Annotated in this window: 57 protein-coding genes and 1 pseudogene (2 of these 58 cut by a window edge); 19 read left to right on the top strand and 39 right to left on the bottom strand. The window is 66.9% G+C overall.

The window, feature by feature from the left end:
* The 3 genes from CXR42_RS01890 to rarD form a co-directional block, all read left to right on the top strand.
* On the top strand, positions 1-129 hold the final stretch of the coding sequence (locus tag CXR42_RS01890) for a cupin domain-containing protein (protein WP_103255817.1). 303 nt of this gene lie to the left of the window's left edge; 129 of the gene's 432 nt are visible here — the last part of the coding sequence; its start codon lies off the left edge, out of view; it ends in the stop codon at positions 127-129.
* A gap of 199 nt (positions 130-328) precedes the next feature.
* Positions 329-622, top strand: a complete 294-nt coding sequence (locus CXR42_RS01885; RefSeq protein WP_146037978.1) for a hypothetical protein — start codon at positions 329-331, stop codon at positions 620-622.
* 788 nt (positions 623-1410) lie between these two features.
* On the top strand, positions 1411-2337 hold the full coding sequence (gene rarD, locus CXR42_RS01880; RefSeq protein WP_103255815.1) for an EamA family transporter RarD: 927 nt from the start codon (positions 1411-1413) through the stop codon (positions 2335-2337).
* Here the strand turns inward: rarD and CXR42_RS01875 are convergent.
* Positions 2306-3418 (bottom strand): anhydro-N-acetylmuramic acid kinase, encoded by a 1113-nt coding sequence (locus CXR42_RS01875; RefSeq protein ID WP_103255814.1) that lies wholly within the window; start codon positions 3416-3418, stop codon positions 2306-2308. The genes rarD and CXR42_RS01875 overlap by 32 nt on opposite strands.
* Positions 3419-3473: 55 nt before the next feature.
* On the opposite strand from CXR42_RS01875, the gene tyrS reads away from it, so the two are divergent.
* Both tyrS and CXR42_RS01865 read left to right on the top strand, forming a co-directional pair.
* Positions 3474-4724 carry a tyrosine--tRNA ligase gene (gene tyrS / locus CXR42_RS01870; protein ID WP_103255813.1) on the top strand — a complete coding sequence of 417 codons (1251 nt, stop codon included), beginning with the start codon at positions 3474-3476 and terminating at the stop codon, positions 4722-4724.
* Positions 4721-5209, top strand: a complete 489-nt coding sequence (locus CXR42_RS01865) for a hypothetical protein (RefSeq protein WP_103255812.1) — start codon at positions 4721-4723, stop codon at positions 5207-5209. The genes tyrS and CXR42_RS01865 overlap by 4 nt, the downstream gene beginning before the upstream one ends.
* Before the next feature lie 164 nt (positions 5210-5373).
* Here the strand turns inward: CXR42_RS01865 and CXR42_RS01860 are convergent, their stop codons facing one another.
* The 3 genes from CXR42_RS01860 to CXR42_RS01850 all read right to left on the bottom strand — a co-directional run bounded on the left by CXR42_RS01860 (position 5374) and on the right by CXR42_RS01850 (position 7009).
* A complete protein-coding gene (locus CXR42_RS01860; protein ID WP_103255811.1) occupies positions 5374-5949 on the bottom strand; it encodes a peptidylprolyl isomerase in 576 nt (191 codons plus the stop codon).
* 85 nt (positions 5950-6034) lie between these two features.
* On the bottom strand, positions 6035-6424 hold the full coding sequence (locus tag CXR42_RS01855; protein WP_103255810.1) for a hypothetical protein: 390 nt from the start codon (positions 6422-6424) through the stop codon (positions 6035-6037).
* Positions 6425-6496: 72 nt separating this feature from the next.
* Complete coding sequence (locus CXR42_RS01850) at positions 6497-7009, bottom strand: peptidylprolyl isomerase (protein ID WP_103255809.1); 513 nt, start codon at positions 7007-7009, stop codon at positions 6497-6499.
* A 137-nt stretch (positions 7010-7146) separates the two neighbouring features.
* Here CXR42_RS01850 and CXR42_RS01845 point away from each other — a divergent pair, with 137 nt between their 5' ends.
* The 6 genes from CXR42_RS01845 to CXR42_RS01820 all read left to right on the top strand — a co-directional run bounded on the left by CXR42_RS01845 (position 7147) and on the right by CXR42_RS01820 (position 13704).
* The gene (locus CXR42_RS01845; protein ID WP_103256973.1) at positions 7147-8337 is read left to right on the top strand and encodes a phosphoglycerate kinase; all 1191 of its coding nucleotides are present in this window, start codon (positions 7147-7149) and stop codon (positions 8335-8337) included.
* A gap of 49 nt (positions 8338-8386) precedes the next feature.
* Positions 8387-9271 carry a fructose bisphosphate aldolase gene (locus CXR42_RS01840; RefSeq protein ID WP_103255808.1) on the top strand — a complete coding sequence of 295 codons (885 nt, stop codon included), beginning with the start codon at positions 8387-8389 and terminating at the stop codon, positions 9269-9271.
* 146 nt (positions 9272-9417) lie between these two features.
* The gene (locus CXR42_RS01835; protein WP_103255807.1) at positions 9418-9720 is read left to right on the top strand and encodes an FtsB family cell division protein; all 303 of its coding nucleotides are present in this window, start codon (positions 9418-9420) and stop codon (positions 9718-9720) included.
* Positions 9721-9990: 270 nt separating this feature from the next.
* Positions 9991-10977, top strand: a complete 987-nt coding sequence (gene pdhA / locus CXR42_RS01830) for a pyruvate dehydrogenase (acetyl-transferring) E1 component subunit alpha (RefSeq protein WP_103255806.1) — start codon at positions 9991-9993, stop codon at positions 10975-10977.
* A gap of 12 nt (positions 10978-10989) precedes the next feature.
* Positions 10990-12366 (top strand): pyruvate dehydrogenase complex E1 component subunit beta, encoded by a 1377-nt coding sequence (locus CXR42_RS01825; protein WP_103255805.1) that lies wholly within the window; start codon positions 10990-10992, stop codon positions 12364-12366.
* A 9-nt stretch (positions 12367-12375) separates the two neighbouring features.
* A complete protein-coding gene (locus CXR42_RS01820; protein ID WP_103255804.1) occupies positions 12376-13704 on the top strand; it encodes a pyruvate dehydrogenase complex dihydrolipoamide acetyltransferase in 1329 nt (442 codons plus the stop codon).
* A gap of 83 nt (positions 13705-13787) precedes the next feature.
* Here the strand turns inward: CXR42_RS01820 and CXR42_RS01815 are convergent, their stop codons facing one another.
* The 27 genes and pseudogenes from CXR42_RS01815 to CXR42_RS01685 all read right to left on the bottom strand — a co-directional run bounded on the left by CXR42_RS01815 (position 13788) and on the right by CXR42_RS01685 (position 37394).
* Entirely contained in the window at positions 13788-14411 is a 624-nt protein-coding gene (locus tag CXR42_RS01815) for a CDP-alcohol phosphatidyltransferase family protein (RefSeq protein ID WP_180995947.1), read from the bottom strand.
* Positions 14408-15352 (bottom strand): phosphatidate cytidylyltransferase, encoded by a 945-nt coding sequence (locus tag CXR42_RS01810; RefSeq protein WP_103255802.1) that lies wholly within the window; start codon positions 15350-15352, stop codon positions 14408-14410. Before CXR42_RS01810 ends, CXR42_RS01815 begins: the two co-directional genes overlap by 4 nt.
* Complete coding sequence (locus tag CXR42_RS01805; protein WP_103255801.1) at positions 15349-15960, bottom strand: lysophospholipid acyltransferase family protein; 612 nt, start codon at positions 15958-15960, stop codon at positions 15349-15351. Before CXR42_RS01805 ends, CXR42_RS01810 begins: the two co-directional genes overlap by 4 nt.
* A 42-nt stretch (positions 15961-16002) precedes the next feature.
* Positions 16003-16809, bottom strand: coding sequence for a serine O-acetyltransferase (cysE, locus tag CXR42_RS01800; protein WP_103255800.1), 807 nt, complete (start codon positions 16807-16809; stop codon positions 16003-16005).
* Positions 16810-16884: 75 nt separating this feature from the next.
* On the bottom strand, positions 16885-17166 hold the full coding sequence (locus CXR42_RS19980) for a DUF7742 family protein (RefSeq protein ID WP_103255799.1): 282 nt from the start codon (positions 17164-17166) through the stop codon (positions 16885-16887).
* A pseudogene (locus CXR42_RS01790) lies at positions 17167-21063 on the bottom strand (baseplate multidomain protein megatron).
* On the bottom strand, positions 21064-21507 hold the full coding sequence (locus CXR42_RS01785; RefSeq protein WP_103255798.1) for a C40 family peptidase: 444 nt from the start codon (positions 21505-21507) through the stop codon (positions 21064-21066).
* Entirely contained in the window at positions 21504-22400 is an 897-nt protein-coding gene (locus tag CXR42_RS01780) for a DUF2163 domain-containing protein (protein ID WP_103255797.1), read from the bottom strand. Before CXR42_RS01780 ends, CXR42_RS01785 begins: the two co-directional genes overlap by 4 nt.
* Positions 22397-23029 (bottom strand): DUF2460 domain-containing protein, encoded by a 633-nt coding sequence (locus tag CXR42_RS01775; RefSeq protein ID WP_103255796.1) that lies wholly within the window; start codon positions 23027-23029, stop codon positions 22397-22399. The genes CXR42_RS01780 and CXR42_RS01775 overlap by 4 nt, the downstream gene beginning before the upstream one ends.
* A gap of 9 nt (positions 23030-23038) precedes the next feature.
* Positions 23039-23689: a phage tail tape measure protein gene (locus CXR42_RS01770; RefSeq protein WP_103255795.1), complete on the bottom strand. Its 651-nt coding sequence runs from the start codon at positions 23687-23689 to the stop codon at positions 23039-23041.
* Entirely contained in the window at positions 23646-23894 is a 249-nt protein-coding gene (locus CXR42_RS01765; protein WP_103255794.1) for a rcc01693 family protein, read from the bottom strand. The genes CXR42_RS01770 and CXR42_RS01765 overlap by 44 nt, the downstream gene beginning before the upstream one ends.
* Positions 23891-24211 carry a gene transfer agent family protein gene (locus CXR42_RS01760; RefSeq protein ID WP_103255793.1) on the bottom strand — a complete coding sequence of 107 codons (321 nt, stop codon included), beginning with the start codon at positions 24209-24211 and terminating at the stop codon, positions 23891-23893. Before CXR42_RS01760 ends, CXR42_RS01765 begins: the two co-directional genes overlap by 4 nt.
* Position 24212: 1 nt before the next feature.
* Positions 24213-24626 carry a phage major tail protein, TP901-1 family gene (locus CXR42_RS01755; RefSeq protein WP_103255792.1) on the bottom strand — a complete coding sequence of 138 codons (414 nt, stop codon included), beginning with the start codon at positions 24624-24626 and terminating at the stop codon, positions 24213-24215.
* A gap of 86 nt (positions 24627-24712) precedes the next feature.
* Positions 24713-25108: a DUF3168 domain-containing protein gene (locus tag CXR42_RS01750; protein WP_103255791.1), complete on the bottom strand. Its 396-nt coding sequence runs from the start codon at positions 25106-25108 to the stop codon at positions 24713-24715.
* A complete protein-coding gene (locus CXR42_RS01745) occupies positions 25105-25443 on the bottom strand; it encodes a head-tail adaptor protein (protein WP_103255790.1) in 339 nt (112 codons plus the stop codon). Before CXR42_RS01745 ends, CXR42_RS01750 begins: the two co-directional genes overlap by 4 nt.
* Complete coding sequence (locus CXR42_RS01740) at positions 25440-26036, bottom strand: head-tail connector protein (RefSeq protein ID WP_103255789.1); 597 nt, start codon at positions 26034-26036, stop codon at positions 25440-25442. Before CXR42_RS01740 ends, CXR42_RS01745 begins: the two co-directional genes overlap by 4 nt.
* Before the next feature lie 82 nt (positions 26037-26118).
* Entirely contained in the window at positions 26119-27315 is a 1197-nt protein-coding gene (locus CXR42_RS01735) for a phage major capsid protein (protein ID WP_103255788.1), read from the bottom strand.
* A 30-nt stretch (positions 27316-27345) separates the two neighbouring features.
* Positions 27346-27897 carry an HK97 family phage prohead protease gene (locus tag CXR42_RS01730; RefSeq protein WP_103255787.1) on the bottom strand — a complete coding sequence of 184 codons (552 nt, stop codon included), beginning with the start codon at positions 27895-27897 and terminating at the stop codon, positions 27346-27348.
* 4 nt (positions 27898-27901) lie between these two features.
* On the bottom strand, positions 27902-28147 hold the full coding sequence (locus CXR42_RS01725) for a GTA head formation protein, RCAP_rcc01685 family (protein WP_103255786.1): 246 nt from the start codon (positions 28145-28147) through the stop codon (positions 27902-27904).
* Positions 28144-29328, bottom strand: coding sequence for a phage portal protein (locus CXR42_RS01720; protein WP_103256972.1), 1185 nt, complete (start codon positions 29326-29328; stop codon positions 28144-28146). Before CXR42_RS01720 ends, CXR42_RS01725 begins: the two co-directional genes overlap by 4 nt.
* An 89-nt stretch (positions 29329-29417) precedes the next feature.
* Complete coding sequence (locus CXR42_RS01715; RefSeq protein WP_483883551.1) at positions 29418-30758, bottom strand: DNA-packaging protein; 1341 nt, start codon at positions 30756-30758, stop codon at positions 29418-29420.
* A complete protein-coding gene (locus CXR42_RS01710; protein WP_103255784.1) occupies positions 30706-31035 on the bottom strand; it encodes a hypothetical protein in 330 nt (109 codons plus the stop codon). Before CXR42_RS01710 ends, CXR42_RS01715 begins: the two co-directional genes overlap by 53 nt.
* A gap of 201 nt (positions 31036-31236) precedes the next feature.
* The gene (gene mltG, locus CXR42_RS01705) at positions 31237-32415 is read right to left on the bottom strand and encodes an endolytic transglycosylase MltG (RefSeq protein ID WP_103255783.1); all 1179 of its coding nucleotides are present in this window, start codon (positions 32413-32415) and stop codon (positions 31237-31239) included.
* Between the two features lie 3 nt (positions 32416-32418).
* Positions 32419-33678 (bottom strand): beta-ketoacyl-ACP synthase II, encoded by a 1260-nt coding sequence (gene fabF, locus CXR42_RS01700; RefSeq protein WP_103255782.1) that lies wholly within the window; start codon positions 33676-33678, stop codon positions 32419-32421.
* 293 nt (positions 33679-33971) lie between these two features.
* A complete protein-coding gene (gene tspO / locus CXR42_RS01695) occupies positions 33972-34460 on the bottom strand; it encodes a tryptophan-rich sensory protein TspO (RefSeq protein ID WP_103255781.1) in 489 nt (162 codons plus the stop codon).
* A gap of 358 nt (positions 34461-34818) precedes the next feature.
* Complete coding sequence (gene crtB / locus CXR42_RS01690) at positions 34819-35841, bottom strand: 15-cis-phytoene synthase (protein WP_103255780.1); 1023 nt, start codon at positions 35839-35841, stop codon at positions 34819-34821.
* Positions 35838-37394: a phytoene desaturase gene (locus CXR42_RS01685; protein WP_103255779.1), complete on the bottom strand. Its 1557-nt coding sequence runs from the start codon at positions 37392-37394 to the stop codon at positions 35838-35840. Before CXR42_RS01685 ends, crtB begins: the two co-directional genes overlap by 4 nt.
* Positions 37395-37514: 120 nt before the next feature.
* On the opposite strand from CXR42_RS01685, the gene crtA reads away from it, so the two are divergent.
* From crtA to bchO, 4 genes are read left to right on the top strand one after another with little or no spacing between them, the layout of a single operon-like run.
* The gene (gene crtA / locus CXR42_RS01680; RefSeq protein WP_281256692.1) at positions 37515-38333 is read left to right on the top strand and encodes a spheroidene monooxygenase; all 819 of its coding nucleotides are present in this window, start codon (positions 37515-37517) and stop codon (positions 38331-38333) included.
* A 7-nt stretch (positions 38334-38340) separates the two neighbouring features.
* Entirely contained in the window at positions 38341-39351 is a 1011-nt protein-coding gene (gene bchI, locus CXR42_RS01675; protein ID WP_103255778.1) for a magnesium chelatase ATPase subunit I, read from the top strand.
* Positions 39348-41030 (top strand): magnesium chelatase subunit D, encoded by a 1683-nt coding sequence (locus CXR42_RS01670; protein WP_103255777.1) that lies wholly within the window; start codon positions 39348-39350, stop codon positions 41028-41030. The genes bchI and CXR42_RS01670 overlap by 4 nt, the downstream gene beginning before the upstream one ends.
* A gap of 9 nt (positions 41031-41039) precedes the next feature.
* A complete protein-coding gene (gene bchO, locus CXR42_RS01665) occupies positions 41040-41882 on the top strand; it encodes an alpha/beta fold hydrolase BchO (RefSeq protein WP_103255776.1) in 843 nt (280 codons plus the stop codon).
* A gap of 76 nt (positions 41883-41958) precedes the next feature.
* Here bchO and idi read toward each other — a convergent pair whose 3' ends face one another.
* The 8 genes from idi to CXR42_RS01625 form a co-directional block, all read right to left on the bottom strand.
* The gene (gene idi, locus CXR42_RS01660; RefSeq protein ID WP_103256971.1) at positions 41959-42495 is read right to left on the bottom strand and encodes an isopentenyl-diphosphate delta-isomerase; all 537 of its coding nucleotides are present in this window, start codon (positions 42493-42495) and stop codon (positions 41959-41961) included.
* Between the two features lie 16 nt (positions 42496-42511).
* Positions 42512-43693 (bottom strand): geranylgeranyl diphosphate reductase, encoded by a 1182-nt coding sequence (locus CXR42_RS01655; protein ID WP_103256970.1) that lies wholly within the window; start codon positions 43691-43693, stop codon positions 42512-42514.
* Positions 43694-43695: 2 nt separating this feature from the next.
* Complete coding sequence (locus tag CXR42_RS01650; protein WP_103255775.1) at positions 43696-44979, bottom strand: BCD family MFS transporter; 1284 nt, start codon at positions 44977-44979, stop codon at positions 43696-43698.
* Positions 44976-45875: a chlorophyll synthase ChlG gene (gene chlG, locus CXR42_RS01645; protein ID WP_103255774.1), complete on the bottom strand. Its 900-nt coding sequence runs from the start codon at positions 45873-45875 to the stop codon at positions 44976-44978. Before chlG ends, CXR42_RS01650 begins: the two co-directional genes overlap by 4 nt.
* Before the next feature lie 159 nt (positions 45876-46034).
* On the bottom strand, positions 46035-46613 hold the full coding sequence (gene bchJ / locus CXR42_RS01640) for a bacteriochlorophyll 4-vinyl reductase (protein WP_103255773.1): 579 nt from the start codon (positions 46611-46613) through the stop codon (positions 46035-46037).
* Positions 46614-48281: a magnesium-protoporphyrin IX monomethyl ester anaerobic oxidative cyclase gene (gene bchE / locus CXR42_RS01635; RefSeq protein ID WP_103255772.1), complete on the bottom strand. Its 1668-nt coding sequence runs from the start codon at positions 48279-48281 to the stop codon at positions 46614-46616.
* A gap of 81 nt (positions 48282-48362) precedes the next feature.
* The gene (ppsR, locus tag CXR42_RS01630) at positions 48363-49733 is read right to left on the bottom strand and encodes a transcriptional regulator PpsR (protein WP_245875320.1); all 1371 of its coding nucleotides are present in this window, start codon (positions 49731-49733) and stop codon (positions 48363-48365) included.
* A 100-nt stretch (positions 49734-49833) separates the two neighbouring features.
* Entirely contained in the window at positions 49834-50604 is a 771-nt protein-coding gene (locus CXR42_RS01625) for a cobalamin B12-binding domain-containing protein (protein WP_103255770.1), read from the bottom strand.
* Between the two features lie 329 nt (positions 50605-50933).
* Between CXR42_RS01625 and bchF the strand changes: the two genes are divergently transcribed.
* The 4 genes in view from bchF to CXR42_RS01605 are tightly spaced (each overlapping or abutting the next) and all read left to right on the top strand, a layout consistent with a single transcriptional unit that may run on beyond the window.
* Positions 50934-51425, top strand: coding sequence for a 2-vinyl bacteriochlorophyllide hydratase (gene bchF, locus CXR42_RS01620; protein ID WP_103255769.1), 492 nt, complete (start codon positions 50934-50936; stop codon positions 51423-51425).
* Complete coding sequence (locus CXR42_RS01615; RefSeq protein WP_103255768.1) at positions 51422-52699, top strand: ferredoxin:protochlorophyllide reductase (ATP-dependent) subunit N; 1278 nt, start codon at positions 51422-51424, stop codon at positions 52697-52699. The genes bchF and CXR42_RS01615 overlap by 4 nt, the downstream gene beginning before the upstream one ends.
* Positions 52696-54255: a ferredoxin:protochlorophyllide reductase (ATP-dependent) subunit B gene (gene bchB / locus CXR42_RS01610; RefSeq protein WP_103255767.1), complete on the top strand. Its 1560-nt coding sequence runs from the start codon at positions 52696-52698 to the stop codon at positions 54253-54255. The genes CXR42_RS01615 and bchB overlap by 4 nt, the downstream gene beginning before the upstream one ends.
* A protein-coding gene (locus tag CXR42_RS01605; protein WP_103255766.1) for a magnesium chelatase subunit H crosses the window boundary here: on the top strand, positions 54245-54807 show its beginning. 3040 nt of this gene lie beyond the right edge of the window; the window shows 563 of its 3603 coding nt (coding positions 1-563); the start codon lies at positions 54245-54247; its stop codon lies off the right edge, out of view. The genes bchB and CXR42_RS01605 overlap by 11 nt, the downstream gene beginning before the upstream one ends.

The following is a 54807-nucleotide window of genomic DNA, read 5'->3' as shown; positions in this document are numbered from 1 at the left end:
GCGGTGGTGCCGGCCGGCTGGTGGCAGGCGGCGCGGTCGACCGGGGCGTGGACGTTGGTCAGCTGCACGGTCAGTCCGGGGTTCCGCTTCGAGGGGTTCGAACTGGCCCCGCCGGGCTGGGAGCTTTAGGTGGTTGTCCAGCGTGGACAGATCTTCGCCTCCCATGAAAACAATGACTTGTCTGGTGGCGTTCAGGTTCTGTTAATCTGTTGGGGCGCATGCCAGAGCGCGGGGGGATGGCCCTTTCGGTGTTCCGTTGACGGGCGGGTTGCGCCCATCGGCAGCTGATGGGTGCAAGACGCGCTGGCGCGACGGACTGGCGATCTGGGTGGCAGCTGCGGCGACCTTGGTCCTTGCGGCCCTGTTCATCCTTCCCGCCGTCTATCCCCCGCGCCAGCCGCTGGGCTATGTGGCGGGGACGATCCTGTCCTACGCGGTTCGGGTGACGACATATGGCGGAGCGCGCAGCTCTTTCGAAGTGCGGCTGGACCGAGGCGAGACTAGCACGGTGGCCGCCGCAGGACCGGCGCGTGTGCCGGGAGTCCGAGTTTGCAGCCGGGCGGTCCAGCGCGGCCATCTGGGCTTGGGCCATCTGCCCGGGGACCGCTGCGCCGGTCCATGACCACCAGGACCAGTTCTTGCCGGCGCTGTGGCGGGTGGAGTGCGCGCGGCCGGTCGCTTGTGGCAGGCGGCGGCATGCCTCCGGCGGGGACATTTGGGCAAAGGTGAATGGGCAGAGGGTTTCCAGACCAGGGAGCGGCGTGACGGACGTTCGTCGGGTCGATGGCTGGTGCCTGGCGCGGGGAGACTTTGCTGCTGTGAAGGCAGGGCGGGTGCGCCGGGTCGGCGAAGCAGCCGGGGAGACGAGTGGCCTTGTGCGGGGCGCGTGATTGGCTGGCCGGTGTGGCGGGCAAACATCGGGTTGAGGGCTGGTGCTTCGAGCTGGGGTTTGTTGCCAGTGTGGACGGAAGAGCGGGCTAGGCGTGAAGGCTGGGCCTCGAACTGCCGTTCGGTAAAGCAGGCGGGTAGGCCTGTCGGATTGTGGCGCATGGTCGGGGGCAGCGGAGCTTGGGCTGACTGCTGGTGCCTAGGGCCGGGGTTTGTTGCCAGCGTGACCGGAAGGGCGGGCTGGACGTGAAGGCTGTTGCGCGGGCTTCCGGTCGGTGAAGCACGCGGGGAGACCTACCGGATTGTGCGGCTCGTGGTCAGGGGTGGCCGGGGGCAGCGGAATTTGGGTTGACGGCTCGTGCTGCGGATTGGGGTTTGTCGCCGGCGTGAACGGAAGCAGCGGGGGCGCATGGAAGCGGTTGCGCGGCCCTGTCGGCGGGCGGGCGCGGGCAAGCGACCCGGGATTGTGCGGGGCACAAGATCGGGGTGGCCGGCGCTGGGGGCTTTGGCTAGGGGTGGGGCATGAGCGATAGCACCCCCCTACCCCGTCCCGCCGCTGCCTCGGGCGACAGCCTGGCCGGTTTCTTCTATGCGCTGACGGCCTATCTGCTGTGGGGCTTCCTGCCGCTGTACATGAAGGCGCTGGCGCATATTCCCCCGGTCGAGGTGATCGCGCATCGGGTGCTTTGGTCGGTGCCCATCGCGATTCTGGTGCTGCTGTGGATGGGGCGGACCGGGGATCTGAAGGCCGCGCTGCGCTCGCCCCGGACGTTGGGGATGGGGGCGATGACGGCGGCGCTGATCAGCGTCAACTGGGGGATCTATGTCTGGGCCATCGGCTCGGGCCATGCGCTGGATGCCGCGCTGGGGTATTACATCAATCCGTTGTTCTCGATCTTCCTGGGCGCGGTGCTGCTGCGCGAGAAGATCGGGCGGACGCAAGCAGTGGCCATCGCGCTGGCGGCAGTCGCGGTGGCGATCCTGACCTGGGAGGCGGGGCGGCTGCCGGTCGTGGCGCTGGGGCTGACGGTGACCTGGGGCTTTTACGCGTTCCTGAAGAAATGGCTGCCGATTGGTCCGAACCAGGGATTCGCGCTGGAGGTGCTGATCCTGTTGCCGCTGGCGCTGGCCTATCTGGTCTGGCTGGGGGCGGCCGGCAGCGGGCATTTCCTGCGCGGCGTGCCTTGGGACACGGCGCTGCTCTTTGGCTGCGGGATCGTGACGGCGGTGCCCTTGATGATCTATGCCAACGGAGCCAAGCGGCTGCGGCTGTCGACCATCGCGATCATGCAGTACATCGCGCCGACGATGATCTTCCTGACCGCGGTCTTTGTCTTTGACGAGGCGTTCAGCCAGGTGAAGCTGGTCGCCTTCGGGCTGATCTGGGTGGCGCTGGTGGTCTATTCCACCCCGATGCTTATGGCACAGGCACGGGATCGGGCCGGCTGATCTGGCCGCCGCCGACCAGGGTCGGAGCGCCGGTCGTGTCCGGGCCGGAGGTCGGCAGTTTGCGCAGCACCCGCACGGCGAGATAGGCGAAGGCCTGGGCTTCCAGCATGTCGCCATCCAGGCCGACGGTTTCCACCGGGTCGATTGGCAAGGGGATGCGGCGGCGAAGTTCGGCCATGAGGACCGGATTGTGGCGGCCGCCCCCCGTCACCAGGATCCTGGCCACGGGGGCGGGGAAATGGATCTGGGCCTGGGCGACACAGGCGGCGGCAAGGGCCGTCAGGGTGGCGGCGGCGTCGGCGTCGGACAGATCCTCGAGCGCGTCGACCAGGTCGGCAAAGCTGTTGCGGTCCAGCGATTTCGGCGGCGCGGCGTCGAACCAGGGATGGCCGAGGACCTGCTGGATGAAGGCGTCATCCGCCTGGCCTTGTGCGGCCAGCGCCCCATCCTTGTCCTGCGTCAGACCCAGGCGTGCCAGCATCAGGTCGTTGACCGGGGCGTTCGCGGGGCCGGTATCGAAGGCGAGGAGCGCGCCAGGGGTCTCGGGCGTCCCGGTCGTGGGGTCGACGAGTGTGATGTTGCCCACGCCACCGAGGTTCAGGAAGGCCAGGGGTTCGGTCGCGCGGATGTAACGGGCCAGCGCGTGGTGGAAGAACGGGGCGAGGGGCGCCCCCTGCCCGCCCATGGTCACGTCAGAGGTGCGGAAGTCCCAGACGGTCGGAAGCTCCAGCACCTGGGCCAGAAGCGCGCCGTTGCCGCATTGGTGGGTGCCGCGCCCCTCGGGGTCGTGGGCAAGGGTCTGGCCGTGAAAGCCCGCAAGCTCGGCCCCGGTGAAGCGGGAGAGAAGTTCGGCATGGGCGGTCTCGACCACCTCGGCGGCGGGGGCGACGGCGGGGTCGCCGGGCCATTGGCCGAGGGCGGCGCGGATCGTGGCCTGTTCCGCGGGCGTGTAGGGCCGATAGGCCGAGGGGCCGAAGCCCTGGATGGTGATGCCGTCGGTCAGCAGCATGGCCGCATCGACACCGTCGAGCGATGTTCCCGACATGGCGCCCAGCGCCCAGAGTGGCCCGTCCTTCCGCATCTTCCCTTGGCATCCCCGCGAAGATATACCGCGCGCATCCTAGACCGAGGCGGCCATGAACTACCATCCGAAATCTGACTTCATGCGTGTGATGTTCGAGCGCGGCTTTGTTGCCGATTGCACGGATTATCAGACGCTTGACGAGGCTTTGTTGAAGGGTGTGGTGCCCGCCTATATCGGTTACGATGCCACGGCGCCGTCCCTGCATGTCGGCCACCTGATGAACATCATGGTGCTGCGCTGGCTGCAGAAGACCGGCCACAAGCCGATCACGCTGATGGGCGGGGGCACGACCAAGGTCGGCGACCCCAGTTTCCGCAGCGAGGAGCGGCCGCTGCTGACGCCGGACGCGATCGACCGGAACATCGACGGGCTGAAGCAGGTCTTCGCGCGCTACCTGTCCTATGGCGACGGGCCGACCGACGCGATCATGCTGAACAACGCGGAATGGCTGGACGGGTTGAACTACCTGGACTTCCTGCGCGACATCGGACGGCATTTCAGCGTCAACCGGATGCTGTCGTTTGAATCCGTGAAGTCCCGGCTGGATCGTGAGCAATCGCTGTCCTTCCTGGAATTCAACTACATGATCCTGCAGGCCTATGACTTTCTGGAGATCCACCGTCGCTATGGCTGCCTGTTGCAGATGGGCGGGTCGGACCAGTGGGGCAACATCATCAACGGGATCGACCTGACCCGCCGGGTGATTGACCAGGAGATCTTTGGCCTGACGACCCCGCTTCTGACCACCAGCGACGGGCGGAAGATGGGCAAGTCGGCTTCGGGTGCGGTCTGGCTGAATGGCGACATGCTGAGTCCGTACGAGTTCTGGCAGTTCTGGCGGAACACGACCGATGCGGATGTGGGCCGGTTCCTGAAGATCTTCACCGAGCTTCCGGTCGAGGAATGTGACCGGCTGGGCGCGCTTGGCGGGTCGGAGATCAACCAGGCGAAGGTGCTGCTGGCCAACCTCGCGACCGGGCTGCTGCACGGGGCCGAAGCGGCGGCGGCGGCAGAAGCGACGGCGCGGGAAGTGTTCGAAAAGGGCGGAATCGGGGACGATCTGCCGACGGTCATGCTGGAGGCCGCAGAACTGGCCGAGGGCGTGGGGATCGTGCAGCTTTTCGTCCGCGCGGGCCTGGCGGCCAGCGGCAAGGACGCCAAGCGCCTGATCACCGAGGGCGGCGCCAAAGTGAATGACGAGATCGTGCTGGACCCCTCGCTTCGCTATGGCGCAAGCCATCTGGTCGAACCGCTGAAACTGACGGCGGGCAAGAAGCGCCACGCGCTGGTGGTGCTGGCGTGATCCGGCGGGCGGCGGCGGTCCTGGCCCTGTCGGGTTCGACCGCTGCGGCCTGCCCGATGTCGTTGGCGATCTACACCGAACCGGAAAGCGGGTTCGAGCTGCGCTTCCGGGTGGCCCAACCCTGGGAGCAGATCGGCATGGTCGATCATGCAATGGATCTGGCGCTGATGGACGGCCGCGTGCTTTGGGGCCAGATCGCGCAGAACATGGGCGTCAGCCGGCAGGAGGGCACGCTTTACGCTGATTGCCCGCGCCATTCCCCCGAAGGGCCGACACCCGAGGCGGTGCTGGCGGGCTGCCTGGCCTGGCAGGGTGTGGTCTATGGGCTGGAGAATGGCCGAATCGGCCCCCTGCCCTTTGCCGACGGCAAGGCCCCGCCCTCGCTGATCCTGTCGGATCTGGGCCGGCAGTTGCGCTATTCGGTGATGGCGGGACCAGAGGTCGAGATCTGGGATCAGCTGGACCTGACCGCCTGCGCGGAATGACGAAAAATCCGCCGCCGCGCGCAAGGTAGTGTGGCGACTGGCCGGATCGGGTGCTTTCGCGTGCAATGCCCGGCCACGGATCGCAACCGGGGCGGTCCTGACCGGCGGCGGGCGTGGGCTTGGGCGTAAGGTGGGCGATATCGCCCACCCTACCCCCGTGCTGTTCAAGGCTGGACGGTGACCTTGGCCATGACGTCGGGGGTGTCCGAAACCTCGCCGTTCTGGCCGTCGCCGCGTTTGATCGCGTCGACGACTTCCATCCCCGAGATGACATTGCCGACGATGGTGTATTGGCCATCCAGGAATTCGCCCGGGGCGAACATGATGAAGAACTGGCTGTTGGCGCTGTTCGGGTCGGCAGCACGGGCCATGCCCACGACGCCGCGCTGGAAGCTGAGGTCGTTGGTGAATTCGGCCGGGATATCGGGCCTGGACGAGCCACCCATGCCGGCCATCGACAGATCGCCGCCGGCTTTGCCGTTGGACACGTCGCCGGTCTGGGCCATGAACCCGTCGATCACGCGGTGGAACACCACGTTGTCATAAGCGCCTTCCTGCGCCAGCGCAGTGATCTGCGCGACGTGCTGGGGGGCGACTTCGGGCAGAAGGTCGATGACCACGGTGCCGTTGGCCTGGCCCGCGACTTCGATCACCAGGTTCGGGCCGGGGCCGTCCGCGGCCTCTTGTGCAAGGGTCGGCGTGGCGGCAAGCGTCAGGGCGACGGCCAGTTTGCGAAACATGTCTTGTCCTTTCCAGACTTCGGATGCGGTCTTGTCCCCGGCTTCGCGCCCTGCGTCAACGGGCGGTGCTTCACATCCGCGGGGGTCAGCCGGTCTTGCGCCCGGTCCATGTGTAGCCGCCTTCGGGCTGGTCGTGGCGACCTTCGATCGACCAGTCGTACCAGCTGCCCGTGAACGAGGTCCTGGCCGCGTCGAACCGCACGACCAAGGCGCCGCTGCCATAGGCGTCATTCCACTGGCAGGTCAGGATCGGATCGGCGAACCGGCAATCGGTGATCGTGCCTTTGGCCGGGGTGAAGCCGTCCAGATAGTCATACCGGCCCGTGATCGTCCCGTCCGCCGCCACAGCAAGCATGGTGGTGCCGGGAGCGTCGTCGCCCACAGACCAGATGATGCCCTTGTACGTGCCCGCAAGCTGCGGATCGGCCTTTGCGACCGCAGCGGTCAGGCAAAGACAGGCAAGGAACAGGCGCATGGCGGACCCTTTGAATGTGCAGCGGGGCAAGACATGCCCTGCCTTGCCCCACGCGTCAGGTCAGGAAATCCGTTACTGGACGTCGGCCGCGACACGCACGGTGATCATGCGATCGGGGTTGGCCGGAGGCTCGCCCTTCACGATCTTGTCGACATGCTCCATCCCGCTGATGACCCGGCCATAGACGGTGTACTGGCCGTTCAGGAAATGGTTGTCCTTGAAGTTGATGAAGAACTGGCTGTTGGCCGAGTTCGGGTTCTGCGAGCGGGCGGCCCCCAGGGTGCCACGGTCATGCGGCAGCTTCGAGAACTCGGCCGGCAGGTCCGGGTATTGCGAGCCGCCCGTGCCGGCCCGGCGCGGGTTGTAGTTCGGGCTTTCCATATTGGCGTTTTCCACGTCGCCGGTCTGGGCCATGAAGCCGTCGATCACGCGGTGGAAGGCCACGTTGTCATAGGCCTTGTCGCGGGCGAGCTGCTTCATGCGCTCGGCATGTTTGGGCGCCACGTCGGCCAGCAGCTCGATCACCACTTCGCCGTCCTTCAGCGTCAGGATGATGGTGTTTTCGGGATCCTTGATCTCGGGCATCGGGTGTCTCCTGGTTTGGTCGGGCGCGACCGTAGCGGCGGCATGCGGCCAAGGAAAGGGCAAAGCGTCTTAAGCGGTTGACGCGGGCGTGATCGGGGGGCCAAAAGCGGGAGGGCTTTCAACCGATGGAGAACGCGATGCCGTGGAAAACGCTGGATGACATGGAGCTTGCGGGCAAGACGGTGCTGGTGCGCGTCGACATCAACGTGCCGATGGAGGGAGGTCATGTCACCGACATGACCCGGATCGACAAGATCGGGCCGACGGTCGAGGCGATCATCACCAAGGGCGGCAAGGTCGTGCTGTTGGCGCATTTCGACCGGCCGAAGGGCAAGGTGGTGCCGGAGATGAGCCTGGGCCATGTGGCCGAGGCCGTGGCGGGGTCATTGGGCCGCAAGGTCGTGTTCGGGGCGGATTGCGTGGGCGAGGTCGCGGCGGCGGCAATTGCAAAGGCGGGGGCTGGGGATGTGGTCCTGCTGGAAAACACCCGCTTCCATCCCGGCGAGGAAAAGAACGACCCCGAGCTTGCCGCGCAGATGGCGAAGCTGGGCGATGTCTATGTGAATGACGCCTTTTCGGCCGCGCATCGGGCGCATGCCTCAACCGAGGCGCTGGCACGGCTGTTGCCGGCGGCGGCGGGGCGGCTGATGGAGGCGGAACTCAAGGCACTGGAGGCGGCGCTGGGGTCGCCAGAGCGGCCGGTGGTGGCTGTGGTGGGGGGGGCCAAGGTCTCGACCAAGATCGAGTTGTTGGCCAACCTGGTGACCAAGGTCGACCATCTGGTGATCGGGGGCGGCATGGCGAACACCTTCCTGGTGGCCGAAGGGATCGAGGTCGGCAAGTCGCTGGCCGAACGCGACATGGCCGAGACCGCGCGCGAGATCCGGCACCGGGCGCAAGGTGCGGGCTGCAAGATCCATCTGCCGGTCGACGTGGTGGTGGCGCGCGAGTTCAAGGCGGGGGCGGACAGCCAGACGGTCAGCGTCCACAAATGCCCGCCGGATGCGATGATCCTGGACGCAGGGCCGCAGACGGTGGCCGAGTTGGAGGGCGTGTTCGCGCAGGCCCGGACGCTGATCTGGAACGGGCCGCTGGGGGCCTTCGAGATCGAACCGTTCAACGCCGCGACCAATGCGGCCGCGCGGGCGGCGGCACGGCTGACCAAGGCGGGCGGCCTGATTTCGGTCGCGGGCGGCGGCGATACCGTGGCGGCACTGAACGCGGCCGGCGCGGCGGAGGATTTCACTTTCATCTCGACCGCCGGGGGCGCCTTCCTGGAATGGATGGAGGGCAAGGAATTGCCCGGCGTGAAGGCGCTGATGGGTTGAGTGGCGGGGCCGTGAGGGCTATGCCAACAGGGACATTCGGGAGACGGACATGACCAACGCGAAGATGACCGAACAGGTACGCAACGGGCGGGGCTTCATCGCCGCGCTGGACCAGTCGGGCGGCTCGACCCCCAAGGCGCTGAAGCTGTATGGCGTTTCGGAAAGCGAATATTCCGGCGAAGAGCAGATGTTCGACCTGATCCACGCGATGCGGGCGCGGATCATCAAGTCGCCGGCCTTTACCGGGGACAAGGTGGTGGGCGCGATCCTGTTCGAGCAGACCATGGACCGCACGATCGACGGTGTCCCGACTGCGACTTATCTTTGGGAAAAGCGCGGTGTCGTGCCCTTCCTGAAAATCGACAAGGGGCTGGAGGCCGAGGCCGACGGCGTGCAGTTGATGAAGCCGATGCCGGGGCTGGACGCGCTTTTGGCGCGGGCGGTCAAGGCGGGGATCTACGGGACCAAGGAACGCTCGGTCATCAATGCGGCGAACCGCAAGGGGATCGCGGCCATCGTGGCGCAGCAGTTCGACATCGGCCGTCAGGTCGCGGCGCACGGGCTGATGCCGATCCTGGAGCCGGAGGTCACGATCTCGATCGCGGACAAGGCCGAGGCCGAGGCGATCCTGCAGGAGGAAATCCTGAAGGCGCTGGACGGGCTTGAGGGGCAGGTGATGCTGAAGCTGTCGCTGCCGACGGTCCCGGATTTCTATCAGCCGCTGGTCAAGCATCCCAAGGTGCTGAAGGTCGTGGCGCTGTCGGGCGGGCACAGCCGCGACAAGGCCAACGAAATCCTGGCGCAGAACCACGGGATCATCGCCAGCTTCAGCCGCGCGCTGAGCGAGGGGCTGTCGGCCCAACAGTCCGACGCCGAGTTCGACGCGGTGCTGCAGGGCGCGGTCGACGGGATCTACGCCGCCTCGATCACCTGAGGGCGTGCGTCGGGGCGCTGGCACCCGAGGGCGGGCCGCTTGGCCCGCCAAACCTTTGAGCCGCGTGCGTTTTCGGGATTCACAAGCCGGGAAACCTGTGCCATGATTCGGGTAATGCCCCCGCGAGAGGGGCTTTGAGGCGGTTCATGGCAGTTGTGCAGCACAAGCGCGGTTTGGGTGGGGTGATCTATCTGGTCCTGGCCTTCGGGTTGGGGATCTATTTCACCTTTGCCGCCGTTCAGGGCGATTACGGGATGTTCGCCCGTGTGGCGATCAATGCCGAGGCGGCCACCTTGACCGAAGAGCGTGACCGGCTTTCGGCGGAACTGGCCGAGATGCAGAACCTGACCCATCGTCTTTCGGACGACTATCTGGATCTTGACCTGTTGGATCAGCAGACCCGCGACGTGCTGGGCTATATGCGCTCGGACGAGATCGCCATTCGCTGACCTGTCGCACGGCAGGATCGGACGGTTTTCAAATCGAGCGGCTTGCGCCGCATTGCCTTTGTCTCGCGCCTTTGCGTGAAGAACGCAAAGGCGCTCGGCGGCCTCCGGCGGGGATATTTGGGCAAATGTGAAAGGCAGGGTCGCTTCTCGTGCTAGGTGCCATTCCAAGGGCGCATAGCAGATGCGGAATTTTGTTTTGACCCAATAATCCCCGATACTGTATGGATGGTTTAACGTTGAACCATTCTTCGACCCCTGGGAGGAGCCCTGATGGCCAAGAAGCCGGAGACGAGACCGAACGTCTCGAAGGAAGAGCTGCTGAAATACTACCGCGAGATGCTGCTGATCCGGCGGTTCGAGGAAAAGGCGGGCCAGCTTTACGGGATGGGGCTGATCGGCGGCTTCTGCCACCTGTACATCGGGCAGGAAGCGGTGGTCGTGGGCCTGGAAGCCGCGACCAAGGAAGGCGACAAGCGCGTCACCAGCTATCGCGACCACGGGCACATGCTGGCCTGCGGGATGGACCCGAAGGGCGTGATGGCCGAACTGACCGGGCGGATTGGGGGCTACTCCAAGGGCAAGGGCGGGTCGATGCACATGTTCTCGAAAGAGAAACATTTCTACGGTGGGCACGGGATTGTTGGCGCGCAGGTGCCGCTGGGGGCGGGGTTGGCCTTTGCGGACAAGTATCTGGGCAATGACAACGTGACCTTCACCTATTTCGGTGACGGGGCGGCGAACCAGGGCCAGGTCTACGAGACCTACAACATGGCCGAGCTTTGGCAGCTGCCGGTGATTTTCGTCATCGAGAACAACGGCTATGCGATGGGGACCAGCGTGAAGCGGTCGACCAAGTCCACCACCTATTACGGGCGCGGGCTGGCTTACGGTATTCCGGGCGAGCAGGTCGACGGGATGGACGTCCTTGCGGTCAAGGCGGCGGGCGAGAAGGCCATTGCGCACTGTCGGGCCGGGAACGGGCCGTATATCCTGGAAATGATGACCTATCGCTACCGCGGACACTCGATGTCCGACCCGGCCAAGTACCGCACGCGGGAAGAGGTCGAGAAGATCAAGACCGAGAAGGACTGCATCGAGCATGTCCGCGACCTGCTGACGCAAGGTGGTCTGGCTTCGGACGAGGAGCTGAAGGCCATCGACAAGGAGATCAAGGCGATCGTGAACGAAAGCGCCGAGTTCGCCAAGGAAAGCCCGGAGCCGGACCTGTCCGAGCTTTGGACGGATATCACGGTCTGAGGGGGAAAGATCATGGCAACTGAAGTACTTATGCCCGCGCTGTCCCCCACGATGGAGGAAGGCACGCTGGCCAAATGGCTGGTGGAGGAAGGCGATACGGTCAAGTCGGGGCAGATCCTGGCGGAGATCGAGACCGACAAGGCGACGATGGAGTTCGAGGCGGTCGATGAAGGCGTCGTCGGCAAGATCCTGGTCGCGGAAGGCACGGCAGGGGTGAAGGTGAACACTCCGATTGCGGTGCTGGTCGAGGAGGGCGAGACGGTGTCGGACGCCCCTGCCCCGGCTGCGGTTGCGGCTGTTGCGGTGGCGGCGGAGGCTCCGGTCGCCTCGCCGGCGGTTGTGGCGGCACCTGCTCCGGCGCCGGTGGCGGCGAAGGGCTGGCCGCATACGGACCTGCCCGAGGGACCGACCAAGACGATGACCGTCCGCGAGGCATTGCGCGAGGCGATGGCCGAAGAGATGCGGGCCGATCCGACCGTTTTCCTGATGGGGGAAGAGGTCGGGGAGTATCAGGGGGCCTACAAGATCTCCCAGGGGTTGCTGGACGAGTTCGGGCCGCGCCGCGTGGTCGATACCCCGATCACCGAGATCGGGTTTGCCGGGATCGGGGTGGGTGCCTCCTGGGGTGGCCTCAAGCCGATCGTCGAGTTCATGACCTTCAACTTCTCGATGCAGGCGATGGACCACATCATCAACTCGGCGGCCAAGACGCTGTACATGTCGGGGGGCCAGATGGGTTCGCCGATGGTGTTCCGGGGGCCGAACGGGGCGGCGGCACGGGTCGGGGCGCAGCACAGCCAGGACTTCGCGGCCTGGTATGCGGCCATTCCGGGGATGCGGGTCTGCATGCCCTATTCGGCGGCGGATGCGAAGGGTCTCCTGAAGACCGCGATCCGCGATCCGAACCCCGTGGTGTTCCTGGAGAACGAGATCCTGTACGGGCGGTCGTTCGAAGTGCCGACCGATCCGGATTTCACGGTGCCGTTCGGCAAGGCGTCGATCCTGCGCGAAGGCAAGGATGTCACGCTGGTCTCCTTCGGGATCGGTTGCGCCCATGCTTTGGCTGCGGCGGAAGAACTGGCGAAGGAAGGGGTCGAGGCCGAGGTGGTGAACCTGCGGACCCTGCGGCCCATCGACTATGACACGGTGCTGGCCTCGGTGATGAAGACCAACCGCTGCGTCACGGTCGAGGAAGGCTTCCCGGTGGGGTCCATCGGCGATCATCTGGCATCGACGATCATGCAGAAGGCGTTCGACTATCTGGACGCCCCGGTGATCACCTGCACGGGCAAGGACGTGCCGATGCCCTATGCGGCGAACCTGGAAAAGTTCGCGCTGATCACGCCCGCCGAGGTCGTGACCGCCGTCAAATCCGTCTGCTACCGGTGAGGTGAAGCCATGGCTACCGAAATTCTGATGCCCGCGCTTTCCCCGACGATGGAGGAAGGCACGCTGGCGAAATGGCTGGTCAAGGAGGGGGATGCGGTCAAGTCGGGCCAGATCCTGGCCGAGATCGAGACCGACAAGGCGACGATGGAATTCGAAGCGGTCGATGAAGGGGTCGTGGGGAAGCTGTTGATCGCCGAGGGGACTGCGGGGGTGAAGGTGAATACGCCCATCGCGGTGCTGCTGGACGAGGGCGAGGATGCTTCGGCCGTACCTGCGCCCAAAGCCTCCTCGTCCGCCTCCTCGGGCGCCGCTGGCGCCTCGTCGGGCGGCTCGTCGGCGCCGGTCCCTGCCCCGGCGGCTGCGCCTATGGCGGCTCCGGTTGCTGGCGGTGCGCGGGTGTTCGCTTCGCCCTTGGCGCGGCGGATTGCCAAGGAGAAGGGTCTGGACCTGGGGGCCGTGAAGGGCTCGGGTCCGCATGGCCGGATCGTGCGGGCGGATGTCGAAGGCGCGCAGCCTGGGGCCGCGAAACCTGCGGCGGCTCCGGCGGCGGAAGCTCCGAAGGCGGCGGCCCCTGCCCCGGCGAAACCGGCGGGCGCGATGCCCACGGGAATGGCGGCGGAGACGGTGCTGAAGATGTACGCGGACCGGCCCTTCGAGGAAGTGGCGCTGGACGGGATGCGGCGCACGGTGGCGGCGCGGCTGACCGAAGCCAAGCAGACCATCCCGCACTTCTACCTGCGGCGCGACGTGAAGCTGGACGCGCTGATGGCTTTCCGCGAGACGCTGAACAAGCAGCTTGAGGGGCGCGGGGTGAAGCTGTCGGTCAACGACTTCATCATCAAGGCCTGTGCGATGGCGCTGCAGGCGGTGCCTGCGGCGAACACCGTCTGGGCGGGCGACCGGATGCTGCGGCTGAAGCCGTCGGACGTGGCGGTCGCGGTGGCGGTGGAAGGTGGCTTGTTCACCCCGGTGCTGCGCGATGCCGATAAGAAGTCGCTGTCGGCGTTGTCGGCAGAGATGAAGGACCTGGCGGGTCGGGCGAAGACGAAGAAGCTGGCCCCGCATGAGTATCAGGGCGGGTCGTTCGCGATCTCGAACCTTGGGATGATGGGGATCGAGAACTTCGACGCCGTCATCAACCCGCCGCATGGGTCGATCCTGGCCGTAGGCGCGGGGATCAAGAAGCCGGTGGTTCTGGCGGACGGGACCATTGGGGTCGCCACGGTGATGTCGATGACGCTGTCGGTGGATCACCGGGTGATCGACGGGGCCTTGGGGGCGGAGTTCCTGAAGGCCGTCATCGAGGCGCTGGAAAACCCGATGGTGATGCTCGCCTGAACCGGTGGAGCGGGGGTTTCACACCCCCGCACCCCCGTGGGATATTTGTGGACAGAAAATGGGGGGCTTCGGCCCCCTTCTTCCTATCTGGCTTTGAGCTTTTCGATGAGCGCCCAGGAGCGGCGGAGGATCGTGGCGACGGTGCCGAGGACGATGATCCAGAGGGTGATCGTAAGGGTCCATTCGCTGGCGTAGAGGGCGGCGAAGGCGGTGCCCGCAGTCAGGACGGCCATGCGTTGCGGCTTGGCGAGGGGGCCGGAGAAGTCGGGCGGGAAGCCCTCGGCGCGGCCAAGCTCGCGGATATAGGCGGTGGCGATGGCCAGAGCGGCAGCGAGAAGGCCGAGGGCGGGGTTGCCTGCGGCGAGGCCCGCTCCGGCAAAGAACAGGAGGTCGGAGACGCGGTCGGGGGCCTCGTTCCAGAAGGGGCCGTCCTTGGCGCCCTTCCCCCCCTCGATCGCGACCATGCCGTCGATCAGGTTGCAGACGAGACGGGCCTGGAGGGTGGCGGCGGCGAGGAGGAGGCAAAGGAACTGGAGGGCGCCAGGGCCATGCGGGGAGCTGGCATATAGAATGAAGCCGAGGATGGCGAAGCCGATGGAGGCCTGCGAAATCTGGTTCGGCGTCAAGCCTTTGGCTACGGACCAGGAGGCAAGCCGCGAAGCCCAGGCGGAACTGCGCGAGGTGAGTGGGCGTCGGTTGTCAGTCATGTGACAGACCAGAAATAGCGGGTGACGTGGAAGAAGATCGGAGCGGCGAAGATCACGCTGTCAAGCCGGTCGATGAAGCCGCCATGTCCCGCGATCATGTGGCCCCAGTCCTTGATACCCCGATCCCGCTTGATGGCGGACATCACCAGGCCGCCGAAGAATCCCAGGAAGGTCAGCATCAGGCAGAGGGCGGCCGCTTGTAGCGGCGTGAAGGGGGTCATCCACCAGAGCGCCGTACCGATTGCCGTCGCCGACAGCGTTCCGCCGATAAGACCTTCCCAGGTCTTGGACGGAGAAAGGGTCGGTGCCACTCTCGTTCGCCCCAGGAGCTTGCCCCAGACATATTGCAGGACATCTGACAGTTGCACGACGAAGATCAGATAGGCGATCAGTATGACATTGCGCCCCTCAAACCCAGGGATCTGCAGGTAAAGCAGCGCGGGGACGTGGCTGACACAGTAGACACAGACCATCAGGGCCCATTGTGTCTCGGAGACACGAACAAGAAAATCACGGGTTGACCCGCGGAGGGCCGAAACGACCGGCAAGAGCAGGAATACGTAGACCGGGATGAATACAGAATACATCCCGTACCAATCGGTCAGGATGAAATAGTACTGCAGCGGCAGGACTACGAAGAAGCACGCCACCAGCGACCAGTGGTCGGCCCGGTTGTAACTGGTAAGCGTGAGAAACTCGCGCAGGGCGGCAAACGATGCGAGGGCAAAAAGCAGGATGACGCCGGGCTTGCCCGCCAGGAAGGCTATGGCAAGCAGAATGACCATGACCCACCAGGCGGCGATCCGGGCATTCAGATTCTCGATCACCGGATTCTGGCCATTGGGCGAGAGGCGAACACGCAGGATCTCGCCCAGAACTGACGCAAGGATCAAGATCCCGCCCACTCCGCCCAGGAGCCACAGAAGATGCGGCGTCGTCATGGATGGGCCTGGGGGCGCAGTGCTAGCAACGCTTGCGCTGTGCGGGTCAGGAAAGCGTCTTTTGGCTCGTCCTGGTCGAGGTGCAGCGGAGCGCCGAAGGTCAGCGTGCAAATCAGGGGTACGGGAATGATTTCACCCTTGGGCATGACCCGGTTCAGGTTGGCGATCCAGACCGGCACAAGGTCTATACCTGGCCGCGCCTTGGCAAGGTGGTACAGCCCTGACTTGAACGGCAGGAGTGGGTCATCGGAGGAGTTGCGCCCGCCTTCGGGGAAAATGATCAGCGAAGACCCCTGATCAAGAGCCTGGACCATGAGCGCAACCGGATCCTCGGTTCGCATTTCCGGGCGGCGGTCGATCAGGACCGCATTGAACACGTCACGCCCGATGAAGGCGCGCAAAGGCGAGCTTAACCAATACTCCAGCGCCGCGACGGGCCGCGTGCGGCGGCGCAGCGGCGTCGGCAGGACCGTCCAGAGCAGGACAAAGTCCCCGTTGGAGGAATGGTTCGCGAAGTAGACCCGCTGGTTCGGCGTTGGATCGATGCCCTGCCAGACTGCCCGTGGCGCGGTAATGAACCTTGCAAACAATGAGATCGCCTGGCCCATGGCCCGCGCGGCGGCGGAACGCAAAAACTCTTTCAACCGCGATCACTCACCCTGCAGGATCTGGTCCATCGTCAGGGCCGGCTGAGCGCAGCCAGCCTTGCCGACGACTTTTGCGGGAACTCCCGCTACGGTAGAGTTCGCGGGAACATCCTGCAGAACCACAGAGCCTGCGGCGATGCGCGAGCACTGGCCAACGGTGATGTTGCCCAGCACCTTGGCGCCAGCGCCGATCAGCACTCCGTTACCGATCTTGGGATGGCGATCGCCGTCCTCCTTGCCGGTTCCGCCAAGGGTGACGGAATGGAGCATCGAAACATTGTCCCCAACCACCGCAGTTTCGCCAATGACGATGGAATGGGCATGGTCGATCATGATGCCCTTCCCCAGCCGGGCAGCCGGATGGATGTCGACCCCGAACATCTCCGAGACGCGCATCTGGACGAAGTAGGCCATGTCGGTACGGCCGGTCTGCCAAAGCCAGTGCCCAACGCGGTAAGCTTGGACCGCCTGGTACCCTTTGAAGAAGAGCAGCGGCTGAATGAAACGGTGGCAGGCCGGGTCCCGTTCATAGACGGCCATGAGGTCGGACCGGGCGGCGGCGCCGATTTCCGGGTCGCTGTCGTAGGCCTGATCGGCAATCTCTCGCAGAATCTGCTCACTCATCTCGCCGGATGCGAGCTTCAGGGAAAAGCGATAGGCAAGTGCGCGCTCAAGCGAAGAGTGATGCAGCAGCCCCGAATGAATCAGCCCGCCAAGCAGCGGCTCATTGCGGATTGCTTCAACGGCTTCCTCTCCGACGCGCCGCCAGACCGGGTCGACCGCTGTAATCTTTGGCTTGATCTCTAGCATGACGGGCACTCCTTGCCGGTCCCTCTTTTAGCACAAAACCAAGAAGAGACGACTGCCAAAAAGTGACGGAGGGGATCACGGAATCGAATGTTCCAAGATGGCCCGAGCTGCAGCCTGGAGCGAGCGGAGTACCCTGGGGTCGCAGAACGGTTCCGGGGAAGGATCCAGACGCAGACAGTACGACATGAGGGAGCCGTCGCCCAGCAGCGGGTGTGGGCGACCCGTCGTCTGCAGATGCACGGCTGCCAACCTAACATCGTGCAGAATCCGGGCCGCCATGACCGGCCACTCCGCCTCGGGTACTGTCAGCAGCGTCCGAGCCAGAAGGACCACCTCTCCCAGACTGACGGAACCCATTCAGCTTTCCACAACTAGGCTACGGAATGGCCCTGGACCGAAGTCAGTCGATTGCTGTGCAACCCGAATTTGGTACGATCCGGTCACTCCATCCTGCGCCCGCATGGCTGCGGTATACAGAAAAGCGGGCAAAGCGGTGCTGTACTCGGCCACGATTGCTTCGGACTGGACGATGCGGACGAGGTATGCTTCCTGAGCTTCGCCCAGTGGAACTTCGACCGACTGCCAACTGTCGCCGTTGATCCGAGTGCGACGTTTCCAGTCAAGCGCCAGGTCTCCTGCCGGCGACCGGTTGGCCCGCAGATGCGCCACGGGATAAGGCCTTAGCCCGACACCATCGAACGCCTCAATCCGTGTGACCACGTTCACGTCGTCATAGCCACGCGCCGTTGTGCCAATTCGGTAGTATCGTGCCAGCCCCCTGGCAGAGAGCGGCAGGTCGATCTGGGACAGTGCCAGGTCGACCAATACCACGGTACTGCCAATCGGCCAGGTTGCCGGCATCACCCCGTCGCTTCCAGCCTGGCCGCGCAACCGCGTCGATATCTCATATGTATCCGGCCCCACAAGCTGGGCGTCTGCAAACTGGATCACCTCCCAGTTGCCGGCCGAACCATCGCCAATCGCCAGGACATTCGCGCCATTCAGCACCGCATCCTTGCTGGCTGAACTCAGCTCACCAGAGGATAGCTTCACGCGCAGCGGCACTCCGCGGTCCCAAAGCCCGATCGGTGCGGCCGACAGCATGCTTTCGGTAACCCCGACCACGGCCGGAGCGGCGATCAGCCGGTTCAACTCGTACCCGGCATCCTCTGCCGACGACCAGACCGCCACCGACCCGGGCCACGGATTGGCCGCGACCGCAACATGGGGGGCGTGCGGGATCTCTTCCCCCGTCAAAAGCGGAAGGTCCAGGAACAATGGCAAGACCGGCACCGGCGGCACAAAGTCGCGGACCGAGATCACTTCATCGCTTGTTCCCGCGGCCAGGTAGATCCCCGGCTCGATCCGAACGGCCTCAAGGAGTTGGGCCTCTGATTGTTCGATCCGGTCGATGCGATAGCGCTGCGCTTGATATTCGATCACATCCCCGGCGGAAACCTGAAGTCGAGACCGCGGCAGTGCAAACCTTGCAGCGTCCCGCGCAACCCTTGCCTCAGCAAGCCAGCGTTCGACGGTGCGTTGCCCTTCAAGGCGGGTTAGGGCCAGAGGAAGGTCAGTTTGCGACACAGAACGCGCCACCTCGTCCGGGAAACGTGCTTCGGCGGACCGAGTTTCGTAACTGGATTGCGCATCAACGAACCCAACGCGCACCTGTCCGGCGATTTCCGCCTCGGCCGCTCGCGTCGTCTCGAAGCTGCCGTTAAGGTCCGGCGCCAAGACCAGGTCCTCGTCATGCACCAAGTAGTCGACCCTGCCGGTGCGGCTTCGAAAGGTCAGGCGTCCGTCCCGCTCTATTGCATCGAAACCGAAGGCAAGCATCAGGGGTTGCAAGGCAGCACGCCCCGACGTAACATCCGACTGCTGATAGCCGCGAACCAATCCGTAAAGCCTGGACGTCTCGACCTCTGCCTGCCCCGAGCGCGCACAGACCTCTGCAACCACGCGGTCCAAGGGCTGGTTCGTCGCCCTGCCATTCAACCAATGGCCGCGCGCATAATTGTCGCCATCGCTCCAGACCTCGGTCTGTCCGGGGAATTCCGGGAATGGTCGGGCGTCCCATGCCCAGACATGGGCACGGTCGAAATCGACCATGGCAGCATCATAAAGCGGCGACACCGGATTGTTCGCGGGATCAATCCAGAAGCTGCGCATTGCCAGCAGGTACTGCATCTGGATCAGATCATCGCGACGACCATTTGACCAGGCGGGCAACCCAGATTCCGACGACGCACTATCAAGAAACCGGTTCGGCTAATTGGACCCCTTGTCGATGGCAGCACATCCATATTCGGTGAAGCGGATGGGTTTCGACGCCGGTACCCAGGCAGTAGGGTTCGGGCTTCGACTGCCGTTCACGCGGTCATGGTGAAGGTTCGACCACCAGGACCGCAAATCCTTGTACCGGAACACCCAATCCTCGCCGAAAGCCTCATCCGTGATGGGTATCCGGCGTTGTGCAGCGGCGCCCTCCGCGCCGTCGTAGAACCAGTCGAACCCTTCGCCCCCAGCGATGTTGGCCTTCAGATAGTCGAGGTTATAGATTGAGCCCCAGCTAGCATCGGCGTGGTCCTCACCATCACGCCAGTCGGACAGCGGCATGTAGTTGTCGATGGCAACAAAATCGATCTCGGGGTCGGCCCACAGCGGATCAAGGTGGAAATAGACGTTCCCGTCGACATGATAGCCGAAGTATTCGGACCAGTCGGCCGCGTAGCTGATCTTGGTATCCGGCCCAAGGATTGCGCGAACATCGCGCGCCAGCTGTCGCAGCGCGACGACCGATGGAAACCCGTCGGCCTGGCCCCGGATCTGGGTCAATGACCGCATTTCCGATCCGATGCAGAAGGCATCCACGCCGCCGGCTTGGGCACAAAGCATCGCATAATGCAGGATGAAACGCCGGTATCCCCAATCTTCAGGACCGGAATACTCGATCATACCGTTCTGGATGGAAAAGTCACTGGGCTGAACCGTACCAAAGAATGCTGCCACCTCCGCCTCTGCGTCGACGGTCCGATCAGGACTGCCCTCACGACCGGGGGCAACCGACAAGGTCACCCGTCCGCGCCAGGGAAGCTTGGGCTGCGTCGGCGCTCCGGTCCATGGGTCGGGAAGCGTGTTGCCTTCGATCTGATCCATCAGCACGAAGGGATAGAACATGACCTCTTTGCCCGCGGCGCGGATCGCCTGGATCGCTTCGACGACCGAGCCATCTGCCGGTGTCCCGCCGTAGATCGATTTGCCATCGATCTTGGGCACCTCGAACGCATCTGGCCGAAGGATTCCGCCTGCCCGCCAGACCATCGGCTTGCCGTCGCGCAGCGTCTGCTCCACCTTCGGTCGCACACTGCACGAGCCGCAACGCAGATCGTCGCCAAACCACGAGACAACGAGCGAAACCGAGCCGGTCATGGGCAGTTCCGCGTCCAGCTGCTCCAGACTGGTCGCAAAGTCGGTCTGCCCCGACGGGGAATGCACGTTGGCCGATCTGTTGCGGCCAGGTGCCTCGGCATAGTGTACCGGCGTCGTCGCCAGGCTGTATTCGCCTGTCCCGGGGATAAAGGCGACAGCACTGACAGCTGTGTCCAGAGTCGAACCCGACGCTACCGCCGATCCTTGCGCTGCCCGGACCACCTCGAAATTGAACTGCGGCACCCGGTTGCCATAGGGCGCCAGTTCCAGGTCCTCAATCACGACATAGGCCAGTCCGCGATAGGCGGGCGCACGACCAGCGCCCTCGACCGCCTCGATCAGCGGGTCAGGCAGTTGCGACTCGCTGCCGACGTAGACTCGCAGGTGCAGGCTAGCGGGCGAAATCTCGTTTCCATCCGCCCAGATCCGACCGACCCGCAAAATCTCACCCTCACACAGGGCGATCGCCAGGCTGACCGAATAGCTGTACTCGTTGATCTTTGGCTTGGGCGCCCCCTTTCCGGCACGACGGCGCTGGACCGATTCCCGGAACTCTGTCGCCCAGATCACCTGGCCCCCCAGCCGCACCCGCCCCCAGATCTGGCCGATCGGGGCCCCTTCCCCGGCCCCGGTCAGACGCAGACGGTCGATCCGCCCGACATCCACCGGGTCGGACCCTGCGCCAAGCAGACGTTGGTCGAGGACCCGGCCCAGTGTCGCTCCGATGGCCCGGCCGATGACGGCCCCGGACAGCCCCAGAACCGTGCCGCCGAACCCGGCGCCGATGGCAGCACCGGCGGCCGAAAGAAGTAGAGTTGCCATTCAGACGGCTCCTTCAGGAAAGGCGAAGCGGGCGACGATCCGCCGGCGCCACGGCTGCGACAGTGGGCTCTCGACGACGCCGTGCCCGGTGTAGGAATGGATGAAGCGCGCATGTGGTCCGGTCTCGGACTGCACCCCAAGGTGCTTGGCAATGCTGCCGTTCCGCATTCGGAACAGAAGGACATCCCCGGGCGCTTCGCTGGACAGGGGACGCTCCAGAAGCCAGCGACGGGCTGCGTGCAGCAAAACCTCGCGCCGCCCCGGCTGGGCCCAGTCCTCGGTATAGGGCGGCACCGCCTCCGGCTCGGCCCCGTGCAGCTTGCGCCAAAGACCGCGCAAGAGACCCAGGCAGTCAGTCCCCGCCCCTTTCACGCTGGCCTGGTGCAGATAGGGTGTTCCGATCCACTCGCGCGCCTCAGCGACAATCGCGTCTGCGATGCTCACTGCCCCGCCCCCGTGATCCTGCGTCCGCCCGAGTTTGGTCGGCCCGGCACGGGATAGGACGCCAGCCAATCCTCGCCCGGAATATGCGGAAAGCCACGGAAATTCAGGAAGTTGGCAAATTTTGACCGGCATGTCGTATCGGCCTTGTCGCATCCTGCGATCACGCGGAACTGGTCGCCTGGCAAGATTGGCGCGTTGATCGATTGCCAAAGCTCGATCCTCCGACCACCGCCGTCGACAGCGTCGTTCTTCACCATCCCCACCAGTCCCGCCGCCGCCCCGGTCAGCATCTCGAAGCGGCCGTGGGCGAACCAGCCGGCATCGAACCCGCCGATCTCGGACTGGGTGAACACGCGGCCCTCCTCTACCTGCTCGACCTCCCACAGGGCGGAGTAGCCCGGCTGATCGGTGTGGAACCGGCAGCGGTCATCGCCCAGAACGGCAGAGCAGCGGGGCATGTAGGCTTGGCCCTGCGGCTGGTTCAGAATCTCGGCCAGGCCGCGCAACTCGGCCCGGAAACTCCCGCCGGAACGTTCGATCTCGCCCAGCGACCCGCGGAACTGCTCGATATTGTCCGCAGGGTTTGCCCAGTTGACCAAAAACGCCCGCACCTCGGCGCCGTCGAACCGACCTGCCAGGATATCTCCTTCCGAGATCGCGGCAGCACTCAGCGCGCCGATGGCTTCCGAGTTGTCGACCGATAGCCCAGTCGTCTGCTGCAACGCCCGCGCAGTCATCCCGGTATCCGCGCGGCAGAGAATGTCCTGGACCACCAGATCGCGGTCATGATCGGTGAAGCCCAGCACCTGCCCATCCCGCCGCGTGACCGTCCAGGCACGGCAAACGGTCGTCGCGCCGTTTTCCAGATGCTGGTACAACGCCTCGCCACTCATAGACGGACCTCCACCACTGGAACCGCGGGCACATCCCCCGCCTGGAACGACGCGACCGAGGTCTGGATCGCATCCGTATCGAACCGGACCGGCACGTCGAATTCGAATCCTGCCGTTACGCGGGTCCCGACATCGGGCGGCACCGCAAAGGTGATCTCCCCCGTTGCCACATCGACCGAGAACTCCAGCCCCTCGATCTTGGGATCGTCAGCGACAGCGACCACCACCGTGCCTGCCACCGGCTTGCGGATCGGCCTGGTATAGGTCTCCAGGCCCGAGACATAGGTCTTGTACAGCTGAAATACGGTGGTCACGCCGTCGCCAATCCCGACAAGCTGATCGTCGGGGGCCGGCGTGCCCGAGGGCAGGCACGACTTGAAGTCCGACCAGTCCTTCCAGCGAAACCCGTGCAACTGGCCGGTCCGCGCCTCGAAGAACGCGATCAAGGTCGCCACGTCGTCCAGCGACCGCAGCCCGACGCCAGCATCATAGCGCCGGCGGGAATGGGCCCAGGGGGTGTTGCGTTCCTCGAACCCGTTGGCAAGCGTCACGATCTCGGTCCGCCGCTCGGGACCGCCGACCGAACCGAAACTCAGGTTCGCCGGGAAGCGTATTTCGTGAAAGGCCATGATCTTTCCTCAGCGATTGCGTTGGCCGCGCGCCAGTGCGCGGCTGACCTGGGCGGCGACCTGGGATTGGCTGCGCTGAAAGCCCTGAACGTCCGGGGTCGTGATGTTCATCACCACGTTGACCGCCCTGCCCCCGCCGGCCTGCACCCCCAACCGGCCATCCGGGCCCCGGGCCAGCGGCATGATCGCCTCCGGCCCCGCCTCGCCCATCAAGCCCATCCCCCCCCGCATCGGAAAGGTCGTGGGGGACGATACGACCCCGCCCTTGGCGAAAGGCATCACCCGGCCCTGACTGAACGCTCCACCGTTGGCAAAGGGCATCCCTGCCCCCATGACACCAGAGATCCCCTGCGCCAGAAGCCCACCCAGCGCACCCGTCACCGGTTTCATCGCGATGGAATAGACGGTGTCCACGATGGTGTTCGCCACCGATTTCAGCGCGTCGTTCAGCTTCATCCCGTCGAAGATCAGCCCGTCGAACGCCTTCCGCAGACCGCCGCTGATCCCGCTGGACAGCGTGTTCACCTCGCGGCCCGTAAAGATCATCGTCTCGCGCATCCGGGCCAGTTCCCCGTCGAACGCCGCCACCATCGACACCGAGGAGCCCAACTGCGCCTCAAGCGCCTGAAGCTGCTCCTGCATCGTTCCGATTTCCGCCATCGCCCTGATCCTTCCTTGCATCGGGGAACGCGGCGGCAAGTTCCGCCAGCCGCGCGCGTGTCAGGGGCGGGACCAGACCCTCCCGCCCCAGCATGATCCGCAGTTCCACGGGCGTCAGACGCCAGAAGACCGCCGGCTCCAGGCCCAGCCCGTGCAGGCCGGCCTGCATCAGCCCGCGCCAGTCGATCCGTTGCCCGGCGCTCATGTCTCTTCCGGCAAGGCAAACGCCCGCGCCAGAAGCTCGGCCGCCGCCCGCGCCGCCTCGACGGGCCCGCCGCCTATCTCGACCCGCAACAGGTCGGCGGCCGAACCCTGCCAGCCACCGCCGCGCAGCCCGGCGACGATCAGCGCCAGCACGTCCCGCGTGCTGAACCGCCGCTCCTCGAACCGCAGCACCAGGTCCAAGAGCGACCCCGTCTCCAGCGCCTCTTCCAGCTCGGCCAAGGCGCCCAGCGTCAGCTTCGCCACATGGCGCTGGCCGTCCAGCCAGATCGCCACCTCGCCCGCCCAAGGGTTCGCCATGTCAAAGCGCCGTGAAGGTCAAAGCGCCGGCCGAGGCCATCGCCATCTCGTAGGTCGCCTCGTCATTATGGCTGCCGGAATACTCGATCGAGGTGATCTGGAAGGGTCCCTCGATGATTCCAAAGCTTGGGATCACCACCTGGAAATCCGGGATCTCTCCGTTGAAGAACACCTGGCGTGCCCGCTCATCCGTGTTCTCGTCCCGGAACACGCCCGAGCCCGAGATCGAGGCCGACTTGACCCCCGCCCCCGCCAGAAGTTCACGCCACCCGCCCTGGCTTTCCAGGCTGGTGACATCCACCGATTCCGTATTGAAGCTGATCCGCGCGGCGCGAAGGCCCGCGATGGTGACGAACTGGCCGTCCCCCGTCTGGTCGATCTTGATTAGCAGATCCTTGCCGCTTTGCACAGCCATGTTCGCTCTCCGTCATGGGATGAAAGGTGGCGCCTGGCGCCGTCCCTTCCCCGGATGGGGAAGGGCTGGTGTCGGGGAAGGCTGGGCTACAACTGAACCCGCGCCCGGAAGGTCAGGTCGATCCGCCGCGTCTCGCCTTCTTCGATCCGGCGGGCGCTTGCCCGCTGGAAGAACAGGCTGACCAGCGCGCCCCGCGACAACGTCAGTGGCGCCCCGATCAAGGCATCCGAGATGTTGGCGGCAATCGACTTGATCGACAGAAACCCCGTCGCGTCGGTGATCACGCTGATCACCATCTGATGCTCGGCCCCCGCGCCCGACTTGTCGGACTGGTCGCGCGCCTCTTCCGGTCCGATCAGGACAAAGGTTCCGGTGACGTTCGGCGGCACCGCGTCATAGATCGCCACGCCGGCCAGGGCCGGCCAGTCCGACAACCGCTGAAACACCGCCGTCTGCAGGGCGGGCGCTGCGCTGTAGCTCATTTCGGCACCTCCTCGCGGGCGAAACAGGTCAGATAGCGGCCCTGCGGATCGCGTTCGGTCACCGCCTGGATCTGGAACAGCCGCGCGTCCTCCCGGAACCGGTGTCCCGCCTTCGGCCGCAGGCCCGATCCGCTGGGCGCCCCGCGAACGGTGATCCGGTAGGGGACGGCGGACAGCATCCGCTCCTCGCCAAGCGTGTCGTTCCCTGACCCCGGCAGCACTTCGGCCCAAAGCGTGCCCAGCGCCGTCCAGACCGAGGTGAAACCGCCCGCCCCGTCGGGGGTGCGAACCACCCCCTCCAGCACCAGCGCCCGATTCAGATGGGGGGCGTTCATTTCTTGCCCCCCCCCAGGATGCGCACCGTGCGCCAGCGCTCGATCAGCGCGACCACGCCGAAGGGCAGGCCCGAGGCCTGGGCGCCGTCATCGTGGCGATGCTCGTAATACTCGCCGGCCAGCAGCAGCACCGCCTGCCGCAGATCGGCCGGGATGTCGGTCCAGGCCGGGCCGAAGCCCGCGTCAAACACCACCTTTACCATCCCTTCCGATGGAATCGTCGGCAGCGCCCCGCCCCGACCCGCCAGCCGCGGCCGGTGCAGGTCCGGCACCACGCGGTAGGCGGCTGCCGCCACAACCGTCTCGGCCCCGGCAGCATCAACCAGCGTGACACTCTCGACGCTGGCAACCGGCGAGACCGGCAGCGCCTGCTCGGCGTCGCGCCAGCCATCCAGCAGCCACAGGAAGCGCCGGCGGAACAGCATCTTGCCGATCCGCCCCTCGATCGCGGCCATCGCCGCGCGAAGGTAGGTCTCGATCAACCCATCCTGCAGCCCGTCCTCGGCAAAGCCCGAACCCATCCGCAGATGGTCCTTCATCTCCTCCACCGGCAGGGCCGCGGACGGCACCGGAGTCTCTTCGGTCAACATCATGATCAGCTCTCCGCCCGCGGCCGGGCCTTTGGGAAATCAGGCACGGGAATGGCCCGGCCCCGTTGGGACCGGGCCCAAGGCATCAGGACACCGCGATCTTCAGCAGCTTGATCGCCGCAAAGTCGGTGATGTCGCCGCCGACGCGCTTGTTGGCATAGAACAGGACATTCGGCTTGGCGCTGAAGGGGTCGCGCAGGATGCGCAGGTCCGGGCGCTCGGCGATGGTATAGGCCGCGCGGAAGTCACCGAAGGCGATGGCATAGGCACCGGCAGCGATGTCCGGCATGTCCTCGCTGACCAGCACCGGATAGCCCATCAAGCGCGACGGCTCACCGGCCGCCAGGCCATCGGACCACAGGAAACGGCCGTCGGCATCCTTCATCTTGCGCACCGCACCCACGGTTTTCGAGTTCATCACGAAGGTCCCGTTCGCCCGATAGTCCGCACCCAGCGCATAGACCAGGTTGATGATGCAATCGGCCGGGTTCGTGGCCGCGAAATCCGCCGCCGCGCCGGTGGGGACATAGCCGATCTGACCCCAGGCCCACGTGTCATTCGCCACCTTGGTCGGGAGGAGAATACCCTTCGGCTTGTCCACGCCATCGCCGTTGATGAAGGCCGCCGCTTCGGCCCGGATGAAGCGGGTCGCGATCTTCTCGGCCAGCCAGCCTTCGACGTCAAAGGCGCTGTCATCCAGCAGGCGCTGGCTGGCCTTCGGCATCGCGGCCAGTTCGTGCAGCTTGATCGAGATGCGCTCGATCACCGGGGTCGCGGTCTCGGTGGTGGCGGCGGTCTCGGTCGCCCAGCCCGAACCGACCTCGGACCGGTCGACGATCACGTCGAACGAGGTCGCCTCGACCTGCACGACATTGGCCACCGACCGCAGGCTGGAGGTCGCCATCAGCATCGACTGGACCCGGTCCGCAGTCTGCGGATCGACCAGATAGCCGCCATCGGCGGCGACGGCGGTCGACATCGCCTTGCCTTCCAGGGTCAGGCCGCGCAGCCCGTCATCATCGCCCGACCGCAGATAGGCGTTGAACGCCTTCTGATGCGGCACTTCCACATCCGCACGGGCCGAAAGTGCGGGGCGGCCATAGGCCATCGTCTTTGCGTTCAGCATGGTCAGTCGCTCTTCCTGATGTTTCAGTTTGGATTTCACGTCGTCCTGAAAGCGGTTGAATTCGTTCAGGAACCCGGTCATGGCAGCCTTCGCCTCGGCGGCCGGAGTCTGGGCAGAGGGAATATCTTCCCCGGCCCGAGCCTTCGTCTCGGTCATCTTCAGTCCTTCTCCTGCTAGTGGCCTTCGCTAAAGCCCGGCCAGGGTGCGGCGCGCATCCTCGAAGACCGCCGCAATATCGCGCCAGCCGTCGTCCAGGGCATCTGCCTTGGCCGCAACCCGCGCTTCGGGAAGCATCGGGAAGGTCACCAGCGAGACCTCCCAAAGCTCCAGCTCCGACAGACGGCGCGTGCCCTTGCCGTCACGCTCCGCCTTGACCGTGCGATAGCCGATGGAGAGGCCGTCGATGGCCCCGGCCTGGACCAGCGCCGCCACTTCGCGGCCCTTGTCCACTTCGGTCAGGATGCGGCCCTTGACCCAAAGGCCCATCCCGTCCTCGCGCACCTCGTCCCAGACGCCGATGGGCTGCGCGGGGTCGTGCTGCCACAGCATCTTGACCCGCCCCCCCCGCGCCGCCAGCCGCTTCAGGCTGGCTGCATAGGCGCCCTTCACCACCACATCCCCGCCCTGGTCGGTCTTGCCGAACAGCGAGGCATAGCCCTCCACCACATGCCCTTCGCTGACCACCAGGCCCTGCTCTGGCCGGTGGAACTTGCGCTCCGGTGCCCCGTAATCCCTCATCTGCTCACCTCATCGCTGCCTGGATGACCGTTTCGGCCATCTGCGCCATCAGGAACGCCGCCACACCGTAGACGCCGACCCAGATCCGTTTCTCCAACCGCTCCAGCGTGGCCTCGATCAGCCCCAGCCGGTACTCCAGCCCCGCCCAGCGCTCGTCCGCCACACGTTCGTTCGCCTCGATCCGGGCCGTCGCCGCGTCAAAACTGTCGTAAAGGAAGCGCGAGCCGCCCTCGCTGCGCCGTGACGTCATGCGTCCACCGGATCATCGGTCAGGGGCGGCAGGCCCAAGAGGCTGCGCTTTTCCGCCATCGTCAGGAAGCCGGCCGCCGCCACCCGCGCCCATTGCTGGTCGCGCTCGACTGCCAGCGCCGGCACCTGGTCCAGGTCCGGCCGCAGTTCCACCGCCTCGCCGGTGAAGGTCGCCAGCCAGTGCGCGATGTCGGCCAGCACCTTCGTCGCCAGGGGCAGTACCGTCAGCCGATAGAAGGCGCGGTTGGCCTCCTGGTAATTGGCATAGGTCGCATCCCCCGGGATCCCCAGCAGCATCGGCGGGATGCCGAAGGCAATCGCGATCTCGCGGGCGGCGGCCTCCTTGGTCTTTTGAAACTCCATGTCGCTGGGGCTGAACCCCATCGGCTTCCAGTCCAGACCGCCCTCCAGCAACATCGGCCGGCCGGCGTTGCGCGCGCCCTGGTGGTGCGCCTCCATCTCGCTGACCAGACGGTCGTACTGTTCGGCGCTCAGCGCGCTCGATCCGTCCGCGCCCTTGTAGACGATCGCGCCCGAGGGCCGGGCCGCGTTGTCCAAGAGCGCCTTCGACCAGGCGCTGGCGCTGTTATGCACATCGACCGCCACCGCCGCCGCCTGCATCGGCGACAACCCGTAATGGTCATCCATCGGGTGAAAGGTCTTCAGATGGCAGATCGGCGTCACCGGACCCGAGGCATCATAGCGATGCGTCCGCCCGCCCACCGTATAGTCATAGCCCATCGGCCAGCCATCCGCGCCGGGCACCACGTTCATCCGGTCCGACCGCAGGACATGCAGCTCGCCCGGAATGGGGTCCGCGCCCGGCACCGCCTCGACATAGGCGTTTCCCGACAACAGCAGGTAGCCATAGACCGCTTCCAGGAATTCGGCCCGCCCCTGCGCGCCGTTTGGCCGGTTGATCAGCCCCAGCACCGGATGGCTTTCGAACCGCTGCTCGGCGCTTTGGCAGACCAGCGGCAGCGCCGCCGCCGCCTCGGCGATCAGGCGCACGGCGCGAAAGCCCACCGGGTTCGCCTGGAACCCGGTCCGCGTCAGGCTGGCCACATCGCGCGGGCTCCAGGCCACCCGGCCCGAGGACCCCCAGGCGATCACCCGCCCCACCGCACTGGCCTTGCGCTCCGGCACCGCCGCCGGGGCCTTTCGCAGAAAATCGAACACCATCTCGCGCTCCTTCATGCCTTGGGCAAAGCCCGCCCGCCCGGGCCACCCGAGGCGCCCGACTTCATTACCCTGCAATGTCTTTGAACCGGCTAAAGCGACCGTACGCTAGGCCGGCCGCCGTGCAACGGCACCAGCATCAGGTCGGTCAGCGCCCAGACCAGCGCGTCCAGCCGGTCCGGAGAGCCCGCCCCCTGCCAACCTGTCGCCGTCATGCGGCACATCTGCTCTTCCAGCGCCTGTAGACCCCGGACATGCGCCACGCGGCCCTGCTCATAAAGGGCCGCCACCGGCTCGGCCCGCAGCATCTTGGACCGCGTCGCATGCACCGCCCGGAACGGGACCAGCGGGTCCACCATGCGGACCAGCCGTTCCACCAGATCACCGCCCTGGTTCACCTCGGCCACCAGGCGATCCGCACCATGCCGTTCCATCGCCGCCAGCGCCGCCCGCGCCCAGCCTTCCGGGGTCGCCCCCTTCACCGATGCATCCTCCAGCACCACCGCGCGCCAGTCCTTCGGCTCGCCCCGTGTATCTGCTGCAACAACCACGATCCCGCATTCGTCGCTGGTCTTCATGCTGGTGACGGGCGGGTCCACCGCCACTACCACCCGGTTAAAGACCGGCAGCGTGTCCAGACGCGCCCGCTCCAGCATCGTCTGGGTCCACAGCGCGCCCTCTTCGTCCTCGACCAGCACGCCCTCCAGTTCCTGCCGGCCGATGCGCGTGCCGCCATAGCGCGCCTGCACCTCGGCCAGGAAACTTTCCGCCAGATAGGCCCGGTTCGCCTCGGTAGGGGCATGGGTGATGACCGTCGAGGGGTTCTTCAGGATCGCCTTCAACACCCCCACGTTGCGCGGGGTCGTCGTGACCACCGCCTGCGGGTTCTTGCCCAGACGCAGCGCGAATTGCAGTTGGTCCCAGGCCTCGGCCCCCTTCTTCCACTTGCCCAACTCGTCGGCCCAGGCGGCGTCGAACTGTGGCCCCCGCATCGCTTCGGGCTCATGTGCCGAAAAGACCTGCGCCACCGCGCCATTGGGCCAGACCAACTGCTGGCGCGTCGCCTGCCACTCCGGCTTGCGGTCAGGGGGCGAGCAGGCCAGGATCCCGCTTTCCCCCATGACCATCACTTCGCGCACCTGGTCCACCGTCTCGCCGACCAGCGCCACCCGCTTGGACCGCCCCGGATCACCCGGCCCCGGCCCCTCGACCTGGGCGCGCACCCATTCCGACCCGGCGCGCGTCTTGCCCGCGCCGCGCCCGCCCATGATGACCCAGGTTTTCCAGTCCCCGCGCGGCGGCAACTGATGCGGCAGCGCCCAGAACTCGAACAGCCAGGGCAACGACAGAAGCGCGTTCTGGCTTAGCCCGCCCAGAAACTCATCCACTTCCTCCGGCGTCGCGGAGGCAAGCCAGGCGGCGCCCGATTTCAGCGCGGGCCCCGTCGAAGTCAAGGGCCCCACCGGCCCCGACCTGGCCGGCAATCTGCTTGCGGAGTTTGTCAACTTTTCCCCTTTCCTCAAGCACCTGCAGCGCCGTCGCGCGAAGATCGCGGATCGCTGTCTGTGCCGACTTCACCTCGGAAAACTCCCCTGCCCGCAATGCGGTGATCGTGCGGTGAAGCTCGATCGCCGCCTCGCGGTAAAGGCCTTCAGCCACGTCCAGCACGTCCACCTGGGTCGCGCCGCCGTCCGGTACCCTGATTGTCATCTAGACCCGTTCACCCCCATGCCCCCGCACGGCCGGAAATGACAAAGCGGCCAGCGGGGTCACCCCCGGGCCGCTTCGACACTTCTTCTAGCATGCCAAGATGTATAGCTTGGACCGCGCGCCACGTCAAGAGTAAAACACAACAAGATCAAAGGCTTAGCGCGCGCACCCTTAACCCCTGGTTAACCATCCGCCGCCGGCCTACTCTCCCTGCACGCCCGTCTGGCCTTCCGCCCCACGCTCGGCCTCGATCTGGCGCCAGCGGGCGACGTTGTCGTTATGCTCGTCCAGCGTTTCGGCAAAGGCGTGGCCGCCGGTGCCATCGGCCACGAAGAACAGATAGTCGGTCGTGTCCGGGTTCAGCGCGGCGCGGATCGACTCCGTCCCCGGATTGGCGATCGGCGTCGGCGGCAGGCCGTCGATCACATAGGTGTTCCACGGCGTCTCGCGCCGCAACTCGCTTTGCCGCAGCCCCCGGCCCAGCACGCTTTCGCCCTTGGTGATCCCGTAGATCACCGTCGGGTCGGTCTGCAGCCGCATCCCTTGCTGCAGGCGGTTGACGAAGACGCTGGCCACCTGGCCGCGCTCTTCGGGGACCGAGGTTTCCTTCTCGATGATCGAGGCCATGATCAGCGCCTCTTCCGGCGTGTCATAGGGCAGCCCTTCGGCCCGGTTCGCCCAGGCTTCGGCCAGGGCCGCTGCTTGCCGCTCGGTCATCTCGGCGATGATGGCGCTCCGCTCGGTTCCCCGCGTGGGCTCATAGCTGCCCGGCGCAAGCGAGCCTTCGGGCGGCACCGTCTCCAGCGCGCCTTGCAGGAAGTCAGCTTTCTTCAACGCGTCGACGATCTGCCAGCTGGTCACGCCTTCGGCCACCGTCACCCGGAACACCAGCGCCGGGTCGTCGGCGACCTCCATATACTCCGGCGGCAGCGTCTCGGCGCCCGCATCGAAGCGGGCCACCTCGACATAGTCGTTCGTGGTCAGGTCCAGCTCGCTCAGCACCACATCGGCGCGCGCGACCCCGATCCGGAAGTTCAGGTCGCGCCCGCAGGTCGACCGGCCGCTGGCGGTGATCGCCTCCAGCACCTGCTCCATGCTGGCGCCGGCCGGGACGGTGTAGCTGCCAAACTTCAGATCATCCGCCCGGTCGGAATACTCGGCCCCGATCCGGAAGATCCGCGCGTCGGTGATCGCGCCCCGCTCCTCCAGGTTGCGGCTGACCCCGCTGAGGGACGCACCACGTTCGACCTGCAGACAGATCGGCTGGGCCAGTGGCCCCGGCTGGACAAACTCGTTCCGCCCCCAGGCCACCAGCGCCGCCAGCGCGATCAGGATCACGATGAACAGCGTCAGGGCGTTCGAGGCGACGGATTTCCACATGCCTCAGCGCACCTTGCCCAGGACCAGGCTGGCATTGGTGCCGCCGAAGCCGAAACTGTTCGACAGCGCCACGTCGATCTTGCGCCGCACAGCCTTGTTCGGGGCCAGGTCCAGCTTCGGCTGGACCGCCGGATTGTCCAGGTTGATCGTCGGCGGGGCCACCTGGTCGCGGATCGCCAGCACGCTGAAGATCGCCTCGACCGCGCCAGCCGCTCCCAGAAGGTGGCCGATGCTGGACTTGGTCGAGGACATGGTCGCATTCGGCGCGTGGTCGCCCAGCAGCCGCTCCACCGCGCCCAGCTCGATCGTGTCGGCCATCGTGCTGGTGCCGTGGGCGTTGATGTAATCGATGTCCGACGCCTGCAGCCCGGCCCGCTTCAGCGCGGCGGACATGCTGCGATAACCGCCATCCCCGTCCTCACTCGGCGCGGTGATGTGATAGGCGTCGCCCGAGAGGCCATAGCCCAGAACCTCGGCATAGATCTTGGCGCCGCGGGCCTTGGCGTGTTCGTATTCCTCCAGCACCACGACCCCGGCCCCCTCGCCCATGACGAACCCGTCGCGGTCGGCGTCATAGGGGCGGCTGGCCTTCTCCGGCGCGTCCGCCCGCTTGGTGGACAGGGCTTTGCAGGCGTTGAACCCGGCGATGCCGATCTCGCTGATCGGGCTTTCCGCCCCGCCCGCCACCATCACGTCGGCATCCCCCCACTGGATCAGCCGCGCGGCATCCCCGATGGCATGCGCCCCGGTCGAGCAGGCCGTGACCACCGCATGGTTCGGCCCCTTGAAACCGAAGCGGATCGAGACCTGTCCCGAGACCAGGTTGATCAGCGCGCCGGGGATGAAGAAGGGCGAGACCCGCTTCGGCCCCTTTTCCTTGATCAGCACCGCCGTCTCGGCGATCGAGTTCAGCCCGCCGATGCCCGAGCCGATCATCACCCCGGTCCGCAGCTTTTCGTCCTCGGAAGGGTTCTCCCACCCGGCATCCCGGACGGCCTGCACGGCGGCGGCCATCCCGTAGATGATGAAGTCGTCGACCTTGCGCTGCTCTTTCGGCTCCATCCAGTCGTCGGGATTGAAGGTGCCGTCGCTGCCGTCGCCCATCGGGATCTCGCAGGCGTACTGGGTGACGACGTTCGAGGTGTCGAACTTGGTGATCGTTCCCGCGCCGGACTGGCCGGCCAGAAGGCGGCTCCAGGTTTCCTCGACGCCCGAGGCGAGGGGGGTGACCATTCCCAGGCCGGTGACCACGACGCGACGCATGCTTCTCTCCCTTGGGGCAAGGCTTTTCAGGGGTGATACACGGCGGAAAATGCCCGCGCAACCTGGGGCGGGGGGGATGGGCGGAGGCCGGGCGGGCGCGGAAGGCTGTCCACGGTGGACAGATTCGGATTGTCAAACCTTTGCAAGGGTTTGGCCGCGGGCATTAACCGCGTGTTAACCCGCGACCCGACAGCCCGCTGACACGAGGCCCGACGCCAGGCGCGGCATGAACACCATGTCGCGCTGGCTCCTCATCGCAGGTCAGGGCCGGCAAAGTGCCCAGCCGCGCCCGATTACCCAGCCGCCATCGGCCCGGCCGGGGCCGCGACATGGCCGGGGTTCAGCCGGACGACCGAGAGGTTCAGCGCAAAGGCGACCGTCACCCAGACGAGATAGGGCACGAACATCGCCCCGGCCCAGGCATCGACCTGGAAGAAGGCGACCATCGTTGCGGCCACCGCCAGCCACAGCGCCCCAAGGACGAAAACCGCCAGCTTCATCCGCCTCAGGCCGAAGAACACCGGGGTCCAGAGCGTGTTGAACGCGATCTGCACCGACCAGAGGGCCAGCCCGACCTCGGCCCCGGCAAAACCGGAGGCCCGGGCGGCGGCAGCAGACATCAGAAGGTAGAGCGTGGTCCAGGCCACGGGAAAGACCCAGTTCGGCGGGGTCCAGGACGGTTTCCGCATCGCCTGATACCAGGCCCCGGGCGGAAACAGCGCCCCGGTCATCGCCGGCGCGACGCAGGCCGCGAGGTAGGTGAAGAACAAGGCGTAATCCATGGCGGGCTCCCTTTCATGCCCACATAGGCCGGAGCACCCGGCTTCTCAACGCTGGAACGCAAGGCGGGTTCCGATTGCGGACCGGGTGCGTGGTTTGGGACGGGTTTGAAATTGAGCGCCTTGCGGCGCAAGCCTTTTGTCTCGCGGTTTTGCGTGAAGGACGCAAAACCGCTCGGGGTGCCTCCGGCGGGGATATTTGGGGACAGAAAATGGGAGTGTGGCGCAGGAAGGTGCTGGGGGGCCGCAGTCTGCATCGGGGTTTGGGCTTTGGAAACGTTAGTAATGCGTTAAGACCCGCGGGGCGCTTTGCGCGTTGGAACGCCTGGCGATGTCGCCCCGGTCGATCGTTGCCCTGCCCTCAGGCCGACAACCCGCGGTCGCGGGCTTCGAGTTGCGCGAGGACCGAGAGAAGCGCCTCGCTGCGGGCGCGGCCGGGTTGGCTGCGCGCGGCGGCCTGGACCAGGAAGGCGACCTCGGGTTCGGGCGGGGCGTGCAGCGTGGGCGCATGGGGCAGGACCGACATGCCGGCCGCGCGGACGGAAGCCAGACCCAGCCAGCCGAGTTTCTGCGCCCGCCCGGTGCGCGCCCGGCCCGTGACCCCGTCAAAGCCGCGCCGCGTGACTACGCCGCCGATCCCGGCATAGATCAACCGCGCCGCCATGATCCCCGGCCGGCAAGCCATCGGCAGCGCCGGAACGCCAGCCTCGGACCTGGTGTAAAGCTGGTTGGCCTTGGCCAGAAGCCGCGCCGTCGCAGCGCGGATCGCGGGCAGCGGTTGCGGATCGGCAAAGAAGCTTTCCGGTGCGATCCCGGCCTCTTCCAGCCAGGCCGAGGGCAGGTAAAGCCGGCCAGCGCGGGCATCCTCGCCCACATCGCGGGCGATGTTGGTCAATTGCATGGCCAAGCCCAGGTCGCAGGCACGGGCCAGGGCATCGGCATCGCGCACCCGCATCAGGACGCACATCATCGCGCCGACGGCCGAGGCGACGCGAGCGGAATAGTCCAGCACACCGGACAGGTCGGCATAGCGCCGGCCCTGCGCGTCCCAGGCCATGCCTTCCAGCAGCGCATCCGGCAGGGCGCGGGGCATCTCGAACGCCTCGACCACGGCGGCAAAGGCGCGGTCGGGCGCGGCATCGGCAGGGCGGCCCTGATACAGCCGGTCCAGTCGGTCCCGCAGGCGCAGGACCGCGCCGGCCTTGTCGCGGCCTTCGTCCACGGCGTCGTCGGCCAACCGGCAGAAGGCGTAAAGCGCCAGTGCCGGGTCACGCACCTGAGTTGGCAAGAGGCGCGAGGCGGCGTGGAACGACAGGCTGCCGGTGCGGATCGCCGCGCGGCAGGCGGCCATGTCGTCTGGACGGATTTGGGCGGGGCGGGTCATTCGGCGGCCAGGGGCAAGGCGGGGGGAACGGCGGGGGGAACGGCGCGCACGGCGGGGGGCCCGATAAGCTGGTCCAGGATCTCGGCCGTGCCGATCACGCCGGGGACGCCCGCGCCGGGATGGGTGCCCGCGCCGCAGAGGTAGAGGCCCTGAAACTCCTCGGAGACATTGTGCGGGCGGAACCAGGCCGATTGCAGGATGCGCGGTTCCAGCGAGAAGCCGGCGCCGAAGGGCGACAGGTAGCGCGACTGGAAGGTTTCGGGGGTGAACACCCGCTCGGCGGTGATGCGGCTGCGAAAGCCGGGGATCAGACCGTCCAGCATGGTGGCGACGCGGTCCTTGTAGGTCTCGGCAAAGCTGGACCAGTCGGCGGCGTTGTGGCCAAGGTGCGGCACGGGGGAGAGGGCATAGAACGTGTCGTCGCCGGGCGGCGCGGCCGAGGGGTCGGTGACGGTGGGGCGGTGGACATAAAGGCTCATGTCCCCGGTGATCTTGCCGGCGCGGAAGAGGTCGCGGATATGCTCGCGGTAATGCGGGCCGACCAGGATGGTGTGGTGGCCGGCATCGGGCCACATCTGGCGCGTGCCCTTGGTGCCGAAGTACCAGACGAAAAGCCCCATGGACCAGCGCGCGTTGGCCATGCGCTTGTCGGTCCAGCGCCGCTTGGGGTGCTTGCGCAGAAGCTGGCCGTAGGTAAAGCCGGGATCGGCGTTCGAGACGGTCACCTCGGCCGCAATTTCCTCGCCCGATTTCAGGCGGATGCCGGTGGCACGGCCCTTGTCGACCAGGATCTCGTCGGCCTCGGTCTGCAGGCGGACCTGGCCGCCCTGCCCCTCGATCACGCGGGTCATGGCGTCGGCGATGGCCTGGACGCCGCCCATGGCGTAATGGACGCCGAACGAGGATTCCAGGTGGCTGACCAGGGCGTACATGCTGGTCACGCGGAATGGATCGCCGCCGATGAAGAGGGGGTGGAAGGACAAGGCAAAGCGCAAGGCGGGGTGGCGGACGCGGCGGGCGGCATGGGCGTGGACCGAGCGGTCGGCGCGCATCATCGCGAACTTGGGCAGGACCTTGATCAGGTCCAGAAGCTTGTGCATCGGGCGGCGGCCCAGGTCCTGAAAGCCGAAGTCATAGCGGGCGCGGGCCTCGTCCAGGAAACGGTCAAAGCCGGGGACATCCGAAGGCGACAGCCGCGCGACCTCGTCCCGCATGGCGGGCACGCCGGGGCGCATGGTGAAGCGGGCGCCGTCCTGGAAGCGGATCTCGTAGAACGGGTCGAGGGGGCGGAGGTCCACGTCGGCGTGGAAATCGCGGCCACAGGCGGCCCAGAGATCACGCAGCGTCTGCGGCACGGTGACGATGGTGGGGCCTAGGTCGAAGCGGTGGCCCTGGTCGGTGATCGAGGAGCCGCGGCCCCCCGCACGGTCCAGCCGGTCGACGACGGTGACCTGCCAGCCCTTGGCACCCAGCCGCATGGCGCTGGCCAGCCCCCCCAGTCCCGCGCCGATGACGATGGCCCGACCCCGGGCGTGGTGTGCTTCCTGGTTCATGCCCCGATGATAGACTGTCTAGTCTGATTTACAACTCTGCATCTGCTGCGACATTTATTTCCTTTAACTGGGGCCGTTTTCCGCTAATCTGTAACGGCGACCTTACACTCGGAGGGGCGGATGCCCACCGCGACCCTTTCCCTGTTCCGCTTCCAGGGCCTGCCTGCGCGCCTGTGGGTGATCGGGCAGATGGCGCTGGCGCGGCTGGCCTTGCGGCGCGACTCTCGGCTGCTGTTCTGGAAGCTGTGCGGGTCCGGCACGGGTGAGGGGTTCACGCCGAAACCGAACTGGGGGGTCTGGGCGATTCTGGCGGTCTGGCCGGACGAGGAGGCAGCGCGCGACGGGATCGCGGGCAGCCCGGTCTGGCGGCGCTGGCGCAACCGGGCCAGCGAAAGCGCCACGGTCTATCTCTCGCCCCTGTCTGCCCGGGGCTCCTGGTCGGGGCGCAATCCCTTTGTCCCCGACCCCCACCCCAAGACAGCCGAGGGGCCGCTGGCCGTCCTGACCCGCGCCAGCGTGAAGCCGGGCCGCGCACTGCGCTTCTGGCGGCGGGTGCCCGATATCCAGAAGGTGATTGGGGCCGACCCCAACGTCCAGTTCAAGATCGGCATCGGCGAGGTGCCGCTTCTGAATCAGATCACCTTCTCGATCTGGCCCGACACCGCCAGCATGGCGCGCTTTGCCCGGGGCGACGGCCCGCATGGCCGGGCGATCCAGGCCGTTCGCGCCGAGGGCTGGTTCACCGACGAGCTTTACGCCCGCTTTGCCGTGCTGGGCGTCGAGGGCCAATGGAACGGCGCGCCGCTGCTGCCTGCCCGCGCCAGACCGCCCGTCTTGGATACCGCCGCCCCACCCTTTCCCGCTTCTCCGCAAGGGACCGCAGGGCTGCCAGCCAGTCCACCGCCCTCCGCCCCGACCGACCCCGACCTAGCCGCATGAGGACCAGATGACCCAGCGCCAGCCCTTCCCGTTCTCGGCCATCGTCGGGCAAGAGGACATGAAGACCGCGATGATCCTGACCGCCATCGACGCATCGATCGGCGGTGTGCTGGTCTTTGGCGACCGGGGCACGGGGAAATCCACCGCCGTCCGCGCGCTGGCCGCGCTCTTGCCGCCCATCGACGCGGTCGAGGGTTGCCCCGTCAACGCCCCCCGGCGCGAGCTTTGCCCGGACTGGGCCAGCATCGCCAGCGACCGGATCGTGACCAAGCCCACCCCGGTCGTGGACCTGCCGCTTGGCGTGACCGAGGACCGGGTCGTCGGTGCGCTGGATATCGAGCGGGCGCTGACCCGCGGGGAAAAGGCCTTTGAACCGGGGCTTCTGGCCCGGGCGAACCGGGGATACCTTTATATCGACGAGGTCAACCTGCTGGAGGATCACATCGTCGATCTTCTGCTCGACGTGGCCCAGTCCGGCGAGAACGTGGTGGAGCGTGAGGGTCTGTCGATCCGCCATCCGGCGCGCTTTGTGCTGGTCGGTTCCGGCAACCCCGAGGAGGGTGAGTTGCGCCCGCAACTGCTGGACCGCTTTGGTCTGTCGGTGGAGGTCACCAGCCCCAAGGACATCGACACCCGGGTCGAGGTGATCAAGCGCCGCGATGCCTATGAAAACCAGTACGACCGGTTCATGCGCACCTGGCGCGTGCTGGATGCGGGGCTGCGCAACCAGATCCTGGCGGCGCGGGCGGCTTTGCCGAAGCTAAAGACGCCGGGCGTCGTCCTGCATGATTGCGCGGCGCTGTGTCTGGCCCTCGGGTCAGACGGGCTGCGGGGCGAGTTGACGCTGTTGCGCGCGGCGCGGGCGCTTGCAGCGTTTGACGGCGACACCACGGTGCGCCGGTCGCATCTGCGCCGGGTTGCGCCCTTGGCCCTGTCGCACCGCCTGCGCCGCGATCCGTTGGACGAGGCGGGGTCCGCCGCCCGCGTCGGGCGCACCCTGGCGGAGGTTCTGCCCTGACTGATCTCTCGCCCCAGCCCTTCGACCCGGACCTTCTCGCCCCCTCAGACGGCTGGGATCGGGTGACGCTGGTCCTGTCGGTGCTGGCGGTGGACCCGGCAGGTTTGGGCGGGCTGTGGCTGCGCGCCCGGGTCGGCCCCGCGCGCGATGCGGTGCTGGCCGCCCTGCCGCACCTGCCCCTGCCGCACCGGCGGCTGCATCCCGGGCTGACGGATGAGGCGCTTTATGGCGGGCTGGACCTGTCGGCGACGCTGGCGACCGGCCGCCCGGTCCGCACGCCCGGGCTTCTGGCCCAGCCTTCGGCGCTGGTCCTGACCATGGCCGAACGCTGCCCCGCCGGAATGGCCGCGCGGCTGGCGCAGGCGCTGGACTCGCCCCGGCATTGCCTGGTCGCTCTGGATGAGGCGGCCGAAGCCGGCGAGGGACTGCCGGCTGCGCTGTCCGACCGGCTGGGGCTGTTCCTGGCGCTGGACGAACTGCCGCTGGGGCTGCCGGTCCTGGACCCGCAGGCGCTGGCCCACGCCCGGGCGGCGCTGCCCCTGTTGCGCCCTTCGGCCAAGGCGGCCGGGACGCTGACCCGGATTGCGGTTGCCCTGGGGATCGACAGCCCCCGCGCGGTCCTTTCGGCCCTGCGCGCGGCGCGTGCCCTTGCCGCGCTGCGCGGCCACCGGGGCGTGCGGCGCGAGGATCTGGCGACGGCGGCCGAACTGGTCTTTGCCCATCGCGCGACCCGTCTGCCGCAGGCCGAGGCCCCGCCGCCGCCCCCCGCGCCTGAACCGCAGGCGCAGACCCAGCCGCAAGAGGGGCTGACCCCGCCCGACGACCTGATCGTCGAGGCGGTGCGCGCCGCCCTGCCCGCCGACCTGCTGGATCACCTCGCCGCCGCCCGCGCTGCCCGCACCGCCAAGGGCGCGACCGGATCGGGCGAAGTGCGGGCCGGCAACCGCCGGGGCCGCCCCCTGCCCGCCCGGCCCGGCCGCCCCTCGGCCGAAAAGCGGCTGGACCTGGTCGCCACCTTGCGCGCCGCCGTCCCCTGGCAGGCGCTGCGCCGGCAAAGCGCGCCCGAGCGGCTGTTGCACCTGCGGCCCGGCGATCTGCGGATCAAGCGGCAGGAAGAGAAATCCGACCGGCTGCTGGTCTTTGCCGTCGATGCCTCGGGCTCCTCGGCGCTGGCGCGGTTTGGCGAGGCGAAGGGCGCGGTGGAACTGCTGCTGGCCCGCGCCTATGCCCGGCGTGACCATGTGGCGCTGATCGTGTTTCGCGGGCCGCAGGCAGAGTTGGTTCTGCCGCCGACCCGCTCGCTGGTGCAGGTGAAGCGGCGGCTGGCGGGGGTGCCGGGGGGTGGGGGGACGCCCTTGGCGGGGGCCCTGCAACTGGCCGAGGCGGTGGCGCTGCGCGCGCGGGGGCGCGGGTTGTCGCCGGTCGTGGCGCTGCTGACGGACGGGCGGGCGAACATCGCGCTGGACGGCACGCCGGGCCGCGCAAGGGCCGAGGTCGAGGCTGCGCAGGCCGCGCGCAGCTTGCGCGCCCAAGGCTTCCCCGCCGTGGTGATCGACACCGCCGCCCGCCCGCAGGACGGGCTCAGGGTCCTCGCCGCCGGGATGGGTGCGACCTATCTTGCGCTGCCCCGTGCCGATGCCGCGCGCCTGTCGCTGGCGCTTGAGGCGGCGCTGGCCTAGGGTTCGCGGATGCAGGACGATCCCCCCCACGACTGGCCGCTGCGCGGGTCTGCCCGCCGCATCCGCGCCCGCCATGACTGGTGGGTGGTCGAGCATGGGACCGGGCCAGAGGTGCTGCTGCTGCATGGGGCCGGGGCCTCGGGCCATTCGTTCCGGCATCTGATCCCGGCGCTGGAGGGGTTTCGCTGCCTGGTGCCGGACCTGCCGGGCCAGGGCTTCACCCGGCCAGGCACGCGCGGGCGGTTCGGAATCGCGCCGATGGCCGAGGATCTGGCCGACCTTTGCGTGGCGGCGGGGTGGCAGCCGCGGCTGGTGATCGGTCATTCGGCAGGCGCGCCGCTGGCCTTGCAGCTTTCGACATTGATGCCTTTGACCCGGGTCATCGGCATCAACGCCGCCCTTGGGGTGTTCGACGGCGCGGCGGGATTCCTGTTTCCGCTGCTGGCCCGGGCGCTGGCGGCGACACCCTTCGTGCCCTCGGTCGTCAGCCGCTTGTGGGGCAATCCGCAGAAGGTGCGCCAGCTGATCGAGGGAACCGGCTCGCATCTGGATGCGGCGGGGATCGGGCAATACGTGACGCTGGTGCGCCGGGCGGCGCATGTGGACGGGACGCTGGGGATGATGGCGGCCTGGCGGGTGGACCGGCTGATGGCGGGGGCAGCGGGGCTGACGGTGCCGGCAACGCTGATCGCCACTGCGGGCGACCGGGTGGTGCCGCCGAAGATCAGCCATGACGCCGCGCGGATGCTGCCACGGGCCGAGGTGGTGGACCTGCCCGGCCTGGGCCATCTGGCGCATGAAGAGGATGCAGGGGCCATCCTGCAGGCGATGCAGGCCTGGCTTCCAGGCTGAACCGCGGCACCATCGACCCAAATTTCTTCCGTAAGAAATTTGTCAAAATCCTTGCTTAAGGATTTTGCAGATCACCCTACCGAACGCCCGATAGCGACGCGCCGAAGATCCGGTCCAGATGCTCGGTCAGGTAGATCCGCAGCCAGGGGGTAAAGCGGTCGGGGTCGCGCAGGACCTCGGCCTTCAGGTCGTAAAGATCGACCCAGCGCACCTCTTCAACCTCCGAGGGGTTCGGGGCCACGGTCTGGCCCGGCGCGGCTTCGGCGACGAAGATGTCGACCAGCTCATGCTCGATCAGGTCGCGGCCAACCTCGGCGCGGTATTCGACGCGGCCGGAATAGGCGGGGTAAAGGCCGGTGATCCCCAACTCTTCCCGCAAGCGGCGCACGGCGCAGGTTGCGGCTTCCTCATCCCAGCGCGGATGGGTGCAGCAGGTGTTCGCCCAAAGGCCCGGCGTGTGATACTTGCCCGCCGCGCGCTTCTGGATCAGGACGCGCGGGCCTTCCAGCACGAAGACCGACACCGCCTTGTGCCGCAGCCCGCGCTGATGCACCTCCAGCTTGCCCACGGGCGTCAGGCGCCCGTCGACCCAGGCCGGGATCAGTTCTTCCATGCCGCCGTCCATCGCGTCAGACCCAGCCGGGCTTAACAAGGCCCAGAAGGTGCGCCACGTTCTTCACGCCGATCTTCAGATGCGCAAGCGGCCGCGCGGCGACCAGTTTCTTGTTCATGTAGGCCTCGAAGGTCAGGCGCTGGACATCGCGGTCGTGGCACAGGCTTACGAACCGTTCGCGCCGGTCGTCGGACTTGTAGTAGGCGTCCTGCATCGACCGCAAGACCTTGAACACGGTCTTGTTGTCGCGCATGAACAGCTTGCGCGCCAGTTTCAGGTCCTTCGCCTGGCCCGAGGCCAGCGCCGCCTGCGCCGCCGTCGCGGCCACCCGGCCCCCCAGCATGGCGTAGTAGATCCCCTCGCCCGAACTGGGCGCGACCACCCCGGCCGCATCGCCCGCCAGCACCACGTCCCGGCCATTGTCCCAACGATCCAGCGGCTTCAGCGGGATCGGCGCGCCCTCCTTGCGGATCGTCTCGCAGTCGGTCAGGCCCGAGGCGGCGCGCAGATCGGCGGTCGCCTGCTTGAGGTCCACCCCCTCCTTGCCGGTGCCCATGCCGACGCTGGCCTGCGTGCCATGCGGAAAGACCCAGCCGTAGAAATCGGGGGAAATGCGGCCGTCATAGATCACGTCGCACCGCTTGGGATCATAATCCTTGTTGGCGGGCGGGGCCTTGATGATCTCGTGATAGGCGATGACGTAAGGAATCGTGTCCCCGCCCGGGACCTCATCCCGCGCGACGACGGACCGCGCGCCGTCCGCGCCGATGATATACTTGGTCAGGCTGCGCCGTTCCTGCCCGCTGGCCTTGTCGCGCCAGACGACATGGGTGCCGGCGGCGTCCCTCTCAATCCGCAAGTAGGTGCCGGTCAGCCGCTCGGCCCCGGCACTTGCAGCGCGGGCGCGCAGGAATTCGTCGAAATGCTCACGGTCGACCATGCCGACGAAGCCGTTCTCGATATGGATGTCGACCGAGCGGCCGGTGGGCGAGATCATGCGCGCCACGTCGACCTTGGCGACGATCTGCTCGTCCGGGATGGCGAAATCGCGGATCGCGCGGGGCGGGATCGCGCCGCCGCAGGGCTTGATCCGCCCCGCGCGGTCCAGCATCGCCACGCGTTTGCCGGCGCGGGCCAGATCCTCGGCGGCGGTCGCTCCAGAGGGGCCGCCGCCCACGATGAAGACGTCGTAGGTCATGGTCATTCTCCTGGAACAAGGCTGGCAGCGGGGCGCAAGCGCCCGCCGTCGATGATCCGCCAGGCCATCAGGCCGGCAGCAAGGAAAAGCCCGGCTTCCAGTGCGAAGACCAGGCCGAAGGCATCGGCGGTGTCGCCGGACAAACGCAGAAGATCGACCAGGGCCGCCCCCGCAAAGCCGCCAAGGCCTTGCGCGATGGCTTGGGAGGCACCCCAGACGCCCATGCGCGTGCCCTCGCGCCCCGAGCGGCCCTGCCCGGCCAGTTGCATCATCGCCCCGATCGAGGCGATGGCGAACATGCCGTTGAAGACGCCCAGCACGGTGACGGCCGGGGTCAGCAGGCCAAGCTGGGTCTGGCCAAGCGCCGCGATGGCCGCCAGCGAGAGGGCCGAGCCCAGGCATCCGGCCGTGACCCAGAGTTTCAGCGTCCCCAGCCGCAGGCCCGAGACCGCGATGCCGACGGCCAGCATGCCGACGAACATCCCGCCATGCTGCGCGCCCGACAGGCTGGTGGACTGGCCGGGGGTAAAGGCAAAGACCAGGCCGGCATAGGGCTCCAGGATCAGTTCCTGCAGGAAGAAGGCGGTCATCGACAGGAAGATGAACAGCGTGAAGGTGCGGGTGCGGGGTTCGGACCAGACCTCGGCCAGGCCCTGGCGCAGGGGGGTGTCCTCGGGCAGGCGGGCGGGGATGACCCTGGCCTCGATCCCATGGACGGCAGCGGCGGTCAGGCCGACGGCACCCAGGGTGACGACGGCCACGATGACCATCAGGCGCTGGCCGCTGTAGGGGTCCAGAAGCGCGCCGATCACGCCAGAGGTGACGGCGATGCCGAAGATCATCATCAGCCAGGTGATCGTCGCCGCCGCCGCCCGGCGCTGCGGGGCGCAGCCCGAGGCGAGGAGGGCCAGAAGCGAGGTGCCCGAGGCCCCCGCGCCAAGGCCGATCAGGACATAGGCCAGGACCGAGACCGCCAGCCCCCAACCCTGCCCCGCCGCCCCCAATGCCACCATCAGCGAGGCCAGCGCCGCACCAAAGGACAAGACCCCCATCCCGCCGATGATGAACCGCGTCCGGTTGCCCTGCGCGTCCGACCAGAAGCCCCAGCTGGGCCGCGAGATCTGGACAAAGGAATGCAGCGCCACCAGCCCGCCCGACAGCATGGCCGGCAGCGCAAGCTCCACCGACATCAGCCGGTTGAGGGTGGAGGTGGTCAGCACCACCACCGCGCCCAGGCACAGTTGCACCAGCCCCAGCCGCGCGATCTGGGTCCAGGAGAGCGTCACGCCAGCCCCCGCAGGGCGAAGGCGGTGACCATCATGCCGGCAACGTACAGGACCACGCCTGTCCCGTTGTACCAGGGCGCCTTGCCCTTGGGGTCACGGAAGAGGACGCGCATGGCCGCGATCTGCGCGACCAAAAGCACAGTCACCGCCAGCGCGTGCCAGGGCTGGACCAGGACCAGCAGGAAGGCGATGACCAGCGCCTGCGCCAGGCCCATCACCGTGCAGGCGATCTTGGCCGCAACCTCGGGGCCCAAGACGACGGGCAGCGAGCGGACGCCGTGCTGGCGGTCGCCTTCCAAGGCCTTGAAATCGTTCAGCGTCATGATCCCGTGCGCGCCAAGGGCGTAAAGGACGGCCATCACCACGACCTCGAACCGGGGCGCGGTGCCCAGCAGGACGGCCGCACCGGTGAACCAGGGCAGGCCCTCATAGGACAGGCCCACAAGGCCCGGCCCCCACCAGCCCGAGCGTTTCAGGCGCACCGGCTCGGCGCTGTAGGCCCAGGCGGCGATGACCCCGACGACGGTCGCGGCAAAGCCCCAAGGACCAAGCAGCCAGCCCACGGCCAGGGACAGCGCGGTCATGGCCAATGCGATCCACAAGCCCCAGCGGCCCGGAATGCGGCCCGAGGGGATCGGGCGGTCGGGTTCGTTGACCGCATCGACATGCCGGTCACACCAGTCATTGGCGGCCTGGCTCATCCCGCAGACGATGGGGCCGGCCAGGACCATGCCGAGAAGGACCAGCGCCCAGTTCTCCAGCATCGGGATGCCCGAGGAGACGGCCCCGCACAGGAAGGCCCAGACCGGCGGGAACCAGGTGATCGGCTTGATCAGCCGCAGCATGGCGCGCGGTTCGGGAAGGGTGCGGTCGGGGTAAGCGGTGCTGACAGTCATGTGTCAATTAAACCTTACACAAGGGAGTCGGGCAAGCAGAGAATTGTCGCAGGCTTCGGCCCCCCTTCCCGCGCGCAGGCTCGTCGATGACTTCGTCACTCCTCGCCGGGTGCCGACGAGGAGACGAAGTCGAACGAGGAGGGGTCCGAAGCGATGCCCTTAGCGCGGATGGACCGCAAAGCGGCTGCTGGTCCCGGTTTCGGTCGCCTCGACCCGCGCCTTGGACCAGACCAGCGCCTGGAACAGCCGGGCAAAGACGGCGGCGTGCCAGGGACAGGGGTGGCCGGGAAAGGCCAGCGGGTTGGCGGAGATCTCGAAGGTCAGGGGGCGGCGAGAGGTTATGCCGAACCGGCCCGATCCGGCAAAGGTCCAGGCGTGTTTCGCAATGGCAGCGGTCAGGAGCCGCGCGCCAAGGGGCGCTGGCAGGCTGCGGATCAGCGCCTTGGCCGGGCCGGGGATGCGGTGGGCGAGGATATAGTCGGCGGTGCCCTGCCCCGCCGCGGCCAGGATCGCCGCCGCACGATCGCCACAGCCCTGCCAGACCGCAAGGTGGGCCGCGCGGCACTGTGCTTCGGGCCACATGCCAGCGTCAGCGGGCGGCACCGCGACACCTGCCGCGCCCAGCAGGCGGTCGCGGGCCGCCCTGCCCTCCAGCCGGTCCAGCACCGGGACCAGCTGCAGGATCGCATTGGGGCCGATCCTTGCGCCTGCTTCGGCAAGGGCGGCAGAGCCGTCCATCTACTCGGCCGGTTCCTGCATCTGCTCGCGCCCTCCGCCGCAGGCCATGGGCGCCAGGTTCGGCACGCCCTCGGGGAAGGCCCGGTCCTTCGCGCGTTCCTTCATCTGGGCACGGACCGCCTCTTGCCGTTCCTTGTGCTTGCGGCTGCGCTCGGCGGTGGCGTCCCAGTCGGCCATCTGCGCCTCGGCAATCGTGCGGGTCTCGTCAAAGTGGAAATCGACCTTCCCCTTGGTCTGCGGGCCCCAATAGCCTGCCTTTCCAAGGTCATAGAAGGTGCGTTGGACCCCGGCCTTGAGGAAGGCCTTGAGGCAGCCCAGCAGATATTTCCGCCGGAACCCCGTCCCGCGCCAGGGATAGTGGAACAGGGCCTTGCGCATGTAGAAGCGGCGATAGTTCTTCATCACGCCGTCCAGAAGTTCGCCCCGCGTCAGGGCGGCGGGCTTCATGATCGGGGTGACGAAGTTGTATTTCGAGAAGTCAAAGACCTCGACCTGGTCCTTGATTTCCTGGAAGAGTGGCGTGAAGGGCCAGGGGGTGTACATCGCCCAGTTGGCAAGGTCGGGCTGCCAGTCCCAGGCCATCTGGAAGGTTTCTTCCAGCGTCTCCTTGGTCTCGTTGTCCAGGCCCACGATGAACTGCGCCTCGGTGAAGATATCCGCCTCACGCAGAAGGCGGATCGCCTCCTTGTTCTGGGCGACGGTGGTTTCCTTGTTGAACATGTCCAGCTTCATCTGCGCCGCGGCCTCGGTGCCAAGGCTGATGTGGACCAGCCCGGCCTCGCGGTAGAACTTCAGCAGATCGCGGTCGCGGTAGATGTCGGTGACGCGGGTGTTGATGCCCCATTTCACGCGTTTGTTGAGGCCGCGGTCGATCATCTCCTGGCAGAACTCGACGAATTTCTTCTTGTTGATCGTGGGTTCCTCGTCCGCAAGGATGAAGAAGCCTATGCCGTGGTTGGTGACCAGATCCTCGATCTCGTCCGCTACCTTCTTGGGGTCGCGCACGCGGTAGTCGCGCCAGAATTTCCACTGGCTGCAGAAGCTGCAGGTGAAGGGACAGCCGCGCGCCATGTTGGGGATCGCGACCTTCACGCCAAGGGGGATGTAGATGTACTTGTCCCAATCCAGGATCGACCAGTCGGGCTTGATCCCGTCCAGGTTCTTGACCGTGGAGGCGGCCTGGGTCGCGACGATCTCGTCCCCGTCGCGGAAGGCGAGGCCCTTGATCTTGCGCTTGTCCTCGGGCCAGCGGCCGTCGCGGACGGCTTCGGCGAGGGCGACCATGATCTCCTCGCCCTCGCCGCGCACGATGACATCGACCCAGGGGGCTTCCGACAGGACCTGACGGTACATGAAGGTGGCGTGGATGCCGCCCAGCAGGCGGACGGCATCTGGGACGGTTTCCTGGGCAATCTTCAGGACCGCCTCGGCCTCATAGATCGCGGGGGTGATGGCGGTGACGCCCACGAGGTCGGGCTGAAGCTCGGCCAGCCGTTTGCGCAGGGTGTCGTGGTCCAGGTGGTAGGTCATCGCATCCAGGAAGTGGATGTCGTCGAACCCCGCCGCCCGCAATGAGCCGGTCAGATAGGCGACCCAGGCCGGTGGCCAGTTGCCCGCGATCTCTGCCCCGCCCGAGTGATAGTTGGGGTGGACGAAAACGATCCGCATGACGGGCCCTCCTGATGTGTCAATCTATGTTGACAGATCAGGCGTCAGATTAATTTGACATGGATCAAGCCAGGGGCTGGGTCACTCGCCGTCCTTGTTGACCAGGCCGTACTTGCGCAGCTTCACGTACAGCGACTGGCGCGACAGGCCCAGCATGTCGGCCGCGGCCACCCGGTTGTTGCGGGTCAGTTCCAGCGCGGTCTCGATGCACATCTTCTCGATCACGTCGGTCGTCTCGGCCACAATGTCCTTCAGGGTCGAGGACCCCACAAGTTCCATCACCGAGCGCGAGCCTTCGTCCGGCAGCCCGCCTTGCGCGCGGCGCAGGGCGTCGGCGCGGCTGGCGTCGCGGACCACCAGCACCAGGACCGGGTTCGGGCGATCGTTCAGCCAGCTGGCCGACAGTTCCACCGCGACCTGGCCCGAGAAATCGGTGGTCAGCCGGGTGGCGTAAAGCCGCAGCTGGCCGGTGCGCTTGACGTTGTCCAGAAGGACGCGCAGGTCGACTTGACCGCGGACCAGGTAATCGGCGATCGAGCGGCCGCGCACGGCGCCGATGCCGCTGGCGTCGGTCATGTTCAGGAACGCCTCGTTCGCGGCGCGGATCACGCCCTCGGCGTCGGCAAAGACGATCCCGTCCACGCCTTCATGATACAGGCGCTGCAAGTTCTCGCCCAGGTCGCCACTGGCCTGAGTAGAGCGGTCCTCGGGATCGATCAGGCACAGCAGCAACCGCTCGCCAGCCGCGCGGAACAGGCGAGGCGTGACCAGGACGCGGCGCTGCGACCGGCGGGCGGTCACTTCGACCGGAGTGGCGGAATCCACCGCCGCCGCATTGGACAGGGCCTCCAGGAACTCACCCCGCCGGCGGCCATCGAATTCCTGCGCCACGGCCGAGCCCACGATCTCGGCCCGGGCACCGCCCAGCATCAGGGCGGCTGCGGGGTTCAGGTCGGCAATCCGGCCCGTGGACATCGACACCAGCATCACCGGGTCGCGCGTCGTCTCCATCAGCACGCGATACCGGGTGTCCAGCTCGCGCTGCGCCTCATAGTCGCGCTCCAGCGCCAGTTGCGCCGCAACCAGCTGCTGCTGCACCTCCGCCATCGGCCGCAGGTCGCGCCCCAGCATCAGGATCGAGCCGTCCGACCCCAGCCGATGCAGCGAATAGCGCACCGGGAATTCCCAGACGTTCTGGCTGACGTGGTTCAACTCCACCGCCGGGACCGAGCGGCGGTGGCCCGCCATCTCGTCCAGCCGGGCCTCCAGCTTGCGGCGGCTTTCATCGGTCAGGATCTCGGAAAGCAGCGTGCCCTCCCAGTCGGTCAACTGGCCGAAAGAGCGGTGCGTGGGATTGACCAGAACGGTCGTCACCCTAAGTGTCGGGTCGACCAGAAGCGAGATGTCGGCCGCCAGAGCCAGCACCTCGACCAGAAGGTCGGGGGCGATCACGGGAAGCTTTCCCGCACTAAGAAGATGACGTCCGTCCGTCGTCACTTGGGTTCCAAACGTTGTGCTTCAGCCGCAAATGCGGACTGTTCTCCTGTCATCATCACAACTGGTGTGGGCGCGGCGATGTTCCAAGGCCCGCCAGCGCCCGCTCCAGATCGTTCGTCGCAAGATCCGCGCCGGTCGCCTGCAGCACATCTACCGGACGGTCCAGAACCGCCCCGCCGACGACAATCCGCATGTCCCCGCCCGATCCCTTTCGCAACGCTTTGACCAGCTTGCGACAAAGTTCAAGTTTCTCTTCGCAACCCACCGAAATCAAAGCAGCATCATAGTCCTGCTGCTGCACCGCCGCACCGATGTCCTGCGGCGAACCGCCCGCCCGGAACCGGACCGAGGCCCCCCGTCGACGCAACTGCGCCAGCACCACCATCGCCCCGAAACTGTGCTGCTCGCCCTCGGGCAGAAGCAAAAGCAGGTTCGGCTGGCCCGCCACCGGACCGGATCTTTCCAGCCAGTTGCGGCCGATCTGATGCAGCAGCGCCTGCATCCGCGCCACGCCGATACTGACTTCCGAAAAGCTTGCCGTATCGTCGGCCCACTGGCACCCCAACTCTCGCGCCACCTGGGGAAGGTACAGATCCACCAGGTCCACATCGCCCACCCGCGCCCGGCGCAGGTCGTTCCGCAACACCGCGAACCCCTCTGGCCCGCCGTCCAGCGCCGCCCGCAGCAGGGCCGCGACCAACTCCGGTTCAACCGGCCGTCGGTCTGGCCGCTTCGGCGAGGCCAATCGCGCCACAACGGACCGTGCAAGGGCAGAAACGCCGTCGCTGTCGCGATCCATTTGGCCGCCATGCTGGCTGTCGCGCATCCTGCTCTCCGGCCCGGTCGCAGCCAGGGCCTCCAAGCCCGCCGCAGCGACACCCGCATCGGCCGCAAACCCGGCCTACGCTGTCCCCTTTACTGTCCGCCAAGGCGTCCGGGATGTCAAAGCAAATTGACACCTGCGCCCAATTCGCCGCAACCATCGCGTCCCGGCCAGGGGAACACAAGCAAAAACAACAGGTTCTCGTCAAGCCCCCTTTGGCACAACCCCAAGCGTGCTGCAGGGAGTGTCAGGGTCAATACTGTAAGTTTATATTGACACTCGCTGCAGCGTGATTAGGTTTGGTGCATGGACCTTCCCCGGAAAGGGGCCCAATGACCATCCAGATCAGCCACGCGTCCGACCCCAAGACCCGGCTTTACACCGCCGAGGAACGCGCCCGGCGCGATGCCTCGCCCTGGACGCTGGTGCAGGGCATCCTGGCCCCGGCGCAGTTCCTGGTCTTTGTCGTCTCGCTGGTGCTGGTCGTCCGCTTTCTGCTGACGGGCGAAGGCTATGGCGCGGCCACGGCTTCGGTCGTGGTCAAGACCGGCTTTCTGTATCTGATCATGGTGACCGGCGCGATCTGGGAGAAAGAGGTCTTCGGCCAGTACCTTTTCGCCCCCGCCTTCTTCTGGGAGGACGTGTTCAGTTTTGCCGTCATCGCCTTGCATTCCTTGTATATTTACGCGCTTTGGACCGGCGCCTTCACGCCTCAGGGCCTGATGCTGACGGCGCTGGCCGCCTATGCCGTCTATGTCGTCAACGCGGTCCAGTTCATCCTGAAACTTCGCCGCGCGCGGCTGGATGGCGGGGTGGCAGCATGAGCCTTGACGCCCCCCACCGCGGTTGCAGCGGCACGCCGGTCCTGAAGGAACGCGGCCAGCGCGAGGTGTTCTGCGGCCTGACCGGGATCATCTGGCTCCACCGCAAGATGCAGGACGCTTTCTTCCTGGTGGTAGGCAGCCGCACCTGTGCGCACCTGCTGCAAGCTGCCGCCGGGGTGATGATCTTCGCCGAGCCACGGTTCGGGACGGCGATTCTCGAAGAGAAGGATCTGGCCGGTCTTGCGGACGCCAATGCCGAGCTGGACCGCGAGGTCGCCCGGCTTCTGTCACGCCGGCCTGACATTCGGCAGCTGTTTTTGGTGGGGTCCTGCCCCTCGGAAGTCATCAAGCTGGACCTGGCCCGCGCCGCCGAACGGTTGAACGCCACCCACGCCCCACACGTCAGGGTGATGAACTTCTCGGGTTCGGGAATCGAAACCACCTTCACCGAGGGCGAGGATGCCTGCCTGGAGGCGATGGTTCCCGCGCTTCCGGCCACCACGGCGCCCGGCCTTCTGGTGGTGGGTGCCCTGCCGGATGTGGTCGAGGATCAGATGCTGGCGCTGCTTGCCGCCATCGGGGTGCCGAACGTCTCCTGCCTGCCGGCCCGTCGGTCGCAGGACCTGCCGGCCATCGGCCCGAACACCCGCGTCGCCCTGGTGCAGCCCTTCCTGGGTGCGACGCATGGCGCCCTTCTGAAGCGCGGCGCGCAAGCGGTGTCGTCCCCCTTCCCCTTCGGGGCCGAGGGCACGACCCTGTGGCTGCACGCCGTCGCCGCCGCCTTCGACATTCCCCGCGACCGGGTCGAGGCCGCCATCGCCGCCCCCCGCGCCCGGGCCGAACGGGCGCTGGCCGCCGTCAGCGCAACCCTGCGCGGCAAGCGGATCTTCTTCTTCCCCGACAGCCAGCTGGAAATCCCCCTCGCGCGCTTTCTGGCCCGCGAATGCGGCATGATCCCGGTCGAGGTTGGCACCCCCTACCTGCACCGCGACCTGATGGCGCCCGAGCTGGCCCTGCTGCCGGAAGGCCCGACCCTGTCCGAAGGCCAGGACGTGGAACGCCAGCTGGACCGCGTCCGTGCCGCCCGGCCGGACCTGACCGTCTGCGGCCTGGGACTTGCCAACCCGTTGGAGGCCGAGGGGCTGGCCACCAAATGGGCCATCGAACTGGTGTTCACCCCCGTCCACTTCTACGAACAGGCCGCCGATCTTGCCGGCCTTTTCGCAAGGCCGCTGCGCCGCCGCGCCCTTCTGACGCCGGAGGCCGCGGAATGAAGCTGACCCTCTGGACCTACGAAGGCCCACCGCATGTCGGCGCGATGCGGGTCGCCACCGCGATGAAGGGGCTGCACTACGTCCTGCACGCCCCGCAGGGCGACACCTATGCCGATCTTCTGTTCACGATGATCGAGCGGCGCAATCACCGCCCGCCCGTCACCTATACCACCTTCCAGGCCCGCGACCTGGGGGCCGACACCGCGAACCTCTTCAAGGACGCCGCCCGCGACGCCTTTACCCGTTTTCAGCCGCAGGCGATGATCGTCGGCGCCTCTTGCACCGCCGAGCTGATCCAGGACGACCCCGGCGGCCTGGCCGAGGCGCTGGCCCTGCCGATCCCGGTGATCCCGCTGGACCTGCCGTCCTACAGCCGCAAGGAAAACTTCGGCGCGGACGAGACGTTCTTCCAGATCGTCAAGGCGCTGGCCCGGCCCCTGCCCCGGACGGAAAGCGTCACCTGCAACCTGATCGGCCCCACCGCGCTTGGCTTCCGCCACCGCGACGACGTGACCGAGATCACCCGGCTTCTGGCCAGCATGGGCATCGCGGTGAATGTCTGCGCGCCGCTGGATGCGACGCCGTTGGACATCACCCGCATGGGTGCGGCGCATTTCAATGTGCTGATGTATCCCGAGACCGCCGAAACCGCCGCCCGCCATCTGGAAAAGGTGCTGGGCCAGCCCTTCACCAAGACCGTCCCGATCGGCACCCACGCGACCCGCGATTTCCTGGCCGAGGTGGCCACGATCACCGGCCTGCCCCTGCCGGCCGAAACCGGCCTGCGCCAGCCCTGGTATGCCGCCAGCGTCGACAGCACCTACCTGACCGGCAAGCGCGTCTACATCTTCGGCGACGGCACCCATGCCATCGCCGCCGCCCGCATCGCCGCGCAGGAAATCGGGTTCGAGGTGGTGGGCCTTGGCTGCTACAACCGCGAACAGGCCCGCCCCTTGCGCGCCGCCGCCAAGACCTATGGCGTCGAGCCGCTGATCTCCGACGACTATCTGGAGGTCGAGGCCGAGATTGCCCGCCTGCAGCCCGAGCTGATCCTGGGCACGCAGATGGAGCGTCACATCGCCAAGCGCCTGGGCATCCCCTGCGCGGTGATCTCGGCGCCTGTCCACGTGCAGGACTTCCCGGCCCGCTACTCGCCCCAGATGGGGTTCGAGGGCGCAAATGTCATCTTCGACACCTGGGTGCATCCCCTGGTCATGGGGCTGGAAGAGCACCTTCTGACCATGTTCCGCGAGGATTTCGAATTCCACGACGCCGCCGGTCCCAGCCACCACGGGGCCAAGGCAACCGCCCGACCCGAAGCGCCGGTTGAAACTGCGGATGCCTCCGGCGGGGATATTTCCGCCAGTATGAATGGCGAAGTCGCCGAAGGGGCCGAAGTCATCTGGCTGGCCGATGCGGAACGCGAGTTGAAGAAGATCCCGTTCTTCGTGCGCGGCAAGGCGCGGCGGAACACCGAGAAATTCGCCGCCGACCGGGGCGTGACCGCGATCAGCATCGACACCCTTTATGAGGCAAAGGCCCATTATGCGCGATGACCGGCACATCCCTGCCGACGCGACCGCGCCGCCCCGCGCCAAGGGGCGCGTCACCTATCGCTTCGTGATCCTGACGCTGGACGCCCATGCTGCCGGCCCCGCCGCCCGCATCGCCCCGCGCCTGGCAAAGGACTTTCCAGGGATCGAGGTTTCGGTCCACGCCGCCGCCGAATGGGCCGAGAATCCCGCCGCGCTGACCCGCGCCCGCGCGGCCGTTGCGCAGGCGAATATCGTGGTGGCGAACCTGCTCTTCATCGAAGAGCATATCACCGCCATCCTGCCCGAGTTGCAGAAGGTCCGCCCGACGCTGGACGCGATGGTCGGCGTGATCGCCGATCCGCAGATCGTCAAGCTGACCCGGATGGGCGATCTGGACATGGCCAAGCCCGCCTCGGGCGCGATGGCCTTCCTGAAGAAACTGCGCGGGAACTCCTCGCCCTCCGCCTCGTCGGGGCAAAAGCAGATGGCGCTGCTGCGCCGGTTGCCGAAGATCCTGCGCTGGATACCCGGCAAGGCCCAGGACATGCGCGCCTGGTTCCTGTCGATGCAGTA

The organism is Tabrizicola aquatica, assembly GCF_002900975.1.
In the GTDB taxonomy this organism is placed as follows: Bacteria; Pseudomonadota; Alphaproteobacteria; order Rhodobacterales; family Rhodobacteraceae; genus Tabrizicola; species Tabrizicola aquatica.
The sequence above is the reverse complement of the archived record's forward strand: the minus strand, read 5'-3'. Positions and strand labels throughout refer to the sequence as shown.

Bases quoted from the DNA above. Each gene is read 5' to 3' on its own strand.
- CXR42_RS01780 (WP_103255797.1), bottom strand. From the start codon at position 22,400: ATGAGTGGCGAGGCGTTGTACCAGCATCTGGAAAACGGCGCGACGACC.
- mltG (WP_103255783.1), bottom strand. From the start codon at position 32,415: ATGTGGAAATCCGTCGCCTCGAACGCCCTGACGCTGTTCATCGTGATC.
- cysE (WP_103255800.1), bottom strand. From the start codon at position 16,809: ATGCTAGAGATCAAGCCAAAGATTACAGCGGTCGACCCGGTCTGGCGG.
- CXR42_RS01875 (WP_103255814.1), bottom strand. From the start codon at position 3,418: ATGCGGAAGGACGGGCCACTCTGGGCGCTGGGCGCCATGTCGGGAACA.
- pdhA (WP_103255806.1), top strand. From the start codon at position 9,991: ATGGCCAAGAAGCCGGAGACGAGACCGAACGTCTCGAAGGAAGAGCTG.
- CXR42_RS01825 (WP_103255805.1), top strand. From the start codon at position 10,990: ATGGCAACTGAAGTACTTATGCCCGCGCTGTCCCCCACGATGGAGGAA.
- CXR42_RS01740 (WP_103255789.1), bottom strand. From the start codon at position 26,036: ATGATGTTGACCGAAGAGACTCCGGTGCCGTCCGCGGCCCTGCCGGTG.
- CXR42_RS01845 (WP_103256973.1), top strand. From the start codon at position 7,147: ATGCCGTGGAAAACGCTGGATGACATGGAGCTTGCGGGCAAGACGGTG.
- CXR42_RS01710 (WP_103255784.1), bottom strand. From the start codon at position 31,035: ATGACAATCAGGGTACCGGACGGCGGCGCGACCCAGGTGGACGTGCTG.
- CXR42_RS01810 (WP_103255802.1), bottom strand. From the start codon at position 15,352: ATGACGACGCCGCATCTTCTGTGGCTCCTGGGCGGAGTGGGCGGGATC.
- bchF (WP_103255769.1), top strand. From the start codon at position 50,934: ATGACCATCCAGATCAGCCACGCGTCCGACCCCAAGACCCGGCTTTAC.
- CXR42_RS19980 (WP_103255799.1), bottom strand. From the start codon at position 17,166: ATGGGTTCCGTCAGTCTGGGAGAGGTGGTCCTTCTGGCTCGGACGCTG.
- CXR42_RS01655 (WP_103256970.1), bottom strand. From the start codon at position 43,693: ATGACCTACGACGTCTTCATCGTGGGCGGCGGCCCCTCTGGAGCGACC.
- CXR42_RS01760 (WP_103255793.1), bottom strand. From the start codon at position 24,211: ATGGCGAACCCTTGGGCGGGCGAGGTGGCGATCTGGCTGGACGGCCAG.
- CXR42_RS01860 (WP_103255811.1), bottom strand. From the start codon at position 5,949: ATGTTTCGCAAACTGGCCGTCGCCCTGACGCTTGCCGCCACGCCGACC.
- chlG (WP_103255774.1), bottom strand. From the start codon at position 45,875: ATGACTGTCAGCACCGCTTACCCCGACCGCACCCTTCCCGAACCGCGC.
- CXR42_RS01765 (WP_103255794.1), bottom strand. From the start codon at position 23,894: ATGAGCGCCGGGCAACGGATCGACTGGCGCGGGCTGATGCAGGCCGGC.
- CXR42_RS01730 (WP_103255787.1), bottom strand. From the start codon at position 27,897: ATGAGGGATTACGGGGCACCGGAGCGCAAGTTCCACCGGCCAGAGCAG.
- CXR42_RS01725 (WP_103255786.1), bottom strand. From the start codon at position 28,147: ATGACGTCACGGCGCAGCGAGGGCGGCTCGCGCTTCCTTTACGACAGT.
- CXR42_RS01745 (WP_103255790.1), bottom strand. From the start codon at position 25,443: ATGAACGCCCCCCATCTGAATCGGGCGCTGGTGCTGGAGGGGGTGGTT.
- bchI (WP_103255778.1), top strand. From the start codon at position 38,341: ATGACCCAGCGCCAGCCCTTCCCGTTCTCGGCCATCGTCGGGCAAGAG.
- bchO (WP_103255776.1), top strand. From the start codon at position 41,040: ATGCAGGACGATCCCCCCCACGACTGGCCGCTGCGCGGGTCTGCCCGC.
- CXR42_RS01755 (WP_103255792.1), bottom strand. From the start codon at position 24,626: ATGGCTGTGCAAAGCGGCAAGGATCTGCTAATCAAGATCGACCAGACG.
- CXR42_RS01835 (WP_103255807.1), top strand. From the start codon at position 9,418: ATGGCAGTTGTGCAGCACAAGCGCGGTTTGGGTGGGGTGATCTATCTG.
- tspO (WP_103255781.1), bottom strand. From the start codon at position 34,460: ATGGATTACGCCTTGTTCTTCACCTACCTCGCGGCCTGCGTCGCGCCG.
- CXR42_RS01855 (WP_103255810.1), bottom strand. From the start codon at position 6,424: ATGCGCCTGTTCCTTGCCTGTCTTTGCCTGACCGCTGCGGTCGCAAAG.
- CXR42_RS01805 (WP_103255801.1), bottom strand. From the start codon at position 15,960: ATGGGCCAGGCGATCTCATTGTTTGCAAGGTTCATTACCGCGCCACGG.
- CXR42_RS01820 (WP_103255804.1), top strand. From the start codon at position 12,376: ATGGCTACCGAAATTCTGATGCCCGCGCTTTCCCCGACGATGGAGGAA.
- CXR42_RS01750 (WP_103255791.1), bottom strand. From the start codon at position 25,108: ATGAGCTACAGCGCAGCGCCCGCCCTGCAGACGGCGGTGTTTCAGCGG.
- bchB (WP_103255767.1), top strand. From the start codon at position 52,696: ATGAAGCTGACCCTCTGGACCTACGAAGGCCCACCGCATGTCGGCGCG.
- idi (WP_103256971.1), bottom strand. From the start codon at position 42,495: ATGGAAGAACTGATCCCGGCCTGGGTCGACGGGCGCCTGACGCCCGTG.
- CXR42_RS01840 (WP_103255808.1), top strand. From the start codon at position 8,387: ATGACCAACGCGAAGATGACCGAACAGGTACGCAACGGGCGGGGCTTC.
- tyrS (WP_103255813.1), top strand. From the start codon at position 3,474: ATGAACTACCATCCGAAATCTGACTTCATGCGTGTGATGTTCGAGCGC.
- fabF (WP_103255782.1), bottom strand. From the start codon at position 33,678: ATGCGTCGCGTCGTGGTCACCGGCCTGGGAATGGTCACCCCCCTCGCC.
- CXR42_RS01685 (WP_103255779.1), bottom strand. From the start codon at position 37,394: ATGAACCAGGAAGCACACCACGCCCGGGGTCGGGCCATCGTCATCGGC.
- CXR42_RS01720 (WP_103256972.1), bottom strand. From the start codon at position 29,328: ATGGTGTTCGATTTTCTGCGAAAGGCCCCGGCGGCGGTGCCGGAGCGC.
- CXR42_RS01850 (WP_103255809.1), bottom strand. From the start codon at position 7,009: ATGCCCGAGATCAAGGATCCCGAAAACACCATCATCCTGACGCTGAAG.
- CXR42_RS01775 (WP_103255796.1), bottom strand. From the start codon at position 23,029: ATGGCCTTTCACGAAATACGCTTCCCGGCGAACCTGAGTTTCGGTTCG.
- CXR42_RS01615 (WP_103255768.1), top strand. From the start codon at position 51,422: ATGAGCCTTGACGCCCCCCACCGCGGTTGCAGCGGCACGCCGGTCCTG.
- CXR42_RS01770 (WP_103255795.1), bottom strand. From the start codon at position 23,689: ATGGCGGAAATCGGAACGATGCAGGAGCAGCTTCAGGCGCTTGAGGCG.
- rarD (WP_103255815.1), top strand. From the start codon at position 1,411: ATGAGCGATAGCACCCCCCTACCCCGTCCCGCCGCTGCCTCGGGCGAC.
- bchJ (WP_103255773.1), bottom strand. From the start codon at position 46,613: ATGGACGGCTCTGCCGCCCTTGCCGAAGCAGGCGCAAGGATCGGCCCC.
- crtB (WP_103255780.1), bottom strand. From the start codon at position 35,841: ATGACCCGCCCCGCCCAAATCCGTCCAGACGACATGGCCGCCTGCCGC.
- bchE (WP_103255772.1), bottom strand. From the start codon at position 48,281: ATGCGGATCGTTTTCGTCCACCCCAACTATCACTCGGGCGGGGCAGAG.
- crtA (WP_281256692.1), top strand. From the start codon at position 37,515: ATGCCCACCGCGACCCTTTCCCTGTTCCGCTTCCAGGGCCTGCCTGCG.
- CXR42_RS01735 (WP_103255788.1), bottom strand. From the start codon at position 27,315: ATGACCGAGACGAAGGCTCGGGCCGGGGAAGATATTCCCTCTGCCCAG.
- CXR42_RS01815 (WP_180995947.1), bottom strand. From the start codon at position 14,411: ATGACTGACAACCGACGCCCACTCACCTCGCGCAGTTCCGCCTGGGCT.
- CXR42_RS01625 (WP_103255770.1), bottom strand. From the start codon at position 50,604: ATGCGCGACAGCCAGCATGGCGGCCAAATGGATCGCGACAGCGACGGC.